Source organism: Nonomuraea zeae (genome assembly GCF_005889725.1).
In the GTDB taxonomy this organism is placed as follows: domain Bacteria; phylum Actinomycetota; class Actinomycetes; order Streptosporangiales; family Streptosporangiaceae; genus Nonomuraea; species Nonomuraea zeae.
Genome location: NZ_VCKX01000086.1, coordinates 1 through 43,179 on the forward strand (window position 1 = coordinate 1; position 43,179 = coordinate 43,179).

A 43,179-nucleotide genomic window follows, 5' to 3' on the forward strand; every position below is an offset into this window, starting at 1 on the left:
CGTGGGCCGAGGCGGCGAAGAGACAGCGCGAGCACGGTCCCGACGCCCGCGACGATCGCGCCGGACGCGGCCCGCAACCGGTGCACGTCGGCCCTGGCCTCGGGCGAGGTGATCCACTGGCTGGTCCCGTCCGCGGCGGCCGACCTGCCGTCGAGGGTGGCGGCGAACTTCCACGTCACGTGGGAGCGGCCGAGCCGGGCGTAGGTCAGCCACTCCTCGTTGACCCGCTCCGCCGCGGCGGTCAGCACCCCGGTCGTCACGGCGACACCGCGCGCCCGCAGCCGTGCGGCCCCGCCGGCCGCCTTCGGGTTGGGGTCGGCCACCGCGATCACCACCCGCGCGACCCCCGCGTCGAGGAGCGCGAGGCTGCACGGACCGGTCCTGCCGGTGTGGTCGCAGGGCTCAAGCGTCACGTACGCGGTGCCGCCGCGCGCCCGCCGCCCCGCCTGCGCCAGCGCGACGATCTCGGCGTGCGGCCCGCCCGCGTAGGCGTGGAACCCCTCGCCCGCGACCGCTCCAGCGGCGTCCAGCACGACACAGCCCACGACGGGGTTGGGGCTGGTGGTGCCGTGTCCGCGCCCGGCCAGCTCGACGGCACGCGCCATGTGCGCGACGTCCTGCTCGGGTATCTCCACCCGGGGTCTCCTACTCGCCAGTAGCTTCAAGCCACGGCGGGCCCCGGGGGACTTCTCCACGGTGCGCATATGCACCGCAGAAGGCGCCCGGCTGGGACGCCGGACACCTCGCGCGCTTCCTCCCATCCGGACTTTAACCGTCGGTCCCGGAATTTCACCGAGTCAACCGGCCGATGGCATCGGCCGGGTCGCGGACTGTCACCGCCGGCTCGGACTTTCACCGACCCCGGAGCACGCTAGCTCTCTTTCACTACCAGTTTGCCATGCCCCAAACGGCGCACGCGACCGCCCCTCCCCCTATGATCGCGGCGTTCGCCCTAGGCTGCCATGAGCCGGCGCGCGCGGCGGGCCGCCGGGGCATACCGGACATTGGCCGGCACCAGCCCGATCCCGGTGTGCAGGGTCCGCAGCGTCGCGGTCGCCCACAGGTCGCCCACCGGCGTGGCGGGCAGCCCGTACAGCCGTCGCGCCCAGCGCGGCAGCGTCGCGAAGGCGAGGAGCGTCAGCGCGGGCAGCGCCGGCTTGAGCGGGGTCAGCAGGCGCGGCAGCGGGGCGTTGAGCGACAGGCGGAGCGGGTGGGCCGCCTCGGGTACGAACCGCAGCCCCGGCCGCTCGGCGTCGATGTAGTCGCGCAGCTCGGCCACCGAGCCGGGCACCTCGGCCGCCTTCAGCCCGACCACCTCGGCGGCCATCCGCCACTCCGCGACGAACGCGTCCGCCTCGTCGTCGCTCAGCCGCACTCCGGCCCTGCGGGCGACCGACAGGTAGGAGTCGACCTCGCCGACATGGACCCAGCGCAGCGCGGCGGGATCGTCGAGGTGGAAGGTCTCCCCGGTGTCGGGATCATAGGCAGTCAGCGTGGCGTGGATCTTGCGGACCCGGCGTCCGGCCCGCTCGACCTCGGCGTGGGTGCCGTAGGTGCGCACGCGTACGAACTCGGTGGTCCGTACGAACCGTGACCAGGACTCGGCCGGGTCCATGAGCGCGGAGTTCTGCAGCACGCCGCGCATCGCCCTCGGATGGAGCCCCTGCAGCAGCAGCGCGCGTATCCCGCCCACCAGCAGGATCGGCTCACCCATCACCCGCCACGTCACCGAGCGTGGCCCGAAGATCCCATGGTCGCTCATAAGTGGATAGTTACCCAGGTAAACCGGGATTTACCCGCTCTCGCGCGTAGCGATGGGCACGGGTAGAGAGGGATCATCCGCACCGGCGCCAAGCGGTGAGCGCGGGCAACGAGGCCTACCCGCACAGGCAAGCAGCGGTGAGCGCGGGCAACGAGGGCTTACCCGCACAGGCGAGCTGCGGCGGGCGCAGGCAACGAGGGCATACCCACACCAGCAAGCAGCGCTGGGCGAGGGCAACGAGAACTTACCCGCTCTGGCTGGCAGCGGTGGCGCGGAGCGCGTCGATGGCGGCCGCCGGGTCGGCGGCACCGTAGACGGCGCTGCCCGCCACGAACACGTCAGCCCCCGCCTCCGCGCAGCGCCCGATGGTCTCGGCGTCCACTCCCCCGTCCACCTGCAGCCAGATCCGGCCGCCGTGCCGCTCGATGAGCGCCCGCGCCCGCCGGATCTTCGGCAGCATGATGTCGAGGAACTTCTGCCCGCCGAACCCCGGCTCCACGGTCATCAGCAGGAGCATGTCGATCTCGCCCAGCAGGTCTTCGTACGGCTCGACCGCCGTGGCCGGGCTCAGCGCGAGCCCCGCCCGGGCACCGAGCGAGCGGATCTCCCGCAGAGTGCGGACCGGAGCCTTCGCCGCCTCCGCGTGGATGGTCACGCTGCCCGCCCCCGCCTCCGCGTAGGCCGGCGCCCATCGGTCGGGGTCGGCGATCATGAGGTGGCAGTCGAGCGGCGTCGCGGTCGCCTTGCGCAAGGCCTCGACTACGGGCAGCCCGAGGGTGAGGTTGGGCACGAAGTGGTAGTCCATGACGTCGACGTGCAGCCAGTCGGCGTTCGGCACGGCGGCGGCTTCGTCGGCGAGCCTGGCGAAGTCGGCGGCGAGGATGCTGGGCGAGATCTGTACGGCCATGATTGCCCAAGTCTAGTGAACGGCTTGTGCCTGCCTCGCCCGGGACATGAGTCCGAGTCTGATGAACACCACCGGCGCCCCCGCCTGCACCCAGAGGGCCAGCACCGCGTATCCGACATACGTGAACACGCCGGTCGGGGGGAGAAACTCGCGGCGGGCGTACCAGATGAGGCCGGCCACGAGCGAGCCGAGCAGCCAGCGGGCGGCGCGCAGTCTCATCGGCCCGCCCGCGTCGAACCACCCCAGCCAGTACATGATCGACGCGCCGGCCAGCGTCCCGAGCAGCACGCCGGACAGGGCGACGATCGTGTCCGGGCTCTCCGGCGCGATCTCGCCCGCCGAGCTCCAGCCCGCCGGCACCGTCCATCCGGCGTACGGCACCGCGGCCAGCGCGGCCGCACCGAGCAGCGCGCACGACAGCGCCGCCGAAGCCGCGAGCTGTACCCACAGCGCCTGCCGCAGCCACCACTGCGTCAGCGGCCGTTCCAGCCATTCGCTGAGCGCCAGGACGGCCAGCCCGAGCAGCACCCCGGCCACCACGTCCGAGATGAAGTGCACGCCCAGATACACCCGGCTCAGGCAGATGAGCGCGACGAGCGCTCCCGCCGTCCACCGCGCCCACGGCCGGCCCACCGCCACGGCCAGCTTGCCGAGGGCGGCGGTGCTGATCTGCGCGTGCCCCGACGGCAGCCCGAATGCGCTCTCGGGCGTCATCCCGGCCACTCTGGCATCGATCCAGTACGGCCTGGGCTGGTGGCCCACGAGCTTGGCGATCGCGTTCGTGGTGGCGGCCGCCAGAACGGTCAGGCCGAGGCGCAGGCCCAGCGCGGGGCTGACGCACCAGTAGATGACAGGCAGGCAGAGCAGGAAGAACGTGTCCGTGCCGAACACCGAGACGAGCTCCAGCACCGGCCGGACCGCCTCGGGCCATCCCTGGAGCCAGATGATCGGCGCCAGCTCGGCCCTATGCAGATCGTCCAGAAAGTCCACGCTGCCGATCGGACCACATCGGCAGCCCACACGCACACGCGCCGTACCGCGCCCTCGCCCCGAGACCGCGACGTCTCACCACCGCCAGCCGCCCCGGAACCCGGACGACAGGCGCTTACGCCACCCAGGAGATCGGACGGACGACACCCCACAACCGCCCGCCACCCGCGGAACCGGCCAGGACACGCCTCACCAACGCCCGCCACCCAGCAAACCCGGCACACGACAACCACCCGCCCACCGGGGAACCCAGCCGGACGACACCTCACAACCAACCGCCACCCAGGGAACCCAGCCGGACGACACCTCACGACAACCCCCCGCCCGGGTAGCCGGACGGGAGGCGGCTCACGAGCGCTTGCGGAGCAGGGTCAGGAACATGGCGTCGGTCCCGTGCCGGTGCGGCCAGAACTGGGCGTGCGGCCCGTCGCCCAGGCCCTCCACCTCCGGCAGGTAGTCACGGGCGTCCAACTGCTCCACGTCGTCCCGCCGGCCGATCACGTCGCCGACCACGACCCGGGTCTCCGCGAGATGCGGGGAGCAGGTGACGTAGGCCACGACCCCACCCGGGCGCACGGCGTCGAGAGCGGTGGCGAGCAGCCGCCGTTGCAGCTTGCCCAGCTCGGCGATCCCTGAGGGGTCGCGCCGCCACCGAGCCTCGGGCCGGCGCCGCAACGCGCCCAACCCGGTGCAGGGCGCATCGAGCATGACCCGGTCGAACACACCCTGCCGCCACGCGGGCTCGGTGCCGTCAGCGGTGATCACCGGCGCGTCCCTGGTCGTCTGCCAGACCAGCCGGGCCCGGTGGTACTGCACGTCAGCTGCCAGCAGCCGGGCGCCACCGGGAAAGGCCTCGAACGCAGGCTCCAGCCCAGTCGCACCGGCGCCACGGCGGCGGGCCTCGCCGCTCAGGCCCTCAAGGTCGCCATGGGTGGCGATGGCGTCGAGCAGCCCCGCCTTGCCACCGGGGCCGGCGCACATGTCGAGCCACAGCTCATCACCATCGCCCTTGATCGGCACGCGGGTCAGCGCGAGCGCGACGAGCTGGCTGGCCTCGTCCTGCACGGCGGCGCGCGTCTCGGCGACCGCCTCGATCTGGCCGGGATCACCTTCACGCAGGTAGGCGGCGTACGGCGAGTAGCGGGCAGGCAGGGCGCCCGCGTCTTCGAGCTCTGCCACGGAGCTGCGGCCCGGCCGGGCGACGAGGGTCACGAGCGGGCGGGCGTTGTCCGCTTCGAGCAGGTCGGTCATCTCGGCGTCACCGCCCAGCGCGTCGCGGAAGGCCGAGACGATCCACCGGGGATGACCGTAGGCGACGGCGAGATGGCCCACGGGGTCGTGCGCGGGGTCGGGAGCCACGATGGGCACCCATTCCTCGATCGTCCTCGACCCGATCTTGCGCAGCACCGCGTTGACGAACTTGGCCGCGCCCTGGCCGATGCGCAGGCGTACGAGGTCGACGGTGGTGCCGACGGCCGCGTGCGGCGGGACCCGCATGCGCAGGAGCTGGTGCGCGCCGAGCCGAAGCGCGTCACGCACGTCGGGGTCGGGCGCGCGGTCGCTGCACATCTCGATGATCGCGTCGTAGGTGCCGAGCCCGCGCAGCGTCCCGTACGCGAGCTCGGTGGCCAGTGCCGCGTCGCGGCCCTTGATCCCGCGCTCGCGCAGCAGACGCGGCAAAAGCAGGTTGGCGTACGCGTCGCGCTCGTCAACCGCTCGCACGACGTCGAAGGCCGCGTTGCGCGCATGGTCGCGCGCCGGTTTCCGCGGCCCTCGCGTACGGCTTCCGCCGCGTCCGCCTCCGGCCCCCTGGTCCCCCCTGGTGTTCATCCCCTCAGACTTTCCCTCACGCCTTGGGCGGGAGCCTTTCCAGCACCTCTCCAAGCAGCGCGGTCACGTTGACCATGCCGACCTTGAGCTCTCCGACGTCTGTCTTGAGCACCGCTACGTCCGTCTTGAGCACCGCTACATCTGTCTTGAGCACCGCTACATCCGTCTTGAGCACCGCTACATCCGTCTTGAGCTCCTTGACGTCGGTCTTGAGCTCCTTGACGTCGGCCTCGAGCACGGCGACCCGTCCGTCCAGGACGTCGAGCTTCTCGCCCAGTTGCACGGTCTTGCCGAGAGCCTTGTCGCTCTTCTGCTCGATCCGCGCCGCCTTGCCCTCCACCTTCTCGAGTGAGATCTCCATCCGGCGGGTGCGCCGGTTGATGTCGCGACAGTCGTCGCGGATGTCACCCATCACCTTCCAGGCAACGTCCTGGTCCTCGCGCAGGTTGTCCATGCGTTCGATAAGAGCGACCGTGTCGCTACGGGTCGTAGTCACGGGCTCGATGTTACAGTCCGCGTTCCGCTCGACACGCCGGGTCACTTGAAGGTCTCTTTACTCTCCGGGCGAACTCCGCGAGCCCACTCCACGGCCTCCATCAACCGCTTGCCCTGCGGCTGCACCTCGCCCAGCGCCACGGCGCCGGTAGCCGTACCGACCAGCACTTCCGTCTTAGTGGCGGCGATCTGCCCGGGCGCGAGCGGCTCGCCGGAAGCGGCCGTCCGGACCGGCCCGAGCTTGACCCGCTGCCCTCTGAACTCGCTCCACGCCCCCGGGCTGGGCGTGGAGGCCCGGATCAGCCGGTCGACGTGCATGGCGGGCTTGCCCCAGTCGACCTGGGCGTCGCCCACGGAGATCTTGGGCGCGACGGTCACCCCGTCGGCCGGCTGCGGCCGGGCCTCCAGCGTGCCGTCCTCGACGCCGTCCAGGGTCGCGGCGAGCAGCCCGGCGCCCGAGACCGACAGGCGTTCGAGCAGCGCCCCGCTGGTGTCGGAGGCCCGGATCTCCTCGGTGACCACGCCGTAGACGGGCCCGGCGTCCAGCTCCTTGACGATCTGGAACGTGCTCGCCCCGGTGATCTCGTCACCGTGCAGGATGGCGTGCTGGACCGGAGCGGCGCCGCGCCAGGCGGGCAGGATCGAGAAGTGCAGGTTGATCCATCCGAGCCGGGGAACGTCCAGCGCCGGCTGCGGCAGCAGCGCGCCGTACGCGACCACCGGGCAGCAGTCGGGCTCAAGAGCGCGCAACTGGTCGAGGAAGGCCGGGTCGCCGGCCTTCTGCGGGCGCAGTACCTCGATGCCGGCCTCCTCCGCGAGCGCGGCCACCGGCGAGGGGTGGACCTTGCGGCCCCTGCCCGACTGGGCGTCGGGACGGGTGACGACCGCGACCACCTCGTGGCGGGGCGAGTCGATCAGGGTCCGCAGCGACGGCAGCGCCGTCTCGGGTGTGCCCGCGAAGACCAGCCGCATGATGTCAGAGCGCCCTTCCGCCGGTGACGTGGGGCGAGACCTTCACCACGGGGGCGGACAGACCGCTCCACTCGGCCTCGCGCACGGCCTTCATGGCCAGCTTGCGCTGCTTGGGGTCCATCCTGTCGATGAACAGCACGCCGTCGAGGTGGTCGGTCTCGTGCTGGAAGCAGCGGGCCATCAGATCGGTGCCTTCGAGCGTGATCGGCTCGCCGTGCATGTTCAGGCCCTTGGCGACCGCGCGGATGGCGCGCGGCGTCGGGAAGGACAGGCCGGGGAAGGACAGGCAGCCTTCCTCGCCCTCCTCGTCGAGCTCCGCCGACAGGTCGAGGTCGGGGTTGATCAGGTGGCCGAGCTGCTCGTCGACGTAATAGGTGAACACCCGCAGCCCGACTCCGATCTGCGGCGCCGCCAGGCCCGCGCCCGGCGCGTCCATCATCGTGTCGGTGAGGTCTTTGACGAGCTTGCGGAGCTCCTTGTCGAAGTCGACGACCGGGGCCGCCGGGGTGCGCAGCACCGGATCACCGAACAGCCGGATCGACTGGATCGCCAAGGGGGCTCACTCCGTTTCTCAAGCGTGGATCAATCCAGTTTAGTGTAGGTAGGGACCGAGTCACCTGCGGCGAGCCGCCGGGCTCGGGCCGTTGTGCGCCAGCGAGCGCGCCTTCATCGCGGCCTTGCGCGCCGCCTTGACCACGGCCTGATCGTCATGCGCGGTGGCGAGCATGTCGAGCACCGCGATCGTGTCGGGATGCCCGACCGCGGGCATCTCCCCGACCAGCTTGATCAGGTCTTCGCCCGGCTCGGGCGTGTCGAGGCGGCCGGCGGCGGGAGCCGACAGGTGCATGAGGGCCGCCAGGGAGTCGACCGCGATCCAGGTGTGGTCCTCGGGGCTGAGCGGCGGGGCGTCGAGGTCGCGGATGTGCAGCCAGGAGGCGGCGTAGCGGCGCATCAGCGGGTCGTCGAGCGCCTGTCTGACGGGCGCCTCGGCCTCCGGGCCCAGCTCTTCGAGTATGGCCCCGACCGTGCCACGCTGGCCGGCCGTGCCGGACGCGGCGATCTCGATCAGGTCGCGGGCGGCCGACTCCGGCGAGCGGCGCTCCAGCCATCCGGCGACGGCGCTCTGCGTGGCCGAGCCCTTCACGAGCGCCTCGACCAGCTCGGCCGCCGACAGGTCGGCGAACACCTGCACCTCGGCCGTGGTCGGCGCGTCGTGGCCTTCGCGGAGCAGGTCGCGCCGGACGGCCCAGACGCCGAGCGGGGTGAGCGCCGTACGGCCCGCGGGGGTCTGCTCGACCAGGCCGCAGTAGGACAGCAGGTCCAGCGCCTCCAGGAGCTCGGCGGGCAGCGCGGCGGCGAGCCTGCGCATCTCGATCGGGCCGGGCGCGCAGGCGACCTCGTGGGACTGCAGGATGCCCCTGGCGAGGTTCGCGGTGGCGACACCGGAGCGTACGGAATAGATCGTGGCGAGCATCTCGGCCAGGTGGCCGTCGACGACGGCGGAGCCCGTCAGGCCCTCGTCGGCGCGGTCGAGCACGTCCATCACCACGCCGTCCCAGAACTCCAGCGTGGCCTCGACCGTGAGCTGCATCGACAGCGGCCCTCTGGAGGCCTGGCCGGCGATGATCTGCACCAGCCCGGTGTTGACGGCGACGATCCAGATCAGCCGCAGCCGGGCGGCGGGCAGGCCCAGCTCCGCCACCGCGGCCCGCGCGTCCGCCTCGCCCAGGTGTCCTTCCGCGGTCACCTGGCGCGTGCCGGTCCAGGCGGTGAGCCTGATCGCGTCGGCCACGAGCGGGACGACGGGGACCGCTCTGGCCAGCTCGGCGTCCGGCGCCGGCAGGACCGGCGGGAACGTCAGCGCTTCGTGCTCCACGGGAGTCTCCTCAGGAGGCCGTGGAGGGACGGCGGCCTGCTCATCGATCAGCTTGCGCAGCTCGGCGAGGTCGAAGACATTGTTTGCCACCCACGAAACTTACTGCACAGGAGTCACATGAGCGTACTCAACGGATGGCTCTGGAACGTGCTTTGAACGCCGCCTTGCGTGCCGCCTTGGCGACCGTGTGGTCGGGAATGGAGCGTCCGAGCAGCTCCAGAACCTCGACGACGTCCGGGTGGTCGACCCGCCACATCTCCTCGATCATGTGGGCGGGCGGGCCGGAGGCGGCCATGTTCTCGGCGAAGGTATCAGGATCCTCCTCGGCCGCGGGCATCGCGAGCGCCAGCATGTCGACGCTGACCCAGAGCAGCTCCTCCTGGGTGAGCGGCGGCGCGGGCAGCCCCCTGGCGGCCAGCCAGTGGATGGCGTGCGGTCGCAGCTCCTGGTCGTCGAGGTGGTCGCGCACCTGCGGCTCGGCCTCAGCGCCGAGCCGGTCGACGATGGTGATCGCGATGCCGCGCGCCACCGCGGGCGCGCCGGAGGCCGCGGCCAGCAGCTCGGCCGCGGCCTCGCCCACGCTCCTGCCGGTCAGCCAGCCGCTGATGTCCTGCTCGGCGATCTCGGTGGGCACGCCGTCGAGCAGCCCCTCGATGAGCCCGAGGGCGTCGGCGTCGGCCAGGTCGGGGGCCTGCGGGGCGTCGAGCCCGAGCGACAGGTAGTGCTCGCGCAGCGCCCAGACGGCCAGGGGCGTGAGCTCCGCCGCCTCGCCCGGCAGGTCGCCCGCCAGGTCCTCCACCAGCCGGATCAGGCCGTACCAGGCCAGCCGGTCGAGTACGGCGGTCAGGTCGGTCCCGCCGTCGCCGGAGAACTCGTCGAGGTAGTCGCCGATCACCGTGACGGGCACGCGTACCTGGAGCCGGTAGAGCATGTCGAACAGGTCGTAGAGCCCCTCGTCGAGCTCGGCTGAGCCGGTGACGGCGCCGCCCGTGTCATGCTCGAGCAGGCGCGACACGCGCTGCGCCCACGCCGCCAGCGGCTCCTCGGCCGCGGGCAGCGGATCCTCGGCCAGCATCGGGACGGCGCCCAGCGCCGCCACCAGGTCCTCGTCCGCGGCCAGCCGCACGGCGGGCAGCGGCGTGCACGCCGGGCAGTCGCAGGGCGCCTCGCCCAAATCGGGCACCTCGCCCGACGGGATGGCTATCGACTGCTCCAGCGACTCGGGGCCGATGGAGCTGAACAGGCTCTTGGCCATGCCGAAGTTCGCGGGGTCGCCGAGCGCTTCGGGCAGCCGGGTGGCGATGTCGTCGAGCCGCCGGCGCATCTGCGCCACCGTGGTCTCGCCCACCTTGCCCGCCTCGCTGAGGTAGTCGACCAGCGAACGGGCCGCGGCCACGGTCTCGGGCGCGCTCTCCGGCGGTGCGATGACCTTGCGGGGGTAGATGGACAGCAGCAGCTCGTCGAAGGTCTCGGGAGTGAAATCACCCAGTTCGTTGACGTTGAGGTAGTCGCTGGCGTAGTCGCAGAGCAGGCGGACCTCGTCCGCGTCCACTTCGACTTCCCGCGCGCGCCCCCAAGCGCGCAGGTCGTCGATGGCCTGGTTCACCCAATCGATCGACACAGGGGCACGCTAACGGCTGGTCTCCAGATGAGCGAATCGGGGAAACGGTCTAAATCAGGTCGAGTGGGTCGACACTCACCCTCACGACATCTGGCGTCTTACGGGCCGCACGCACCCCAGTGGCCCCCTTCAGCGCGGCCGACAGCGCGGCGCCGCCGCCCCGGCGTACCCGGATCATGGCACGCTCCTGTCCCTGCTCATCCACGGGCACGGGGCCGAGCACCTGCGCCTCCGGCGGCAGGCGCAGCTCGTCGAGCATCTGCCGGACGGCGCTCGCCGCGCCGGTGAGCGTGGCCATCCGCACGGCGGGCGGAAACCCGAGCTCGGCCCGGTCGCCGAGTTCGCGCTCGGCGTGGGTGATGGGATCCCATCTCAGCAGGGCCTGTACGGCCGGCAGCGCGGCGTCCCCGAGCACCACCAGCTCGGCGGCGGGGCGAAGGAGGGCGGCGGCGTTCATCCACCGGCGTACGGCCTCCTCCCCGGCCCTGAGATCGGCCCGGCCGAGCAGCGCCCACCCGTCCAGCAGCACGGCCGCCGCGTAGCCGCCCTCGGCCACCGGCTCCGCGCCGGGCGTGGCGACGACCAGGGCGCGGGTGCCCGGCACGGTGGCCAGCACGCCGTCGCGCCCCGAGGTGCGCACCTGCACCGAGGGGAAGGCCCGGCCGAGCTCCTCCGCGGTACGCCGGGCGCCGGTGACCACCGCGCGCAGGCGAGGACTGCCGCAGGCCGGGCACCGCCAGCCGGCGTCCACCCGGCCGCACCAGCGGCAGTAGGGCGCGGTGTGGCCGCCTCTGAGTGCCAGCGGGCCGTGGCAGAGCGGCCCGGACCCTCCGAACTGGCCGGGCGGCTCGGACGGCCCGAACTGGCCGGACGGCCCGGATGGCGCGCCCGCGACCGGGGCCGCCTCAGCCGCGCTCCGGCCGGGACCCGTATCGCCTCGACCGGTCGGCCGGACCGCCTCGCCCCCACCCCAGCCGGTGAGCGGGATCGCCTCACCCGCGCTCCGGCCGCTCAACGGAGCCACCTCGATCGCGCCCCGGCCGCTCGGCGGGCTCGCCGGGCCGCCGGGCCGGCTCTCATCCCCGATGTGGGCGGCCGTCCTCGTCGGGGGCAGGACGCAGCGGGCGGGGGCGCGGCAGTGCTGACAGGCCAGCGCGGGCAGGTAGCCGCGTCTGGGCACCTGCACGAGTACGGGCCCGCCGCTCTCCAGCCCCTGGCGCAGCGCCCGCCAGGCGATGCTGGGCAGCCTGGCCTGCCGGGCGGCCTGATCCTTGGCCAGCTCCGCGTCCTCGCCCGCGGGGTGTACCCGGGGGGCGAGGCTCCTGACCGTTGTACGGGCGGCCACGATCGGCCTGGCCCAGCGGCCCGCGATGAGCTGGGTTGCCTCGGCCGTGCGCGCGTAGCCGCCGATCAGCATCGCCGCGCCGGTCCTGTGCGCCCTGAGCCCGAGCACCTCGCGGGCGTGGGGGTAGGGGGCCAGGCGTTCGGCGTGCAGGTCGTCCCCGTCGTCCCAGATGGCCACCAGGCCGATCTCGGCGACGGGTGCGAACATGGCCGCCCTCGTGCCCACGACGGCCCTTACCTGGCCTCTGAGCACCTTCAGCCAGCGTCTGTACCGCTCGGCGGGACCGAGGTCGGCGGTGAGCGCGACGTGCCTGCCGGGGCCGAGCACCCGTGCGAACTCGCCGTCGGCCAGCGCCACGTCCTTGCCGTCGGGCACCACGACGACCGCTCCCTTGCCGCCGTCCAGCGTCGCCCGCACCGCCTCGGCCATCGCCCCTGCCCAGCCGCGCGCACCGGGCAGCGCCGACCACACGGCCCGGGGAGTGCGGCCGTTGCGCAGCGCGTCGAGGAACGAAGGGCCGGTGGGGTACGCGTCCCAGGCGCTCCCGTCCTGTCCCGCTGTCACGGCCGCGGCCTTCTCCGCCCCCTTGGCCCGGGCATCCGCCCGGCCTCGCCGCGCGTCCGGCCGGGTGCCTGGTGCGGCCTTTCGGCTGGTTTCTCCGGGGGTCTGTGCCTCCTGCCCGCCGGGCGGGACGTCCACCCCGGGCTGGGCGCCTCGCCCGTCGGGCCTGACGGTCTGCCCGCCGGGGGTCATCACCGGCACTGCGAGACGTACGACCTGCTCGCCAGGCCGGGCACCTTCCCCACCGGCCACGGCAGGTCGGCCGGCCGGCGAGACAGCCCGGCCCACCGGCGGGACGGCCGGGTCAACGGGCACGCCAAGAGCCGGGTCACCGGCCTGGCCAACCGGCGAGTCGGCGAGAGAGTCGGCGAGGGAGACAGCCCGACCATCCGCGCCTCCGGCGCCGGACTCCGGCGCATCCGTGTGCGCAGCCTCCGAGCCCGGCTCGCGCGACACCTCGCCCACACGCGGCGAGCCGGACTCTCGCGACACCTCACCCGGAACATTTCCGGTGGGCCCAGTCGAGGCCGCACCCGGCACAGGCACCTCAGGAACGGCATCCGCGTTTCCCTGACGAGCAGCTTCCGAGGAAGCAGCCGGATCCGGAGGTGCCGTCGACGACGGGAAGCCAGAGGGCACGGAGGAACCAGGCGACACACCGGGCTCCGGTCGGTCCGGCACAGGCTCGGATCGATCCGGCACGCCGGGCTCCGGCCGGTCCGGCGTACCAGCCTCGGGCCGATCCGACACAGCTTCTGCCGACATATCCGACTTGCCGCCACTGAGCGCGTCCGCGCTTCCCGCCGTGGGCGGGTCGGATTTGGGGACCTCCGACTCCGCCTTGGCGTGGCGGGGCGGGATGGCGAGGCGGAGCACGTCGCTCAGAGTGCCCGCGTACCGGTCGGCGACCGCCCGGGCCAGCCCGGCGATCTCGGGCGTGAGCACCCGCTCGGCCGACACCACGCGTTCGAGCGGAGTCAGCTTGCCCTCGTGCTCGCTCGCATCGACGCGCTCCAGCAGGAACCCGTCCACCAGCTTGCCCGCGAACCGCACCCGCACCCGCACCCCCGGCTCGGCCGTCTCGTGCATGGAGGCGGGCACCAGGTAGTCGAAGGGCCGGTCGAGATGCGGCAGCGGGCTGTCCACGGCGACCCTGGCCACCGGGCGCTCGGCAGCTGGTACGGGAGCCCCCTTGGTGTCCTTCGACGACGCTGGGGGCCGCACGGCGTCGAGCGGCAGCAGGGCGTCGTCGGAGTGGGTCACGCATAACGTCTACCAGACCCCACCGCCCGGAACGCCCGCAGCCCGCAAGCCAGCCGGGCTCACCTGAGCGGGCGGAACGACGAATGCCGCACCCGACGACGGGATGTGGCACCCATTCCGGAAACACCTGACATCGGGGCCGCACAGCAGCACCCTCTTACCCGGCCGAGGCCTTATCCGGCCGAGGCTCGCCTACGACGCGCTCGGCCCGATCCGCCCCAGCCCGACCACGACCGGCACAATTCGGCAAGCTCAAACGCGCCCCAGCCCGATCAAACCCGGCTCACCACAGACCCGGTTCAACCGATCCACCTGAAGCCAAGGCCCCGGTTCAACCGAATCCACCTGAAGCCAAGGCGCGCAGCGGCACCCGCTCCACAAAACCAGGACCACCCGAGCCGGGTCACACGCCGAAACTGGGACAACCCGGGCCGGGACATACGCCAGAACTGGGACAGCCCAGGGCGGGACATACGCCAGGACTGAACACAAACCGGGCCGGGACTCGTATCGAGGCCCGCATCCCCCGAGCCGGAACCAACCTGTCCACGCCCGGCCGCGACCCATGGCGCGCCCAGAAGGCGCCACCCCCACCAGGCCCACGACCACGACCGCCGGGGCCCGGCACGTCATGAGCGGGCCCCGGCGGGCGCGCCAGGCATTGAAACAGGGGGGCGGGAGGAGATCCCGCCCGATGCGGCTACAGGCCGGCGGCGGTCCTCAGGGCCTCCGCGCGGTCGGTCGACTCCCAGGAGAAGCCCTCACGGCCGAAGTGCCCGTAAGCGGCGGTCTCCGAGTAGATCGGGCGCAGCAGGTCGAGGTCCCGGATGATGGCGGCCGGACGCAGGTCGAACACCTGCAGCACGGCGCTCTGGATCTGCTCGACCGGTACCTTCTCCGTGCCGAAGCACTCCACGAACAGACCGACCGGCTGCGCCTTGCCGATCGCGTACGCCACCTGCACCTCGCAGCGGTCGGCGAGCCCGGCGGCCACGACGTTCTTGGCGACCCAGCGCATCGCGTAGGCGGCCGAGCGGTCGACCTTGGACGGGTCCTTGCCGGAGAAGGCGCCGCCACCGTGGCGGGCCATGCCGCCGTAGGTGTCGATGATGATCTTGCGGCCGGTGAGGCCGGCGTCGCCCATCGGGCCGCCGATCTCGAAGCGGCCGGTCGGGTTGACCAGCAGGCGGTAGCCCTCGGTGTCAAGGTCGACGGTCGCCAGCACGGGGTCGACCACGTGCTCCTTGATGTCGGGGGTCAGCATCTCCTTGAGGTCGATCTCCGCGGCGTGCTGCGTGGAGACGACCACGGTGTCGAGGCGGACCGGCGTGTCGCCGTCGTACTCGATCGTGACCTGGGTCTTGCCGTCGGGACGCAGGTAGGGCACCGTGCCGGACTTGCGCACCTCGGACAGGCGCTGGGCCAGCCGGTGGGCCAGGGTGATCGGCAGCGGCATCAGCTCGGGGGTCTCGCGGCAGGCGTAGCCGAACATCAGGCCCTGGTCGCCGGCGCCCTGGCGGTCGAGCTCGTCGTCGTCGCCGCCGACGCGGTGCTCGTAGGCGTCGTCGACGCCCTGGGCGATGTCGGGGGACTGCGCTCCGATGGACACCGACACGCCGCACGAGGCGCCGTCGAAGCCCTTGTGGGAGGCGTCGTAGCCGATCTCCAGGATCTTCTCCCGGATGACGCCGGGGATGTCGACGTAGGTCTCGGTCGTGACCTCGCCTGCGACATGGACCTGGCCGGTAGTGATCATCGTCTCGACGGCGACCCGGCTCTTGGGGTCGTCCTTGAGCATGGTGTCGAGAATCGCGTCACTGATCTGGTCGGCGATCTTGTCCGGGTGGCCCTCAGTGACCGACTCGGAGGTGAACAGGCGACGTGACAACTCAGTGGCTCCTCATGCAGCGGCTGCTGACGGATGTAAGGCCCGGGACGGATGGGCACGCCTGGGCCTCGCCGAAGTCTAGCCCTACCCGGTGCCCGGTCGCGAAACCGTCCACCATGTGGCTCCCTTCACAGGTCGGGCAGGGGGTCGGCCGGCAAGGTCTCCGGCGCGAAGATCTCTGCGTCCGCGGCCGACACCACGGCCGCGTACTCCTCATCGAACTCGAACGCCATCGAGCCCAGCTCGATGGCCGGTCCAGGCAGAATCGGGCCGAGCCTGGTGTCGCGGGGGAACTCCACGAGCACCGAGACGGGCCGATCGCTCCTGAGCGTCCTGGTGACCAGCACCGAAATAGCCATGTCGGTGACCACGACCAGAAAGTTCCCCGTCCCCGACGGCCCCGCGGAGAACGCTGGGAAGACGTAGTGAATCTCCCCTTGGTCGCCGAGCAATGTTCTACAACGATCTCTGACAGCAGAACCCACCGGCATTCCATCCCCCCTCGCCCCAAGTATCCGCAGGCGTGCGGGGGTGTTGCAACATGTGATCAGGTAATCGGTCTTGCGTATTTTGTACGTTGTGTGGGGGTCGCCGCCCTCTGCGATCGTTCATGCCACTTGAGTAGCCGGCGGAGGGGTACGAGGCCGTTCTCGAAGGGCGTACGGCTTGTGCGCGCGCTCAGGCGAGCCGCGCGGCCACCAGGTCCCACACGGCGTCGGCCAGGTCTTCCTTGGGCCCGAACGGCACCTCTACCGGCTCGCCGCCCGCCACCAGCACCGTGGCCGCGTTGTCGGGGGTGCCGAAGGCCAGGCCCTCCCCCACCTGGTTGACGACCAGCAGGTCGCAACCCTTGCGCGCGAGCTTGGCCTGCCCGTTGGCGAGCACGTCGTGCGTCTCCGCGGCGAACCCGACGATCACCTCGGGCGCGCCCTTCGCCTCGACACGGTCCAGCACGGCACCGTCCGGCACGGCACCGTCCGGCACGGCACCGTCCGGCACGGCACCGTCCGGCACGGCACCGTCCGGCACGCCGCCCTCCGGCATACCACCGTTCGGCACGCCACCGACCGGCACGCCGCTCTCCGCCACACCACCGTCCGGGACGGCGGTGGGCAGCCGCCGGCGGCGCTCGCCGAGCTCGGCGAGGATGTCGGGGTTCTTCGTCAGCCGGATCGGCTCGGGCTCGCCGTCCGTCTTCTTGATCTTCACGTCGTGCCGCTCGGCGGGCCGGAAGTCGGCCACGGCCGCGGCCATGACCACCACGTCGGCGTCGTCCGAGGCCGCCAGCACCGCCTCACGCAGCTCGGCCGTGGACTGGACTCGCACCACCTCGGCTCCGGCGGGGTCGGCGAGCGAGACGTTCGCCGCGATGAGGGTCACCTGCGCGCCTCTGGCGACGGCCGTGCGGGCCAGGGCGTATCCCTGCAGCCCCGACGAACGGTTGCCGATGTAGCGGACGGGGTCGATGGCCTCGCGGGTGCCACCCGCGGAGACGACGATCTTCCTGCCGGTCAGGTCACGGGACCGGCCGCGCAGCACGCGCAGGCAGACCTGGAAGATCTCGGCGGGGTCCGGCAGCCGCCCGGGGCCGGTGTCCGCGCCGGTGAGCCGGCCCACGGCCGGGTCGATCACGACGGACCCGCGCGAACGCAGGGTCTCGACGTTGGCGCGGGTGGCGGGATGCTGCCACATCTCGGTGTGCATCGCGGGCGCGAACACGACCGGGCAGCGCGCCGTCAGCAACGTGTTGGTGAGCAGGTCGCCGGCGAGCCCGTGGGCCGCCTTGGCGAGCACGTCGGCGGTCGCCGGCGCCACCACGACGAGGTCGGCCTGCTTGCCGATCCGCACGTGGGGCACCTCGTGAACGTCGTCCCACACCTCGGCCGACACGGGGTTGCCCGACAGGGCGGCCCAGGTGGGCGCGCCCACGAACTTCAGGGCCTCGCGGGTCGGGACGACCCGCACCTCGTGGCCGGACTCGGTGAACAGGCGCAGCAGCTCGCAGGCCTTGTACGCGGCAATGCCGCCGCTGACGCCCAGGACGACCTTCATCGAAGAGGTCAGACCGCGCCTTCGATGGGCTCGGCGTTGAGCAGGCCCTCGGAGACCTCGCGCAGTGCGATGGACAGCGGCTTCTCCTGCGCATGCGTCTCGACCAGCGGTCCGACGTATTCGAGCAGGCCCTCACCGAGCTGCGAGTAGTAAGCGTTGATCTGGCGAGCACGCTTGGCGCCCATGATCACCAGAGAGTATTTGCTGTCGACGATGTCGAGCAGCGCGTCGATCGGCGGGTTGGTGATGCCCTCCGCGGCCGGGGTAGTGCCTGCCACGATTGTCAGACCTCTCGGTTGATGGTTGTCGCGACCCCCTGAGGGTCAGTCATCAAGGCTATCAGCCGGTGGCACACGTCTTGGACACTCGTGTTCACCAAAGTGAGATCGAATTCCGACTCGGCGGCCATCTCGATCCGGCCGGCCTCAAGCCGGCGCGCGATGACGTCCTCGGGCTCGGTGCCGCGACCGCGCAGCCGCTTCTCCAGCTCCTCCCACGTGGGCGGGGCCAGGAACACCAGCAGCGCGTCCGGCATGCTCCTGCGTACCTGCCTGGCGCCTTCGAGGTCGATCTCGAGCAGGGTGGGCACACCCGCGGCGAGATTTCTCAGCACGGGCTCGCGCGGCGTGCCGTAGCGGTTGCCCGCGAACTCCGCCCACTCGAGCAGCTCACCCGACTCCACGAGCCGGTCGAACTCCTCGCCGTCGGCGAAGAAGTAGTGGACCCCGTTGACCTCGCCGGGCCGGGGTCTCCTGGTGGTCACCGAGACCGACAGCCACACCTCAGGGTGCGCCCGCCGGAGCTCGGCGACAACCGTGGACTTTCCGACGCCCGACGGCCCCGAAAGGACCGTCAGCCGTCGCTCACTCAAGGGCGGGAAGCCGACCTCTGCTCCCGATCCGACTGCCTCGTGGGCACTGACTTTGCCGGACCAGGACCTGTCGGTCACTTCCTACCCCCCGTTGAACCTGCGCTTTCGTGTGGAACAGAGATTAGCTCTCGTTGCCACCGAACTCGCGCTCGAGGGATGCCCTCTGGTTCGCACCGAGACCCCGCACGCGGCGGGACTCGGCGATGGCAAGCCGCTCCATAAGCTGCTTGGCGCGGACCTTGCCCACGCCGGGGAGCGATTCCAACAGTGCCGACACCTTCATCTTGCCGATGACGTCGTCGGTCTGCCCATCCTTGAGCACCTCAGCCAGAGAAACCGCGCCATGCTTGAGCCGGTTCTTGACCTCGGCACGCTCTTTACGGGCCTTGGCAGCCTTTTCCAAAGCTGCGGCGCGCTGCTCAGGGGTCAGGGGAGGAAGAGCCACGCCGGGTCACCTCGAATTTCTGTCGATGTACTCGGACGGGAAGGGAAACTAGCTGGTCATCGCCCCCTAAGCAACGTCAAGAGCGGTTTCTCTCGTCACAAAATCCACTTCATCACTGTCCGTGATCGTAAAATCACATTGTGCTGATCAAATCGCCCTCACTTCCCGCTTCGCGCGTCGGCGCGCGACGGTGTCGCGAAACGCAACGATGATCACAATCGGGTCGGCACCCAATGTCCGAAATCCGGCCCGCACCTGGGCCGAAACCCAAATCCAGAACGGCGTGCGACCGCGCTCGGGCATGCATTATGATCTTGTGAACGAGGTCCGCGCCGCTGGGATCCGGCGCGCCTCAGCATGGGGTCGATCACGCCCTCGCGCCGTTCCCATCCGAACGCCGTCCGAGAAAGCCGCAGAACGCCGTTCGAGCGAAACTCTGAACGTCGTCGGGCAGCCCACGATCTCCGTCCGGGATTCGCTGTACGGGGTCCGGGAACCGTCCCACCGATAAACGGCGATAAATCCCACTCGCGCCACTCACGGCACGGCTCCAGCGCCCACTCTGGCGCGGCGCTAACGCCCACCTTTGGCGCGGCACCCGACGCCCACTCGTGGCGCGGCGCCACTGCGACACCGGCGCCCGCACGCGCCCTTGCCACAGGCTCGCACCTCTCGCGCACTTGTCGTGCGCGCTCTCCTGACATCGCACCCGGGCGTGGCGCCACAGGCCGGCGAGGCGACGCCTTTGGGGAGTCCGTTGCCGTGGCGGGTGGCGCGGCGCCCACCACGAGCTGCGGGGACCGCCCATGCGCCGGTCCGCCCCCGGCCGGCCCCGGGCCGGACGACCGCCCCGTCGTCGCGGGCCCTACAAGGCGGCGTCGAGTCGCGCCGACCACGACCGGGCCACCTCCCGCCACCCCGCCAGAGGGCCCGGCGAAGCGGCGCGCAGACGCATGCGCTCGCGGCCCGGCTCCTCACGCGGTGCCGCCCCGGACGCGCGCGTAAAGCCTTCTGCCTCAGGCATGCCGACCCGCAGGCGCGCGTCCGGGAGATCCGCCCTCACGGGCGCGTCAGCCCGGCTCGCAGGCGCGTCCACAGCCCACCTCAAAGGGGCGGACGCAAGACCCGCCTCATGAGGCGCGCACGCCCGACGCGCCGCACGAGGCGCGCAGGCGCGACCGGCCGCACAAGGTACGGACGCACGACCCGCCTCACGAGGCACGGACGCACCACCCGCCTCACGAGGCACGCACGCGCGACCCGCCTCGCAAGGTGCGTGCACACAGCCCACCGTCTCAGGGCGTGCCGGTCTCATCTTGAAGGCGGGAGCTGGGCAGCGCTTGACCGCCATCCTGGCCGAGGATGCACGTCGTCACAACGAGCTCCCCCGAGCCTTCACGGCCGGCCATGACGGACGGGAACGGACGTCGGCGCGTGCGGCCAGGCCGGCTCGCCGCGAAAGTCGCGAAGACAGCGAAGGCCCTCCAGCGGTGGAAGCCACCGAAGCCATCGAAGCCGCCGAAGCCGTCAAAGCGGTGGAAACCACCGACGCCATCGAAGCCGCGACAGCGGGTGGAAGCCGTAAAGGTCGGATGGTTGCAGGGCGAGTGGCGGCGCTCAGGGGATGTGGCGGCGGAGGGAGGCGGCGATGGCGGCGGCCGCCGCGCCCGGGTCCGGGGAGCCCGTGATGGGGCGCCCGATGACCAGCAGGTCCGCCCCATCCGCCAGCGCCTGTTCCGGCGTGGCCACCCGCGCCTGGTCCTGCGTGGCGGCCCCCGTGGGCCGCACCCCCGGCGTGATGAGCGTGATCCCCGGCCCGACCTCCGCCCGCACCACCGAGACCTCGTTCGGCGAGCACACCAGCGCCGTGGCCCCCGCCTCGACCGACAGGGCCGCCAGGCGGCGCACCGCCTCGTCGGCGGGCCCGGTGAGCCCGATGCGGCCCAGGTCCGCCTCCGTCAGCGACGTCAGGATCGTCACGGCCGCGATCTGGGTGTGGGGCGCGGACTCCACCGCCGCCTCGATCATGGCGGAGCCTCCGGCGGCGTGCACCGTGAGGATGGCGGGCCGCAGGCGGGACACCGCGCGGGCGGCGCCGGCGACCGTGTTCGGGATGTCGTGCAGCTTGAGGTCGAGGAACACCTGCACGCCGCTTGCCCCCCGCACGGAGGCGATCACGTCGGGGCCGTAGCGGAGGTAGAGCTCCAGTCCCACCTTGACCGTGCTGACGTGCGGCGTCACCAGGGCCGCCCAGCGGGCCGCGGTCTCCAGGTCGGGTGCGTCAAGGGCGACGGCGATGGGTGCGGGAGTCAAGACGTGCTCTCCTCAGGTTCGGGAGTCAAGGTGGGCTCCTCAGATTCGGGAGTCGGGACCGGTTCTTCAGGTTCGGGAGCCCAGGACGGGCTCTACAGGTTCGGGAGCCCAGGACGGGCTCTTCAGGTTCGGGAGCCCGGGACGGGCGCCTCATGTTCAGGGTCGGGAGTCTTCGGCGATCAGGGCGTGCTTTCCTCGGAGTCGACGAGCAGGTGCCGGGGTGCGCTCCCCGGCGGGCGGTGCGCCAGGCCGACGGCGTCGGCGAGGCGCTGGAAGCCGCGGGCCCTCAGAAGGTCCTCAAGCTCGCGTTCGATGCGCAGGCAGGCGTAGGGGTCGTGGAACAGCGCCGTGCCCACTCCGACCACGCAGGCGCCCGCCAGGACGAGCTGGAAGGCGTCCCGGCCGCTCATCACCCCGCCGATGCCGATCAGCGGCACTCCGGGGAGCGCGGCGTGGACCTGCCACACGCACCGTACGGCCAGCGGCAGGATGGCCGGCCCCGACAGCCCGCCGGTCACGGCGGCGAGCGAGGGCCGCAGCGCCTCGGTGTCGATGGCCATGCCGAGCGGATTGTTGATCATGGACAGCGCGTCGGCCCCGGCGTCCACGCAGGCGCGCGCGACGGAGACGATGTCTGCCACGTCGGGTGCGAGCTTGGCGACGACCGGCACGTCGTAGCGCATGATGGAACGCACCGAGGCGATCACCTCCGCCGCCGCGCTGCCCTCGCGGGCGAAGACGCGGCCGCGGTCCTCCATGTTCGGGCAGGAGAGGTTGACCTCCAGCGCGGTGACCCCGGGCGCGTCGGCGAGCCTGCGGGCCAGCTCGGAGTATTCGGCGACGGTGCCGCCACCGATCGAGACGATGGTCTTGATGCCCCGCTGGGCCAGCCAGGGCAGCTCACGCTCCAGGAAGGCGTCGATGCCCGGCCCCTGCAGCCCGACGGCGTTGAGCATGCCGGAGGGCGTCTCGGCCATGCGCGGCGTGGGCCGGCCCGCGCGCGCCGCCATGGTGATCGAGCGGGTGGTCAGCGCCCCCAGCCGGTGCAGGTCGAAGAACTGGGCCAGCTCCCGCCCCGAGGCGGCGCAGCCCGCGGCTGTGGTGATCGGGTTCGCCAGCTCCATGTGCGCCAGAAAAGTCCGCATATCAACTGACATGTCGCGCACCGCCTCCGGGGGCGCCGAGCGCGTCGAACGGGATCGTTCCCACGTCCTCGAAGCGCACCCGCTCCCCCCGGAACACCGGGCCCTCCGCGCAAGCCCTGACCATCCTGGTCACCCCGTCGTCTCCGATGACGGGCAGCACGCACGTCATGCACACCCCGATGCCGCAGGCCATCGACTCCTCGACCGCCACCTGCACCGGGATGTCGAACTCCATCGCCACCGCCGTCACCGCCCGCAGCGTCTCCATGGGCGCGCAAGCGTAGACGACGTCCGCCCGCGTGTCGGCGATCACCGAGGGCAGCGCGTCGGTGACCTTGCCGCGCAGGCCGAGCGAGCCGTCCTCGGTCGTCAGCGTGGTGGTCTCGGCCATCCTGCGCGCCCGCATCGCCCCGAACACCCGCTCCGCCCCGGCCGCGCCCAGCACGAAGTCCACCCGGCAGCCCCGCGCCAGCAGCGCGTCGGCCAGCGGGAACAGCACGGCGGAGCCGTACTCGGCGCCGACGAGCACGCAGTGGGCGGGGTCGCGCGGCAGCGGGAAGGGCCGGCCGAGCGGGCCGACCAGGTCGAGCGTGTCACGGGCGCGCCGCTCGGCCAGCCAGGCCGTGCCGGGCCCGCCGGTGGTGAAGACCAGCTCGACCGTGCCGCCGTAGTCGGCCTTGACGTCGTGGATGGAGAACGCGCGCCGCGTCACCATCGACGTGTGGGCCCCGCCGACCGCCACGGAGACGAAGTGGCCGGGGCGGTAACGCTCGGCGATGCCGGGCGCCACCACCGTCAGCGCATGGTAGGCATCGACCCGGCGCGTCGTCAGCACCGTGCCCGTCACCTGCACCGGAGTGCCGGCCAGTCGTCTTCACCTCCCGCCCCGAGGTCGTTCCGGGGTCAGCCCCGGAGTGCCTGCGCGTGCTCCTGGAGCGAACGTACGCCGACGTCGCCGCGCACGATCGCCTGGATGCCCGCGGCCGCCGCGGCCAGCCCGGCGACCGTGGTGATGCACGGAATGCCGCGCAGCACCGCCGCGGTGCGGATGTCGTAGCCGTCGAGCCGCGGCCCGGACTGCCCCGGGCTGCCGAACGGCGTGTTGACGATCAGGTCGACCTCGCCGTCGAGGATGCACTGCACGCTCGTAGGCTCACCTCCGGGCCCGGTCCCCTCGCTGTGCTTGCGCACGATCTTGGCATGGACGCCGTTGCGGCGCAGCACCTCGGCCGTTCCCTCGGTGGCCAGGATCTCGAACCCGAGATCCGCCAGTGCCTTCACAGGGAAGATCATCGCACGCTTGTCCCTGTTCGCCACGGATACGAACGCGCGTCCCTTCGTCGGCAACGCGCCGTAGGCGCCCGCCTGCGACTTGGCGTACGCGATCCCGAAGAACTCGTCGATGCCCATGACCTCGCCCGTGGAGCGCATCTCGGGCCCGAGCACGGTGTCCACGCCGCGGAACCGGTTGAAGGGCAGCACCGCCTCCTTGACCGCGATGGACGCGTCGAGCGGCAGCGTCCCGCCGTCTCCGGTGGCCGGCAGCATGCCCTCCTCGCGCAGGGAGGCGACCGACGCGCCGAGCATCACCCTGGCCGCCGCCTTGGCCAGCGGCACCGCCGTGGCCTTGGACACGAACGGCACGGTACGGCTGGCGCGCGGGTTGGCCTCCAGGACGTACAGGACGCCGGCCGACATGGCGTACTGGACGTTGAGCAGCCCGCGCACGCCCACCCCCGCGGCGATGGCCTCGGTGGCGGCGCGGATGCGCTTGATGTCGTGGCTGCCGAGCGTGATGGGCGGCAGCGCGCAGGACGAGTCGCCGGAGTGGATGCCGGCCTCCTCGATGTGCTCCATGACGCCGCCGAGATAGAGCTCCTCGCCGTCGTAGAGCGCGTCCACGTCGATCTCGATGGCCTCGTCGAGGAACTTGTCCACCAGCACCGGGTGGCCGCCCTCCTGGGCCGCCATGTACGTGGTGAGCGTCTGGTCGTCGTAGACGATGGCCATGCCGGCCCCGCCGAGCACGTAGGAGGGGCGTACGAGGACGGGGTAGCCGATCTCCTCGGCGATCTCCAGCGCCTCGGCCACGGTCAGCGCCGTGCCGTGCTTGGGCGCGGGCAGGCCCGCCTCCGCCAGCACCCGGCCGAACGCGCCGCGCTCCTCGGCCAGGTGGATCGACTCGGGCGAGGTGCCGACCACGGGCACGCCCGCGTCCTTCAGCGCCTGCGCCAGCCCGAGCGGCGTCTGCCCGCCGAGCTGCACGATCACGCCCGCGACCGGGCCGGCCTGCTGCTCGGCGTGTACGACCTCCAGGACGTCCTCCAGGGTGAGCGGCTCGAAGTAGAGCCGGTCGGAGGTGTCGTAGTCGGTCGAGACGGTCTCCGGGTTGCAGTTGACCATGACAGTCTCGAACCCGGCCCTGGCCAGCTCGAACGAGGCGTGCACGCACGCGTAGTCGAACTCGATGCCCTGCCCGATGCGGTTGGGCCCGGAGCCGAGGATGATGACCTTCTGCCGCTCGCCGGCGGGGACCTCGCTCTCCTCGTCGTAGGTCGAGTAGAGGTAAGGCGTCTTCGCGGCGAACTCGGCCGCGCAGGTGTCGACGGTGTTGTAGACCGGCCGCAGCCCGAGCGCGTGCCGCAGGTCGCGGACCCTGGCCTCGTCGATGCCGCGGATCTCGCCGATCTGCACGTCGCTGAACCCGAGGTGCTTGGCGTGTTCGAGCACCTCGGTGGTCAGCTCGGGCGCCTCGGCGACGGCCGCGGCCTCCTCGTCGAGCAGGTAGAGCTGGTCGAGGAACCAGGGGTCGACGTTCGTGGCCTCGAACAGCTCTTCCGCGGTCGCCCCCGCCCTGATGGCCTGCTGCATCGTGCGCAGCCGCCCGTCGTGCGGGGTGCGGCACTCGTCGAGCAGCTCGTCCTTCGGCCGCACCGGGCCGGCCCAGGTGAAGGAGGACTCCTTCTTCTCCAGCGACCGCAGCGCCTTCTGCAGCGCCTCAGGGAAGGAGCGGCCGATCGCCATGGCCTCGCCCACGGACTTCATGTGCGTGGTGAGCGTCTGGTCGGCGCCCCTGAACTTCTCGAAGGCGAACCTCGGCACCTTCACCACGATGTAGTCGAGCGTCGGCTCGAAGGAGGCCGGGGTCTCCTTGGTGATGTCGTTGGGGATCTCGTCGAGGGTGTAACCGATGGCCAGCTTGGCGGCGATCTTCGCGATCGGGAAGCCGGTCGCCTTGGAGGCCAGCGCCGAGGAGCGCGACACGCGCGGGTTCATCTCGATGACGATCATGCGGCCGCTGGCCGGGTTGACCGCGAACTGGATGTTGCAGCCGCCCGTGTCGACGCCGACCTCGCGGATGACCGCGATGGCGACGTCGCGCATGTTCTGGTATTCGCGGTCGGTCAGGGTCAGCGCGGGCGCGACGGTGACGCTGTCGCCGGTGTGGACGCCCATCGGGTCGATGTTCTCGATGGAGCAGACGATGACCACGTTGTCGTGCTTGTCGCGCATGACCTCGAGCTCGTACTCCTTCCAGCCGAGGATGGACTCCTCCAGGAGCACCTCGGTGGTCGGAGAGGCGTCGAGCCCGGCCCCGGCGATGCGCCGCAGGTCGGTCTCGTCGTAGGCGAACCCGGAGCCGACGCCGCCCATCGTGAACGACGGCCGCACCACCAGCGGGTAGCCCAGCTCGCCCGCCGCGGCGAGGCAGTCGTCCATCGTGTGGCAGATGATCGACTTGGCCGACTCGGCGTTGAGCCCGTGCTCGCGGGCGACCTTGCCGACGATCTCCTTGAACCGCTCGCGGTTCTCGCCCGCCTGGATCGCGTCGAAGTCCGCGCCGATCAGCTCGACCTCGTACTTCTCCAGCACGCCCGACTCGTGCAGCGCCACCGCCGTGTTGAGCGCGGTCTGGCCGCCCAGCGTCGGCAGCAGCGCGTCGGGCCGCTCCTTCGCGATGATCTTCTCGACGAACTCTGGGGTGATGGGCTCGACGTACGTGGCGTCGGCGAACTCGGGGTCCGTCATGATCGTCGCCGGGTTGCTGTTGACCAGGATGACGCGGAAGCCCTCGGCCCGCAGCACCCGGCAGGCCTGAGTGCCCGAGTAGTCGAACTCGCACGCCTGGCCGATCACGATCGGCCCCGACCCGATCACCAGGACGGATCTGATGTCCTCACGTTTCGGCACGGCTCATGACCTCACAGAAGTCGTCGAAATCGGATGCTGCGCGGCGTCGTCCCGCCCGGACGCCATCACCGAGCAGAACTCGTCGAAAAGATAGGCGGCGTCGTGCGGCCCCGCTGCGGCCTCGGGGTGATATTGGACGCTGAAGGCCCGCCCGTCGAGCAGGCGCAGCCCTTCCACGCAGCGGTCGTTGAGATTGACGTGGCTGACCTCGGCCGGCCCGTACGGGGTCTCGAACGGCGCGTCGAGCGGCGCCTGCACGGCGAACCCGTGGTTGTGCGCCGAGATCTCCACCTTGCCCGTGCGCACGTCCTGGACCGGCTGGTTGACGCCCCGGTGCCCGTAACGCAGCTTGTAGGTGGAAAGGCCCAGGGCCCGCCCGAAGAGCTGGTTGCCGAAGCAGATGCCGAAGAACGGCACCCGGGCCTCCAGGACGCTCCGCAGGGCCGACACGTCGGCCGTGGCGGGGTCGCCGGGGCCGTTGGAGAAGAACACGCCGTCGGGCTCGACCGCCATGATCTGCTCGTACGTGGCGTTCGCCGGCAGCACGTGCACCTCGCAGCCGCGCTCGGCCATCCGGTGCGGCGTCATGCCCTTGATGCCCAGGTCCACGGCCGCGACGGTGAACCGCTTGGCCCCGATCGCGGGCACGACGTAGGGCTCGGTGACGGCCACCTCGGCGGCCAGGTCGGCGCCCTCCATGCCGGGCGACCTGCGCACGCGCTCGACCAGCTCCTCGACCGGCTCGGCCGGGGCGGTGAAGATGCCGGCGCGCATGGCGCCGCGCTCGCGCAGGTGGCGGGTGAGCGCGCGGGTGCCGGAGATGGCGATGCCGACGACGCCCTGCTCCTTGAGGTAGTCGTCGAGCGAGCGGTTGGCCCGCCAGTTGGAGACGACCCTGGACGGCTCGCGCACGACGTAGCCGGCGACCCAGACGCGGCCCGACTCGGGGTCCTCGTCGTTGACGCCGGTGTTGCCGATGTGGGGCGCCGTCATGGCGACGATCTGCCGGTGGTAGGACGGGTCCGTGAGGGTCTCCTGGTAGCCGGTCATGCCGGTGTTGAAGACCATCTCGCCGAATGTCTCGCCTTCGGCGCCGTAGGGAGATCCGTGGAAGACGCGGCCGTCTTCCAGGACGAGCACCGCTGTGTTCAAGCCAGCTTCCCTTCGAGAGCGGTCGGCCTGCCGCGCAGGAACGTGGCCACGACCGCGCCCGGCAGCGTCATCCCCTCGTAGGGGGTGTTCCTGCTCTTGGACGCGAAGGCGGACGGGTCGACCTTTGTGCGTACGGACGGGTCGTACAGGGTGATGTTGGCCGGGGCGCCCACCTCGAGCGGCTGCCCGTGGCCGCCCAGGCGGCCGATGCGCGCGGGCACGACGGACATGCGCTGGGCGACGCCCGCCCAGTCGAGCAGCCCGGTCTCGACCATGGCCTCCTGCACCACGCTGAGCGCGGTCTCCAGGCCGACCATGCCCATGGCCGCGGCCGACCACTCGGTCTCCTTGTCCTCGACCGGGTGGGGCGCGTGGTCGGTGGCGACGATGTCGATCGTGCCGTCGGCCAGCGCGGCGCGCAGGGACTCCACGTCGGTGCGGGTGCGCAGCGGCGGGTTGACCTTGTAGATCGGGTTGTACGCGCCCACCGGCGACTCCTCGACCAGGTCGTCGGTCAGCAGCAGGTGGTGCGGGGTCACCTCGGCGGTGATGTTCCAGCCCTTGGACTTGGCCCAGCGAATGATCTCGACGGAGCCGGCCGTGGAGACGTGGCAGATGTGCAGCCTGGAGCCGACGTGGGCGGCCAGCAGGCAGTCGCGGGCGATGATCGCCTCTTCGGCGACGGCCGGCCAGCCGGTCAGGCCGAGCCGCCCGGAGACGATCCCCTCGTTCATCTGGGCGCCCGCGGTGAGCCTGGGCTCCTGGGCGTGCTGGGCGACGACGCCGTCGAAGGCCTTGACGTATTCCAGTGCGCGGCGCATCAGCACGGCGTCGTCCACGCACTTGCCGTCGTCGGAGAAGACGCGGACGCGGGCGGCCGAGTCGGCCATCGCGCCCAGCTCGGCGAGCTGCCTGCCCTCCAGGCCGACGGTGACGGCGCCCACCGGGTGCACGTCGCAGTGCCCGAACTCGCGGCCGAGCCGCCAGACCTGCTCGACCACGCCGGCGGTGTCGGCGACCGGCGAGGTGTTGGCCATGGCGTGCACGGCGGTGTAGCCGCCGCGGGCCGCGGACTGGGTGCCGGTCTGCACCGTCTCGGCGTCTTCCCTGCCGGGCTCGCGCAGGTGGGTGTGCAGGTCGACGAGGCCGGGCAGCGCGATGGCGCCGCCGCCGTCGACCGACTCGCCCTCGGCGGAGGTGGTGCCGGCGGGGTCGATGGCGGTGATCACGCCGTTGCCGACGCGGATGTCGACCGGCTCACCGCCCAGAATCCTGACATTTCGAATGATCATGCGTTTTCTCCCCCGAGGAGCAGGTACAGGACGGCCATGCGCACGGTCACACCGTTGGCGACCTGCTCGACGATCGTGGACCGCGCGGAGTCGGCCACCTCCGCGGCGATCTCCATGCCGCGGTTCATCGGCCCCGGGTGCATCACGATGGCCTCGTCGGGCATCTTGGCGAACCGGTCCCTGTCGAGCCCGTACCGGCGCGAGTATTCGCGCTCGCTCGGGAAGTAGGCGGCGTTCATCCGCTCCTTCTGCACCCGCAGCATCATGACCACGTCGGACTTGGGCAGCACCGCGTCGAGGTCGTAGGAGACCTCGCACGGCCAGGAGCCGACGGAGACGGGCACCAGGGTGGGCGGCGCGACCAGCGTGACCTCCGCGCCGAGCGTGTGCAGCAGCAGCACGTTGGAGCGGGCGACCCGGCTGTGCAGCACGTCGCCGACGATCGTGACCCTGCGCCCTTCGAGGCTGCCCAGGCGGCGGCGCATGGAGAAGGCGTCGAGCAGCGCCTGCGTGGGGTGCTCGTGGGTGCCGTCGCCGGCGTTGACGACGCTGCCGCGCACCCAGTTGGCCAGGCGGTGCGGCGCGCCGGAGGCGCTGTGGCGGATGACCACCGCGTCGGCGCCCATGGCCTCCAGGGTGAGCGCGGTGTCCTTGAGCGACTCGCCCTTGGACACGCTCGACCCCTTGGCCGAGAAGTTGATCACGTCCGCGGACATCCGCTTGGCCGCCGCCTCGAACGAGATGCGCGTACGGGTGGAGTCCTCGAAGAACAGGTTGACCACCGTGCGCCCGCGCAGCGTGGGCAGCTTCTTGATGGAACGTTCCGAGACCCTCGCCAGCTCCTCGGCGGTGTCGAGGATGAGGAGCGCGTCGTCCTTGGTGAGGTCGCCCGCGGAGATCAGATGCCGGTTCACTTGGACTCCCCCTTCATGAGGAGCACGGCGTCGCGCCCGTCGATCTCCTGCAGATAGACCTTGACCTTCTCGCTCTTGGCCGTCGGAAGGTTCTTGCCGACGTAGTCGGCGCGGATGGGCAGCTCGCGGTGGCCGCGGTCGACCAGCGTGGCGAGCTGCACGGCGGTGGGGCGGCCGAGGTCGTTGAGCGCGTCGAGGGCGGCGCGCACGGTGCGGCCGGAGTAGAGGACGTCGTCGACGAGGACGACCACCTTGCCGTCGATGCCGTCGGGCGGCAGCTCGGTGCGGCCCAGCGGCCTGGCCGGCTTGAGCCTCAGGTCGTCGCGGTACATCGTGATGTCGATCGAGCCGACGGGGATCTTGACGCCTTCGAACTGCTCTATGCGGTCGCCGAGCCGGTGCGCCAGCGTGGCGCCGCGGGTCGGGATGCCGAGGAGGACGACGTCACCGGCGCCCTTGGTGCGTTCGAGTATCTCGTGCGCGATCCGGGTCAGGGCCCGATGGATATCCGGGGCCTCAAGCACGGCCCGGGGGTCGGACATGGCGAATCTCACCACCTTTCCCGCCTCACGGGACGGGTCTTAAAGGGTGTTGGTCGGGACACACAGTACCAGGGGCTACCAGGTACAACGCGGGCGGCCTCGCCCCGTCGCGCCTTTTTCGCGCCCGCCCGTGTCAACACGCTGCGCGCAGGGCACGTCACCGGAGGGCGTGCGTCGCGACGGGGGCGGGTGCGGCGCGTACGGCCGGGCGTGACGCCCGCCGGGTAAGGGGATACAGCAGAGATGACATTCCACGTCGATTCCGAGGTCGGGCCCCTCCGCCAGGTCCTCCTGCACAAGCCGGACCTGGCGCTCAAGCGGCTGACCCCGACGAACAAGGACGGGTTCCTCTTCGACGACGTGCTCTGGGTCCAGCGGGCGATGGAGGAGCACGAGGAGTTCCAGCAGGTGCTGCGCAGCCGCGGGATCCGCATCCATCTGCTGTCGGAGCTGCTCAAGGAGACCGTCGACATCCCCGAGGCGCGCAAGCACATCCTCGACGCGGTCATCGACGAGCGCTGGCTCGGGCCCGGCGCCATCGACGACCTCCGCAACACCCTCGACGCGATGGACTCGGAGACGCTGCAGGTGTTCCTGACCGGCGGCATCACCAAGCGCGAGCTGGTCGAGATGGGCTGCGACCCCGACTCTGTGACCTTCCACACCACGGCGGGCACGGACTTCATCCTGCCGCCGCTGCCCAACCACCTGTTCACCCGCGACACCTCCTGCTGGGTGTACGACGGCGTGTCCATCAACGCGATGAAGAAGAAGGCCCGCATGCGCGAGACGGTCAACATGGAGGCCGTCTACATGTACCACCCGACGTTCGCCGAGGGCTTCAACCGGCCGGAGCACGGGGGCTTCCACTGCTGGATGCCCGGCCAGTCGGTGGCCCCCGCCACCATGGAGGGCGGCGACGTGCTGGTCATCGGCCGGGGCGCGGTGCTGATCGGGATGAGCGAGCGCACCCAGCCGCAGGCGGTGGAGATGCTGGCCCAGCGGCTGTTCAGGGCCGGCTCGGCGACGAAGATCGTGGCGCTCGACATGCCGAAGGCGCGGGCGTTCATGCATCTGGACACCGTGATGACGATGCTGGACGTGGGCGTGTTCACCAAGTACGCCGGTCTCGGCATGCTGCCCACGTACACCATCGAGCCCGGCGAGACGTACAAGGAGCTCAAGGTCACCGACCACCCGCCGGAGGACATGCACAAGGCCATCGCCCACGCCCTCGGCATGAGCGACATCACGGTCCTGACCCCCTCGCAGGACGTGTCCGCCGCCCAGCGCGAGCAGTGGGACGACGGCTGCAACGGCCTGGCGCTGGAGCCCGGCGTGGTCGTCGCCTACGAGCGCAACACCACCACCAACAACTTCCTGCGCGACAACGGCATCGAGGTCATCACGATCCGGGGCAGCGAGCTCGGCAGGGGGCGCGGCGGGCCGCGGTGCATGAGCTGCCCGCTCGAGCGCGACGGCATCTAGGGGGAGTTACACCGATGGCTTACGACCTGCGCGGCCGCAGTTTTCTCAAGGAGCTCGACTTCACCCCCGGGGAGTTCGGCTACCTCGTGGAGCTGTCGGCCGGGCTCAAGGCCGGCAGACGCGACGGGACCGAACGGCAGCGGCTCAAGGGCAGGAACATCGCCCTGATCTTCGAGAAGACCTCCACCAGGACCCGGTGCGCGTTCGAGGTGGCCGCCCACGACCAGGGCGCCCATGTCACCTACCTCGACCCGGCCGGCTCGCAGATCGGGCACAAGGAGTCGGTGGGCGACACCGCGCGGGTGCTCGGCCGGATGTTCGACGGCATCGAGTACCGAGGCCGCCGGCAGGCCGATGTCGAGGAGCTGGCGGCGCTGTCGGGCGTGCCGGTGTGGAACGGGCTGACCGACGAGTGGCACCCCACGCAGATGCTGGCCGACGTGCTCACCATGCGGGAGCACGCGGGCAAGCCGCTGGGGGAGGTCACGCTCGCCTACCTCGGCGACGCGCGCAACAACATGGGGCACTCGCTGCTGGTGACGGGGGCGATGTTCGGCATGGACGTGCGCCTCGTCGCGCCCAAGGCGCTGTGGCCCGACCCCTGCCTGGTGGTCGGGCCCGCCGAGGAGCTGGCCAAGGAGACCGGCGCGCGGATCACCCTCACCGACGACGTCACCAAAGGCGTCAAAGGGGCCGACTTCCTCTACACCGACGTGTGGGTGTCGCTGGGCGAGCCGGCGGAGGTGTGGGACGAGCGGATCAAGCTGCTGCTGCCGTACCAGGTCAACGACGCGGTGGTGCGGGCCACCGGGAACCCGGACGTCCGGTTCATGCACTGCCTGCCCGCCTTCCACGACAGGCGGACCCGGGTCGGCGCGGAGATCTACGACCGGACCGGGCTCGACGCCCTGGAGGTGACCGGCGACGTCTTCGAGTCTCCGCGCTCGATCGTCTTCGACCAGGCCGAGAACCGGCTGCACACCATCAAGGCCGTCATGGTGGCCACCCTGGGCGGCTGACGCCCGTACGCATCGAGGAGGGGGAGCGCATGCGGGTCATCGTCGCACTGGGCGGCAACGCGGTGCTCAAGCGCGGCCAGAAGCCGGACGCGGACGTGCAGATGAGCAACGTCCGCACGGCCGTCAGAACGCTCGCCAGGCTCGCCGCCGACCACGAGCTGGTCATCACCCACGGGAACGGCCCCCAGGTCGGCCTGCTGGCGCTCCAGAGCGCCTCCGACCCGAGCCTGACCCGGCCCTACCCCTTCGACACGCTCGGCGCGCAGACGCAGGGCATGATCGGCTACTGGATGCAGCAGGCGCTGCAGAACGCGCTGCCGGGCCGGCAGGTCCTCGCCATGGTCACGCAGACGCTGGTGACGGCCGTGGATCCGGCCTTCGAGCACCCCACCAAGTTCGTCGGCCAGGTCTACGAGCAGGAGGAGGCCGAGAAGCTGGCTGCCGAGCACGGCTGGACGGTCGGGCGCGACGGCCCGTACTGGCGGCGGGTCGTCCCCTCCCCCACCCCGCAGCGCGTGGTCGAGACGCGCCTGATCCGCAAGATGCTGCGCGAGGGGGTGGTCGTGGTGTGCGGGGGCGGCGGCGGCATCCCCGTCGTACGCGACGAGCGCGGCCGGCTGACCGGCGTCGAGGCGGTCGTGGACAAGGACCTCACCTCCTCGATGCTGGCCGAGTCGCTGGAGTGCGACGCGTTCCTGATCCTGACCGACGTGCCGCGCGTGCTGCGCGGCTTCGGCACCCCGCACCAGACGGAGATCGCCCACACCACGCCGCACGAGCTGCGGGCCATGGAGTTCCCCGCCGGGTCGATGGGGCCGAAGGTGGAGGCCGTCTGCCGGTTCGTCGAGACCACCGGCGACATGGCCGCGATCGGCAAGCTTGACCAGGCCGAGCGCATACTCGGCGGCGCAGCGGGAACGATCGTGACACCCAACGGCAGGTGGCCGCTGACGAGCACGCTGTAGGGGGTGTCGGATGACACTGGCCCGACGGCTCTTCCGTACCAAGCCCACCGAGCGGATCGTCGCGGAAGGCGGGCAGGGCGAAGGCGGTGAGCTGCGGCGCACCATGTCGCTGTGGCAGCTCACGCTGTTCAGCGTGGGCGCCACGCTCGGCACCGGGATCTTCGTCATCCTCGGCCAGGCGGTGCCCAAGGCGGGTCCCGCGGTGGTGCTGGCGTTCGTGCTGGCGGCGATCACCGCGCTGTTCTCGGCGCTGTCGTACGCCGAGCTGGCCGGGACGATCCCGGTGTCCGGCTCGTCCTACTCCTACGCGTACGCGACCCTGGGCGAGCTGGTGGCCTGGGTCTGCGGCTGGTGCCTCATGCTGGAGTACGCCGTGTCCGTGGCGGCGGTGGCCGTCGGATGGGGCGAATACCTCAACTCGTTCCTGCGCTCGCTGTTCGGCTTCACGCTGCCCGACGCGATCACCCGCTCCCCCGGCCAGGACGGCGGTGTGATCAACGTCACCGCGATCGTCATCGTGGCCTTGGCCACCTGGCTGCTGCTGTACGGGGCCTCGGAGAGCGCCACTGCGAACGCGATCTTCGTGCTGGTCAAGATCGCGGTGCTGCTGTTCTTCTGCGTGGTGGCGTTCACGGCCTTCCAGAGCAAGAACTTCACGCCGTTCGCCCCTCTGGGGGTGGCGGGGATCACGGCGGCGGCCTCGCAGGTGTTCTTCTCCTACATCGGCTTCGACGCCGCCTCCACCGCGGGAGAGGAGGCCAAGAACCCCAAGCGGGACCTGCCGCTGGCGATCCTGCTGTCCCTGGTCATCGTGACGGTCGTCTACGTGCTGGTGGCCGTGGCCGCCGTCGGCGCGATGCCGTGGACCGACTTCGACCCCGAGCACACCGAGGCCAGCCTGTCCTACATCGCCGACCTGGCCGTCGGCGCGACCTGGCCCGGCCTGATCGTCTCCTTCGGCGCGGTCATCGCCATCGCCAGCGTCGTGCTCACCGTCATCTACGGCCAGACCCGCATCCTGTTCGCGATGTCCCGCGACGGGCTCATCCCCCGCGTCTTCCAGCGGGTCAACCCCCGCCGCCAGGTCCCGATCGCCAACACCCTCATCGTGTCCCTGTTCATCTCCGTGCTGGCCGGGCTGGTGCCGCTCGGGCAGCTCGCCGAGGCGACCAGCATCGGCACGCTGTTCGCCTTCGCCATCGTGAACGTCGGCGTCCTCGTCCTCCGCTATCGCAGCCCCGAGCTGCCGCGCAGCTTCCGCACGCCGCTGTTCCCCGCCACGCCGGTGCTGGGCGCGATCTTCTGCGTCATCGTGATGGCGGGGCTGGCCGGGGTGACCTGGGTGGCGTTCGGGCTGTGGATGCTCGTGGGTCTGATCTGCTACTTCCTGTACGGCTATGGCCATTCGCGGCTGAATGCCGAGGTGCGCTGAATGAAGCTGGACGAGGTGCTGGCCGGGTTCATCCCCGAAGCACGCGGCAGGGACGGGCTGCGGCTGGCCATGCTCATCAAGGAACAGGCGCACGCGCGCCTGACGGTGGCGACCGTGCAGCCGCCGGTGTGGTCCGCGCCAGGGCCGGCCAGGGCCGACGAGAGCGCCTGGCGGGCCTATCTCAAGGAGCAGGCCGCCGCGACGCTCGCCCAGGCGCGCGAGCTGGCGGGCGACGAGGCCGGCTACGTGGTCCACACCAACAAGGGCAGCGGCCGGGGGCTGGTGGAGCTGGCGCGCAAGCGCGGCGCGGACGTGGTGGTGATCGGCTCGGCCCCGGGCGGCGGCCGCGGCCGCATCACCGTGGGCAGCACCGCCGACCAGCTGCTGCACTCCTCGCCGGTGCCGGTGCTGCTGGCCCCGCGCGGCTACGGCGACCAGCCGCCCGCCGCCTTCGAGCGCCTCACCGTCGCCTACCGGCGCGGGCCCGGCTGCGACGCGGCGGTCAAGGACGCGGCCGTGACCGCGGTCGCGCTCGACGTCCCGCTGCGGCTGGTCACGCTGGTGATCAGCACCGGCAGGCGCGCCAGGATCGAGCAGGACATGCTGCTGCGCCTGCGCGACCAGGCCGCGGCCGACCTGCGGGCCGCCGCGCGCGGGCAGCGCCGGCGGCTGCCCGTGGAGGTCGAGGTGCTCGAGGGCCGCAACGTGGCCCAGGCGCTCTCGGCGACCTCGTGGCTCGCCGGCGAGATGATCATATGCGCTTCCAGCGACACCGGGCCACTCAGGCGGGTCTTCCTCGGGGACACTTCGATCAAGATCGTACGGGCCGCGACCTGCCCTGTCATGATCCTGACCCGCCAGACCTGACTGCGCTGAGTCACTCGGCAAACTATGACGAAGTAGTGTTAACAGCGGGACATGAGGGGCGTTTGTTGCGTTCCCTCACGGACCGGATTCGGCATCTTTTTTCCAATCAGCTTGACCTTAGGCGTCCACCCCTTTACCGTCACTGTGCGTAACCACACCGCGCGGCGGTCTGGGGTAAACCCAGGGCCATGGCTACCGTTGGTGCCGAGTACGGCACCAGACCCCCCGGTGGCTCGGGCATTCGCCGCAAGGGAGCACAATCTACTGAAAGCGCTACATACGAGAGCCGGGGGGCCACACGATGCCGTCTGAGTACGCAAAGTCGCTGGGTGCACGACTCCGCGCCATCCGCACCCAGCAGGGGCTGTCCCTGCATGGAGTCGAAGAGAAGTCGCGTGGCAGGTGGAAAGCCGTAGTCGTGGGCTCTTATGAGCGTGGCGACCGAGCCGTGACCGTGCAGAAGCTTGCCGAGCTTGCCGACTTCTATGGGGTGCCCGTATCCGAGCTGCTGCCGGGCGGCGCCGCCCCCAGCCCGCTCGGGCCGACACCCAAGCTTGTGATCGACCTGGAGCGCCTGGCGACGCTGCCCAAGGAGAAGGCGGGGGCGCTGGCCCGGTACGCCGCCACGATCCAGAGCCAGCGCGGTGACTACAACGGCAAGGTGCTGTCGATCCGCCAGGAGGACCTGCGCTCCCTGGCCGTGATCTACGACAAGTCGCCGAGCGAGCTGACCGAGGAGCTCATCAGCTGGGGCGTGCTCGACGCCGAGGCTCGGCGGGCCGTCGAGTCGTTCTGACCTGAGACGAGTCGTTCCCACGGTCTTGCCGGATCTGACCCGAGGGCTCGCCGCACACCGGCCGGCCCTCGGGCCTTTCGCGTTCCAGTTCCGTCCCCCGTGCCGCCGCTCTTCTTCTTCCCCGCACACCCACTGGGGAGGGGCCAGGGCGCGATGTGGCCTGCGAGGTGTACTGGGGGTTGTCAGGGACCCGACGCCCCACGGCCGACGGGCAGGTTCAACGGACGGCCTCTGAGGCCGTATGCGGCCGAACGGGCACAAGTTACACCGCCCGACGGGACGTCCCCTCGGCGGCCGAAGAGGCTGCCGGCCGGTTTACGACGCCCACAGCCGTAGCGCGGCGCGACCCAGGCGGCCCAGCGACCCAGGCGGCCCGGCGCGGCATAGCGCGGCCCGCGACTGGGGCGAGCCGGAGGTCTAGGGCGAGCCGGACACCTACAGCGAGTTGGACGCATGAAGCGCCAGGCTGGGATGAGCTGAGCGCGGATTACGGCCGCACGATACGCGTCTGCACGTCGAGACTCTTCCGGCGCACGAAACACACCTGCGCGTCGGGGCCCTTGTTTGAAGAACGCGGCGGACCGAGCGTATGACCATCGGCGGCTGGAGGGCGGGCGGCGGGCCGCCTCCGGCTTGTCAACCGCGATCCCGGAACGGCGCAAAGTTCGCCAGACGCGGCTCTGAGCAGCAGTCGGTGAGATGCCAGCCCCAGAGGACCACCGGTAAGGTCCCAGCCCTGGACGGCCGGTAGTGAGGTCGCAGCCCGGAACGACCGCGGGTGTGGTCCCAGCCCCGGACCACCGCAGGCATGGCCCTATCCCTGGAACGACCGTAGGCGAGGCCCTAACCCCTGGACGGCCGCTTGTAAGGTCTCATCCCCGGACGGCTGGTTGCGAGGCTCGCCCTGGACGACCGGTTGTGAGGTCTTGCCCTGGACGGCGGAATGCGAGGTCTCGCCCCTTGCCGACCTGCGGCCCCGGCCCCGGCCCCGACCTGCGGCCCGACCTCGGCCTCGGTCCCGACCCCGACCTCGGACAGCCGGTAGTGAGGTCCCAGCCCGTGGACGGGCTCGGACGTACATGGTCGAGTTGCGCGGGTCAGCCGGCCAAGGGGACGTCCATGGGGAGTTGGGGCTGGGCAGGGACGCCGAGGAGGTCTTCGACCGTGCAGACGAACGTCTCTGCCTCGGCCAGGATCTCGTTGGCGTCGGCCGCGCTCACCCCGCGGACCATGCCCGCCTCCGCGGCGGCGCGCTTGGCGGCGCTCACGGCGAAGTAGGCGGCCCACTCGGTGAGGTGCGGCTCGGCCTCCGGCAGCAGCTCCCACGCGCTGCGCAGGCGACGCCTGCGGCCTTCCGCAGGCCGAGGCCGGGCGGCCAGCATCGCCGCCGCGGCTCGAAGGGCTGCCAGATGTGCTGCCACATATCGGGATGCCGGAGTGCGGGCGCTTGCCGCCTCCGCCAGGCAGGAACGTGAATCGGTCAAGTGTGCCCGAACCGCAGGGGACAGCCGGGGCCCGGGTGTGTCTCTAGGCCTTGGTGCCATCTTGCGCGCCTCCTTGGAGTCGTGGGCGGCGGCCGGCGTCTCCACCGGTGGAGCCAACAATCGCAGACCCCACTGACATTTCCGCCGGGCTGGCCGGACGAGGAGCTTCCCCTCACCCCGTCCGGCCAGGGCACGCCCGCTCGTCTCCGCCGACGACGAGGACGCACCCTTCGCCCGTGGAGCCTGGCCGCGGGGAACGCTTGGGGAAGCGAACGGCCCGCGACCAGGTCCGGTGACGCTGAGCCGCGAGCCCCATCGTCACTAGGTCGAACATAATTTCGATCACGCTCGGTGTCAACCAGTTCCACGAACACAGGTTCGATGACCATGAAGCGAAACGGCAGGGTGCGGGGAGAACGAGACACGGATGACATCGTGTTCGGACCCAGGGTAAGCAGCAGATCCCGACACGGCGGGAGGGAGTCCGCGGGCGCGGGGCTGGGCCGGCTGGGGGCAGAGCCAGGCCGCGAGACGCGGAGCCAGGCCAGGAAGGAGGCAGAGCCGCGGCGCGGCGCGCCACCCCAGCATCACCTAGCGCGGTCCGGCGCGGGGCCGGCGAGGCGGGTGGCAGGGCAGGCGGAAGGCCGTCGCCGCGGTGTGCGGCGACGGCCGGGTGATCTCAGAGGGGCGTCAAGGCACCGGTACGGCGTTCGTCACGAAACCGAGATGGCCCCCGACGGGCAGAGGGTCACAGCGCGCCGCACAGCGTCCTCCAGCTCCTCTGGCGCCACGTCCTGCAGGAGCACCACCGTGCCCTCTTCCTCACTCTGATCGAACACCTTCGGCACCGTCAGCGCGCACATGCCCGCCCCGATGCACACCGTTGTATCTGCCTTGATTTCCATGGTGACCTACCAAGTGACAGGGAGGCTGTGCACTCCATAGATGCTCATGTCCGAGCGCATCGGCACCTCCTCGGGTGTTACGGCCAAGCGTAGGCCAGGGAAGCGGCGCAGCAGCGCAGGGTAGCCGATGCGCATCTCCGCGCGGGCGAGCTGCTGGCCCAGGCACTGGTGGATGCCGTGGCCGAAGGTCAGATGTCCGCCGGCGGGCCTGGTGACGTCGAGCTCCTCCGCTCCGGGGAAGCGGGAGGCGTCGCGGTTGGCGGCGGGGAGGTGGATGGCGACCGTCTCGCCCGCCTTGATCAGGTTGCCCTCGATCTCGACGTCCTCATGCGCGGACCGCAGCGGCCCGAGGTGGATGATCGTGAGGTAGCGCAGCAGCTCTTCGACGCCGTTCTCCACCACCGACGGGTCGTCGCGCATGGCGGCGAGCTGGACGGGGTTCGTGAGCAGCGCGTACGTCCCGAGCCCCAGCATGTTGGCGGTCGTCTCGTGCCCGGCCACCAGCAGCAGGAACGCCACCCCCGTGAGCTCCTCGTCGTTGAGCTCCCCGCTCTCGATGAGCCCGCTGATCAGGTCGTCGGCCGGCTCCTTGCGCTTGCGCTGGATCAGCCCGGCCAGGTACGCCGAGACCCGCCCCAGCGCCGCCATCGCGTCCTCGGCCTCGGTCTCCAGGTTGACCAGGACCTTCGTGTCCTCCTGGAACTGGGCGCGATCCTCGTACGGCACCCCGAGCAGCTCGCAGATCACCAGGGACGGGATCGGCAGCGCGAACATCTGGACGAGGTCCACGGGCCCGCCGGCGGCGGCCATGTCGTCGAGGCAGGCGTTCGTGATCTCCTCGATCCTGGGCTCGAGCAGCTTCATCCTGCGTACGGTGAACTGCCCGGTGAGCAGCCTGCGGAAGCGGGTGTGCTCGGGCGGGTCCGTACGCAGGAAGAACCCCGGCGGGACCCGGAAGTCCTCCTTGTTCCGCATCCGCAGCCTGGCCGGGATGGGCGAGTGCATCGTCTCCGGCCGGTTGCTGAAGTGCGGGCTGGCCAGTACGGCGCGGGCGGCCGAGTAGCCGGTCACCAGCCAGCCGAGGTGGCCGTCGGCGTACGTCATCCGATGCATCGCCGCCTGTTGTCGCAGCTGCGTGACTTCGTCGGGCGGATCGAGCGGGCGCTGGCGCGTCGTCGGGAACGTCAGGTCGGACATGCTGCGGCTCCTTTCCGAGCTCCTCTCCAGAAAACCTCATTGATTGCAAAATTTCAATGGATGAAAAACCTAACCTCGCGCAGTATAGTTCCGGCATGGTGGGACTGCGGGAGCGCAAGAAACAGCGCACACGCCGGGCGCTGATCGAGGGGGCGCTCCGGCTGTTCGACGAGAAGGGGTTCGAGGAGACCACACTCGCGGAGATCGCGGCCGAGGCCGACGTGTCCACGCGGACGTTCTTCAGCTACTTCGCGAGCAAGGAGGACGTGGTCTTCTACGACGTGGACGAGCGGATGGAGCTGGTGCTCTCGCTGCTGGCCGGCAAAGAGCCCGGGATGTCGCCCGGCGACCTGCTGCTCAAGATCATCGACACCAGCCTGGAGCAGCTGGCCTCTCAGGAGGTGCTCACGTTCGAGAACACGGAGCTGCGGGTGCGGCTGATCCTCACCGAGCCGACGTTGCAGGCACGGGCGCTGCAACGGCTGTTCGACAGCCAGCTGAGGCTGGCGCACGGGCTGCACGAGGCGTACGCGGGCCGGCTGACCCTGACCGACTCGGCCGCGGCGGTGGGCGCGCTGGTCGGCGCGGTGAAGCTGGCGGTGATGGCCGGGATCGAGCACGAGCACTCGCTCGACGAGCTCTGGAACACCGCCCGCCGCGCCGCCCAGGTCGCCCTGTCCGGCCTGCGCTCCCTCGGCTGACCACCCATCCGCCGCCCCTTCTTTCGGATCAAAGGGAATGGCAGGCCTTGCGCCCTTTTGAGAGGCTGTCCACTCAAGGGGCGCAGCGGAGAGGAGCGCGGATGTCGGGGAGCGGTCGCGGGCGGCTGGTCAGCCTCGTCCTGCTGGTGCTGGGGCCGTTCCTGGTGGCGGCGTACGTGGCCGTCAACCGCGTGGCCATCCGGCTCGCGGCGGCGGCACAGGTCAAGGGCCCCGAGTGGGAGGGCGGCCGGGTCGGCTCCGACGGGCTGACGTCGCTGGGCGTGGACACCTGGCGGGCGGTCTGGTGGAGCGCCGCTTTCATGGGCGTGGTGGCGGTGGCGTTCGTGGTCATCGGGGTGCTCCTGCGGCGGGGTGGTCGGGGCCGTACGCCGCTGCTGGTGCTCTCGGGCGTCCTCCTCGTCCCGTACGCCGGCGTGATCCTCTTCGCCTACTTCAACCCTGTGCGGTTGCTGAGCGGGCTCTACGACACCCCTGACTTCTCGGACGGGATCCCCTCCTGGCAGTGGGCCACCTTCCTCATCCTCCTCGCGGCGGGGGTGGCTCAGGCCATCGGCCTGGGCCTGTCGGCCGGCGAGGGCCGGCGCCGCTCGGCACCGGCCGCCGCCGGGGAGCGGGTGCGGGGAGAGGGCCAGGAGGCTCCTGAGGCTCGTTAGGGGCAGTGCGCGCCGCGCCAGGTCGTCCAGCCCTGCCGGGCCCCGCCCTGTCCCGTCGCCGTCCAGCCGGGCGGTGGGAGCGCTCCGGGCGGTACGACGGCGGTGCAGACACCCTCCGGCGGCGGCCCGTCGTAGTGCTCGACCTCGGTCCACCACACGCGGTACGACAACGGCACCCACACGTTCCACTTCACCCGCCGGTCCACGGCCACCCGGCCGGGCGGCGGAGCAGGCAGCCAATCCTGCCCCGAGGCCGCCGGCACCGCCGTCGCCCCTGACGCGGCCGACGCGGCGGGCGCAGCGGGTGTGGCGGGTGCGAGGTGGGCGGCGAACGCGAGGTGCACCAGGCCGAGCACGCCCGCCACGAGGAGCCGGGCCCGGCCCGTGGCGAGGAGGGCGGCCCCGGCCAGGCAGGCCAGCATGGCCAGGGCGGACAGTGACGCGCCGGCCATGTCGAGGGAGTCGCGCGACCCGCTCAGGAAGATCATCTCGGGGAAGTCGAACGCGATGAAGGCGTAGCGCTCCAGCCGGTCCCCCGCGTACCAGGCCGCCACTCCCCCGGTCACCGCCAGCAGCCCGGCGGCGGCCAGCGTGTGCCGCACCACGGCCAGGCGGCCGCTCCTGACCAGCGCGACGAGCCCGGCCAGCGTCCAGGCCACCGCCACGCAGGCCAGGTAGCGGCCGTAGACGTAGTTGCCGACCCGGTGCTCGTCCGGGAGCGCGGCCGAGGAGGCGTACGCGATGCCCAGGGTCGTGATCAGCAGCGTGCCCGCCAGCACGCGGTGGGCGAGCGGCGCGGCCCGGCGTACCAGGGTGACCGCCGCTCCCACGAGCCCGACGCCGGCCAGCCCCCAGGTGCCGGCGATCAGGTACCAGAGCTGCCCCGCCGCGCCCGACAGCGCCCATGCCTGTCCTTCCAGGCTCGTGAGCCTGGACAGCAACAGGCCGGACAGGTCGCGCGCGCCGCCCGGGTAGAGCGCGGCGGCCAGCGCGTCGTTGAGCGCCCGGCCCGCCGCCGCCGTCACGCCCGCGCCCGCCACCGCCGCGAGCACCGCCCGTCGCGACACCCACCACGGCACCCGCTCACGCCCTCGCCCCAGCACCTGCCGCGACGCCCGCGCCGACAGCGTCGCCCCCGTCACGAGCAGGACCCAAACCGCCAGTACGACGGCCCCCCGTAGGTGCACCGCCATCGCGAACCCCGCCAGTGCCCCCGCCATCAGC

General features: G+C 71.3%; 36 protein-coding genes, 1 pseudogene and 1 riboswitch. Of the genes and pseudogenes, 8 read left to right on the forward strand and 29 right to left on the reverse strand.

Translation table 11 applies throughout. The annotated features are described in order from the left end of the window. The 25 genes from ribD to pyrR all read right to left on the reverse strand — a co-directional run. A partial coding sequence (ribD, locus tag ETD85_RS26295; RefSeq protein ID WP_206058583.1) for a bifunctional diaminohydroxyphosphoribosylaminopyrimidine deaminase/5-amino-6-(5-phosphoribosylamino)uracil reductase RibD occupies positions 1-635 on the reverse strand: 635 nt, incomplete at its 3' end. 108 nt (positions 636-743) lie between these two features. Beyond that, positions 744-874: riboswitch (FMN riboswitch) on the reverse strand. 78 nt (positions 875-952) lie between these two features. Then, a complete protein-coding gene (locus ETD85_RS26300) occupies positions 953-1,762 on the reverse strand; it encodes an oxygenase MpaB family protein (RefSeq protein ID WP_138692459.1) in 810 nt (269 codons plus the stop codon). Positions 1,763-2,006: 244 nt separating this feature from the next. Further along, entirely contained in the window at positions 2,007-2,669 is a 663-nt protein-coding gene (gene rpe, locus ETD85_RS26305) for a ribulose-phosphate 3-epimerase (RefSeq protein WP_138692460.1), read from the reverse strand. A 12-nt stretch (positions 2,670-2,681) separates the two neighbouring features. Then, a complete protein-coding gene (locus ETD85_RS26310) occupies positions 2,682-3,659 on the reverse strand; it encodes a phosphatase PAP2 family protein (RefSeq protein WP_206058584.1) in 978 nt (325 codons plus the stop codon). Positions 3,660-4,007: 348 nt separating this feature from the next. After that, a complete protein-coding gene (locus ETD85_RS26315; RefSeq protein ID WP_138692462.1) occupies positions 4,008-5,489 on the reverse strand; it encodes an RsmB/NOP family class I SAM-dependent RNA methyltransferase in 1,482 nt (493 codons plus the stop codon). A gap of 16 nt (positions 5,490-5,505) precedes the next feature. Beyond that, the gene (locus ETD85_RS26320; protein WP_138692463.1) at positions 5,506-5,985 is read right to left on the reverse strand and encodes a hypothetical protein; all 480 of its coding nucleotides are present in this window, start codon (positions 5,983-5,985) and stop codon (positions 5,506-5,508) included. A gap of 41 nt (positions 5,986-6,026) precedes the next feature. Beyond that, positions 6,027-6,956, reverse strand: coding sequence for a methionyl-tRNA formyltransferase (fmt, locus tag ETD85_RS26325; RefSeq protein WP_138692464.1), 930 nt, complete (start codon positions 6,954-6,956; stop codon positions 6,027-6,029). Between the two features lie 4 nt (positions 6,957-6,960). Continuing rightward, positions 6,961-7,509: a peptide deformylase gene (def, locus tag ETD85_RS26330; protein WP_138692465.1), complete on the reverse strand. Its 549-nt coding sequence runs from the start codon at positions 7,507-7,509 to the stop codon at positions 6,961-6,963. 60 nt (positions 7,510-7,569) lie between these two features. Then, positions 7,570-8,922 (reverse strand): hypothetical protein, encoded by a 1,353-nt coding sequence (locus ETD85_RS26335; RefSeq protein ID WP_138692466.1) that lies wholly within the window; start codon positions 8,920-8,922, stop codon positions 7,570-7,572. Between the two features lie 37 nt (positions 8,923-8,959). Beyond that, entirely contained in the window at positions 8,960-10,453 is a 1,494-nt protein-coding gene (locus ETD85_RS26340; RefSeq protein ID WP_138692467.1) for a hypothetical protein, read from the reverse strand. Positions 10,454-10,502: 49 nt separating this feature from the next. Then, positions 10,503-13,622, reverse strand: coding sequence for a primosomal protein N' family DNA-binding protein (locus ETD85_RS64795; protein WP_206058585.1), 3,120 nt, complete (start codon positions 13,620-13,622; stop codon positions 10,503-10,505). 700 nt (positions 13,623-14,322) lie between these two features. Further along, entirely contained in the window at positions 14,323-15,510 is a 1,188-nt protein-coding gene (gene metK / locus ETD85_RS26360) for a methionine adenosyltransferase (protein WP_138692468.1), read from the reverse strand. 128 nt (positions 15,511-15,638) lie between these two features. Then, positions 15,639-15,881, reverse strand: coding sequence for a hypothetical protein (locus ETD85_RS26365; RefSeq protein WP_240779431.1), 243 nt, complete (start codon positions 15,879-15,881; stop codon positions 15,639-15,641). Positions 15,882-16,188: 307 nt separating this feature from the next. Next, positions 16,189-17,562 carry a bifunctional phosphopantothenoylcysteine decarboxylase/phosphopantothenate--cysteine ligase CoaBC gene (coaBC, locus tag ETD85_RS26375; protein ID WP_240779432.1) on the reverse strand — a complete coding sequence of 458 codons (1,374 nt, stop codon included), beginning with the start codon at positions 17,560-17,562 and terminating at the stop codon, positions 16,189-16,191. Between the two features lie 8 nt (positions 17,563-17,570). Next, a complete protein-coding gene (gene rpoZ / locus ETD85_RS26380; RefSeq protein ID WP_043638590.1) occupies positions 17,571-17,840 on the reverse strand; it encodes a DNA-directed RNA polymerase subunit omega in 270 nt (89 codons plus the stop codon). A 5-nt stretch (positions 17,841-17,845) separates the two neighbouring features. Beyond that, a complete protein-coding gene (gmk, locus tag ETD85_RS26385) occupies positions 17,846-18,433 on the reverse strand; it encodes a guanylate kinase (protein WP_138692470.1) in 588 nt (195 codons plus the stop codon). Between the two features lie 121 nt (positions 18,434-18,554). Further along, positions 18,555-18,878, reverse strand: coding sequence for an integration host factor, actinobacterial type (gene mihF, locus ETD85_RS26390; RefSeq protein WP_020541698.1), 324 nt, complete (start codon positions 18,876-18,878; stop codon positions 18,555-18,557). 1,617 nt (positions 18,879-20,495) lie between these two features. Next, positions 20,496-21,191, reverse strand: a complete 696-nt coding sequence (pyrF, locus tag ETD85_RS26395) for an orotidine-5'-phosphate decarboxylase (protein ID WP_138692471.1) — start codon at positions 21,189-21,191, stop codon at positions 20,496-20,498. Between the two features lie 179 nt (positions 21,192-21,370). Further along, positions 21,371-22,348, reverse strand: a complete 978-nt coding sequence (locus ETD85_RS26400) for a dihydroorotate dehydrogenase (protein WP_138692472.1) — start codon at positions 22,346-22,348, stop codon at positions 21,371-21,373. Continuing rightward, on the reverse strand, positions 22,338-23,204 hold the full coding sequence (locus ETD85_RS26405) for a dihydroorotate dehydrogenase electron transfer subunit (protein ID WP_138692473.1): 867 nt from the start codon (positions 23,202-23,204) through the stop codon (positions 22,338-22,340). The genes ETD85_RS26400 and ETD85_RS26405 overlap by 11 nt, the downstream gene beginning before the upstream one ends. A gap of 35 nt (positions 23,205-23,239) precedes the next feature. Continuing rightward, positions 23,240-26,527: a carbamoyl-phosphate synthase large subunit gene (gene carB / locus ETD85_RS26410; RefSeq protein WP_138692474.1), complete on the reverse strand. Its 3,288-nt coding sequence runs from the start codon at positions 26,525-26,527 to the stop codon at positions 23,240-23,242. A 3-nt stretch (positions 26,528-26,530) separates the two neighbouring features. Continuing rightward, the gene (gene carA, locus ETD85_RS26415; RefSeq protein ID WP_138692475.1) at positions 26,531-27,679 is read right to left on the reverse strand and encodes a glutamine-hydrolyzing carbamoyl-phosphate synthase small subunit; all 1,149 of its coding nucleotides are present in this window, start codon (positions 27,677-27,679) and stop codon (positions 26,531-26,533) included. Next, on the reverse strand, positions 27,676-28,971 hold the full coding sequence (locus ETD85_RS26420; RefSeq protein WP_138692476.1) for a dihydroorotase: 1,296 nt from the start codon (positions 28,969-28,971) through the stop codon (positions 27,676-27,678). Before ETD85_RS26420 ends, carA begins: the two co-directional genes overlap by 4 nt. Further along, the gene (locus ETD85_RS26425) at positions 28,968-29,885 is read right to left on the reverse strand and encodes an aspartate carbamoyltransferase catalytic subunit (protein WP_138692477.1); all 918 of its coding nucleotides are present in this window, start codon (positions 29,883-29,885) and stop codon (positions 28,968-28,970) included. The genes ETD85_RS26420 and ETD85_RS26425 overlap by 4 nt, the downstream gene beginning before the upstream one ends. Then, positions 29,882-30,427 carry a bifunctional pyr operon transcriptional regulator/uracil phosphoribosyltransferase PyrR gene (pyrR, locus tag ETD85_RS26430; RefSeq protein ID WP_138692478.1) on the reverse strand — a complete coding sequence of 182 codons (546 nt, stop codon included), beginning with the start codon at positions 30,425-30,427 and terminating at the stop codon, positions 29,882-29,884. Before pyrR ends, ETD85_RS26425 begins: the two co-directional genes overlap by 4 nt. Before the next feature lie 243 nt (positions 30,428-30,670). Between pyrR and ETD85_RS26435 the strand changes: the two genes are divergently transcribed. The 6 genes from ETD85_RS26435 to bldD all read left to right on the forward strand — a co-directional run bounded on the left by ETD85_RS26435 (position 30,671) and on the right by bldD (position 36,994). Further along, positions 30,671-31,915, forward strand: a complete 1,245-nt coding sequence (locus ETD85_RS26435) for an arginine deiminase (RefSeq protein WP_138692479.1) — start codon at positions 30,671-30,673, stop codon at positions 31,913-31,915. A gap of 14 nt (positions 31,916-31,929) precedes the next feature. Next, complete coding sequence (argF, locus tag ETD85_RS26440) at positions 31,930-32,934, forward strand: ornithine carbamoyltransferase (protein WP_138692480.1); 1,005 nt, start codon at positions 31,930-31,932, stop codon at positions 32,932-32,934. Positions 32,935-32,963: 29 nt separating this feature from the next. Next, a complete protein-coding gene (arcC, locus tag ETD85_RS26445; RefSeq protein ID WP_138692481.1) occupies positions 32,964-33,899 on the forward strand; it encodes a carbamate kinase in 936 nt (311 codons plus the stop codon). A 10-nt stretch (positions 33,900-33,909) separates the two neighbouring features. After that, a complete protein-coding gene (locus ETD85_RS26450) occupies positions 33,910-35,331 on the forward strand; it encodes an amino acid permease (RefSeq protein WP_138692482.1) in 1,422 nt (473 codons plus the stop codon). After that, on the forward strand, positions 35,332-36,198 hold the full coding sequence (locus tag ETD85_RS26455) for a universal stress protein (protein WP_138692483.1): 867 nt from the start codon (positions 35,332-35,334) through the stop codon (positions 36,196-36,198). It begins immediately after the preceding gene. 301 nt (positions 36,199-36,499) lie between these two features. Beyond that, positions 36,500-36,994 carry a transcriptional regulator BldD gene (gene bldD / locus ETD85_RS26460; RefSeq protein WP_026214021.1) on the forward strand — a complete coding sequence of 165 codons (495 nt, stop codon included), beginning with the start codon at positions 36,500-36,502 and terminating at the stop codon, positions 36,992-36,994. A 1,097-nt stretch (positions 36,995-38,091) separates the two neighbouring features. On the opposite strand, the gene ETD85_RS26465 is transcribed toward bldD, so the two are convergent. The 3 genes from ETD85_RS26465 to ETD85_RS26475 all read right to left on the reverse strand — a co-directional run bounded on the left by ETD85_RS26465 (position 38,092) and on the right by ETD85_RS26475 (position 40,580). Next, complete coding sequence (locus ETD85_RS26465) at positions 38,092-38,538, reverse strand: SAV_6107 family HEPN domain-containing protein (protein WP_138692484.1); 447 nt, start codon at positions 38,536-38,538, stop codon at positions 38,092-38,094. Between the two features lie 653 nt (positions 38,539-39,191). Continuing rightward, positions 39,192-39,383, reverse strand: coding sequence for a ferredoxin (locus tag ETD85_RS26470; protein WP_138692485.1), 192 nt, complete (start codon positions 39,381-39,383; stop codon positions 39,192-39,194). 6 nt (positions 39,384-39,389) lie between these two features. After that, positions 39,390-40,580: a cytochrome P450 gene (locus ETD85_RS26475; RefSeq protein ID WP_138692486.1), complete on the reverse strand. Its 1,191-nt coding sequence runs from the start codon at positions 40,578-40,580 to the stop codon at positions 39,390-39,392. 95 nt (positions 40,581-40,675) lie between these two features. On the opposite strand from ETD85_RS26475, the gene ETD85_RS26480 reads away from it, so the two are divergent. Together ETD85_RS26480 and ETD85_RS26485 are read left to right on the forward strand one after the other, a co-directional pair. After that, a complete protein-coding gene (locus ETD85_RS26480) occupies positions 40,676-41,281 on the forward strand; it encodes a TetR/AcrR family transcriptional regulator (RefSeq protein ID WP_138692487.1) in 606 nt (201 codons plus the stop codon). A gap of 101 nt (positions 41,282-41,382) precedes the next feature. After that, positions 41,383-41,955: a hypothetical protein gene (locus ETD85_RS26485; protein ID WP_138692488.1), complete on the forward strand. Its 573-nt coding sequence runs from the start codon at positions 41,383-41,385 to the stop codon at positions 41,953-41,955. On the opposite strand, the pseudogene ETD85_RS63290 reads toward ETD85_RS26485, so the two are convergent. After that, a pseudogene (locus ETD85_RS63290) lies at positions 41,952-43,179 on the reverse strand (hypothetical protein); the annotation flags it as partial. The gene ETD85_RS26485 and the pseudogene ETD85_RS63290 sit on opposite strands and share 4 nt — an antisense overlap.

Coding starts and splice junctions, on each gene's coding strand:
- ETD85_RS26300 (WP_138692459.1), bottom strand. CDS start 1,762: ATGAGCGACCATGGGATCTTCGGGCCACGCTCGGTGACGTGGCGGGTG.
- rpe (WP_138692460.1), bottom strand. CDS start 2,669: ATGGCCGTACAGATCTCGCCCAGCATCCTCGCCGCCGACTTCGCCAGG.
- ETD85_RS26315 (WP_138692462.1), bottom strand. CDS start 5,489: ATGAACACCAGGGGGGACCAGGGGGCCGGAGGCGGACGCGGCGGAAGC.
- fmt (WP_138692464.1), bottom strand. CDS start 6,956: ATGCGGCTGGTCTTCGCGGGCACACCCGAGACGGCGCTGCCGTCGCTG.
- coaBC (WP_240779432.1), bottom strand. CDS start 17,562: ATGAAGGTCGTCCTGGGCGTCAGCGGCGGCATTGCCGCGTACAAGGCC.
- ETD85_RS26400 (WP_138692472.1), bottom strand. CDS start 22,348: ATGTCAGTTGATATGCGGACTTTTCTGGCGCACATGGAGCTGGCGAAC.
- ETD85_RS26420 (WP_138692476.1), bottom strand. CDS start 28,971: ATGATCATTCGAAATGTCAGGATTCTGGGCGGTGAGCCGGTCGACATC.
- pyrR (WP_138692478.1), bottom strand. CDS start 30,427: ATGTCCGACCCCCGGGCCGTGCTTGAGGCCCCGGATATCCATCGGGCC.
- ETD85_RS26435 (WP_138692479.1), top strand. CDS start 30,671: ATGACATTCCACGTCGATTCCGAGGTCGGGCCCCTCCGCCAGGTCCTC.
- argF (WP_138692480.1), top strand. CDS start 31,930: ATGGCTTACGACCTGCGCGGCCGCAGTTTTCTCAAGGAGCTCGACTTC.
- arcC (WP_138692481.1), top strand. CDS start 32,964: ATGCGGGTCATCGTCGCACTGGGCGGCAACGCGGTGCTCAAGCGCGGC.
- ETD85_RS26450 (WP_138692482.1), top strand. CDS start 33,910: ATGACACTGGCCCGACGGCTCTTCCGTACCAAGCCCACCGAGCGGATC.
- ETD85_RS26455 (WP_138692483.1), top strand. CDS start 35,332: ATGAAGCTGGACGAGGTGCTGGCCGGGTTCATCCCCGAAGCACGCGGC.
- bldD (WP_026214021.1), top strand. CDS start 36,500: ATGCCGTCTGAGTACGCAAAGTCGCTGGGTGCACGACTCCGCGCCATC.
- ETD85_RS26465 (WP_138692484.1), bottom strand. CDS start 38,538: ATGGCACCAAGGCCTAGAGACACACCCGGGCCCCGGCTGTCCCCTGCG.
- ETD85_RS26470 (WP_138692485.1), bottom strand. CDS start 39,383: ATGGAAATCAAGGCAGATACAACGGTGTGCATCGGGGCGGGCATGTGC.
- ETD85_RS26475 (WP_138692486.1), bottom strand. CDS start 40,580: ATGTCCGACCTGACGTTCCCGACGACGCGCCAGCGCCCGCTCGATCCG.
- ETD85_RS26480 (WP_138692487.1), top strand. CDS start 40,676: ATGGTGGGACTGCGGGAGCGCAAGAAACAGCGCACACGCCGGGCGCTG.
- ETD85_RS26485 (WP_138692488.1), top strand. CDS start 41,383: ATGTCGGGGAGCGGTCGCGGGCGGCTGGTCAGCCTCGTCCTGCTGGTG.